The organism is Gordonia amicalis NBRC 100051 = JCM 11271 (assembly GCF_000332995.1).
Taxonomy (GTDB): domain Bacteria; phylum Actinomycetota; class Actinomycetes; order Mycobacteriales; family Mycobacteriaceae; genus Gordonia; species Gordonia amicalis.
The window spans coordinates 1-57,061 of record NZ_BANS01000024.1; the positions used below are offsets into that span (position 1 = coordinate 1).

At 67.5% G+C, this 57,061-nt stretch carries 51 protein-coding genes and 6 pseudogenes (1 of these 57 cut by a window edge); 31 read left to right on the forward strand and 26 right to left on the reverse strand.

Features of this window, described 5'->3' with window-relative positions; translation table 11 throughout:
* From GOAMI_RS12070 to GOAMI_RS12080, 3 genes and pseudogenes are all read right to left on the reverse strand, one after another.
* Positions 1-682, reverse strand: a pseudogene (locus GOAMI_RS12070) (heparin-binding hemagglutinin); the annotation flags it as partial.
* A gap of 85 nt (positions 683-767) precedes the next feature.
* Positions 768-1,274 carry a helix-turn-helix domain-containing protein gene (locus GOAMI_RS12075; protein WP_006436799.1) on the reverse strand — a complete coding sequence of 169 codons (507 nt, stop codon included), beginning with the start codon at positions 1,272-1,274 and terminating at the stop codon, positions 768-770.
* A 127-nt stretch (positions 1,275-1,401) separates the two neighbouring features.
* A complete protein-coding gene (locus GOAMI_RS12080) occupies positions 1,402-2,742 on the reverse strand; it encodes a DUF445 domain-containing protein (RefSeq protein ID WP_006436800.1) in 1,341 nt (446 codons plus the stop codon).
* Positions 2,743-2,783: 41 nt separating this feature from the next.
* Here GOAMI_RS12080 and GOAMI_RS12085 point away from each other — a divergent pair, with 41 nt between their 5' ends.
* The 3 genes and pseudogenes from GOAMI_RS12085 (at position 2,784) to GOAMI_RS12095 (ending at position 5,260) form a co-directional block, all read left to right on the forward strand.
* Positions 2,784-3,584 carry a TetR/AcrR family transcriptional regulator gene (locus GOAMI_RS12085; protein WP_174324733.1) on the forward strand — a complete coding sequence of 267 codons (801 nt, stop codon included), beginning with the start codon at positions 2,784-2,786 and terminating at the stop codon, positions 3,582-3,584.
* A pseudogene (locus GOAMI_RS12090) lies at positions 3,581-4,412 on the forward strand (SDR family NAD(P)-dependent oxidoreductase). Before GOAMI_RS12085 ends, GOAMI_RS12090 begins: the two are co-directional and overlap by 4 nt.
* Complete coding sequence (locus GOAMI_RS12095) at positions 4,409-5,260, forward strand: polyphosphate kinase 2 family protein (RefSeq protein WP_006436803.1); 852 nt, start codon at positions 4,409-4,411, stop codon at positions 5,258-5,260. Before GOAMI_RS12090 ends, GOAMI_RS12095 begins: the two are co-directional and overlap by 4 nt.
* 116 nt (positions 5,261-5,376) lie before the next feature.
* Here the strand turns inward: GOAMI_RS12095 and GOAMI_RS12100 are convergent.
* The 5 genes and pseudogenes from GOAMI_RS12100 to GOAMI_RS12120 form a co-directional block, all read right to left on the reverse strand.
* Positions 5,377-6,177: pseudogene (locus tag GOAMI_RS12100) on the reverse strand (type IV toxin-antitoxin system AbiEi family antitoxin).
* Between the two features lie 217 nt (positions 6,178-6,394).
* Positions 6,395-7,177 (reverse strand): hypothetical protein, encoded by a 783-nt coding sequence (locus GOAMI_RS12105; RefSeq protein ID WP_006436805.1) that lies wholly within the window; start codon positions 7,175-7,177, stop codon positions 6,395-6,397.
* Between the two features lie 253 nt (positions 7,178-7,430).
* Positions 7,431-8,318, reverse strand: a complete 888-nt coding sequence (locus GOAMI_RS12110) for a 3-hydroxybutyryl-CoA dehydrogenase (protein WP_006436806.1) — start codon at positions 8,316-8,318, stop codon at positions 7,431-7,433.
* A gap of 162 nt (positions 8,319-8,480) precedes the next feature.
* A complete protein-coding gene (gene aceA, locus GOAMI_RS12115) occupies positions 8,481-9,776 on the reverse strand; it encodes an isocitrate lyase (protein WP_006436807.1) in 1,296 nt (431 codons plus the stop codon).
* Positions 9,777-10,247: 471 nt separating this feature from the next.
* Positions 10,248-11,024, reverse strand: coding sequence for a hypothetical protein (locus GOAMI_RS12120; RefSeq protein WP_040004799.1), 777 nt, complete (start codon positions 11,022-11,024; stop codon positions 10,248-10,250).
* Between the two features lie 60 nt (positions 11,025-11,084).
* On the opposite strand from GOAMI_RS12120, the gene ramB reads away from it, so the two are divergent.
* On the forward strand, positions 11,085-12,515 hold the full coding sequence (ramB, locus tag GOAMI_RS12125) for an acetate metabolism transcriptional regulator RamB (RefSeq protein WP_006436809.1): 1,431 nt from the start codon (positions 11,085-11,087) through the stop codon (positions 12,513-12,515).
* Positions 12,516-12,518: 3 nt separating this feature from the next.
* On the opposite strand, the gene GOAMI_RS12130 is transcribed toward ramB, so the two are convergent.
* On the reverse strand, positions 12,519-13,931 hold the full coding sequence (locus GOAMI_RS12130; RefSeq protein WP_006436810.1) for a lipase family protein: 1,413 nt from the start codon (positions 13,929-13,931) through the stop codon (positions 12,519-12,521).
* A 396-nt stretch (positions 13,932-14,327) separates the two neighbouring features.
* Here GOAMI_RS12130 and GOAMI_RS12140 point away from each other — a divergent pair.
* Positions 14,328-15,618 (forward strand): annotated as a pseudogene (locus tag GOAMI_RS12140) (lipase family protein).
* Positions 15,619-15,657: 39 nt separating this feature from the next.
* Here GOAMI_RS12140 and GOAMI_RS12145 read toward each other — a convergent pair.
* The gene (locus GOAMI_RS12145; RefSeq protein ID WP_006436812.1) at positions 15,658-16,122 is read right to left on the reverse strand and encodes a MaoC family dehydratase; all 465 of its coding nucleotides are present in this window, start codon (positions 16,120-16,122) and stop codon (positions 15,658-15,660) included.
* Between the two features lie 25 nt (positions 16,123-16,147).
* On the opposite strand from GOAMI_RS12145, the gene GOAMI_RS12150 reads away from it, so the two are divergent.
* From GOAMI_RS12150 to GOAMI_RS12185, 8 genes are all read left to right on the forward strand, one after another.
* Entirely contained in the window at positions 16,148-16,684 is a 537-nt protein-coding gene (locus tag GOAMI_RS12150; protein ID WP_006436813.1) for a carboxymuconolactone decarboxylase family protein, read from the forward strand.
* 13 nt (positions 16,685-16,697) lie between these two features.
* Positions 16,698-17,366, forward strand: coding sequence for a class I SAM-dependent methyltransferase (locus GOAMI_RS12155; protein ID WP_006436814.1), 669 nt, complete (start codon positions 16,698-16,700; stop codon positions 17,364-17,366).
* A 28-nt stretch (positions 17,367-17,394) separates the two neighbouring features.
* Positions 17,395-18,213 (forward strand): class I SAM-dependent methyltransferase, encoded by an 819-nt coding sequence (locus GOAMI_RS12160; RefSeq protein ID WP_006436815.1) that lies wholly within the window; start codon positions 17,395-17,397, stop codon positions 18,211-18,213.
* Positions 18,210-18,539 carry a cupin domain-containing protein gene (locus GOAMI_RS12165; protein ID WP_006436816.1) on the forward strand — a complete coding sequence of 110 codons (330 nt, stop codon included), beginning with the start codon at positions 18,210-18,212 and terminating at the stop codon, positions 18,537-18,539. Before GOAMI_RS12160 ends, GOAMI_RS12165 begins: the two co-directional genes overlap by 4 nt.
* A gap of 46 nt (positions 18,540-18,585) precedes the next feature.
* Positions 18,586-19,236, forward strand: a complete 651-nt coding sequence (locus tag GOAMI_RS12170) for a helix-turn-helix transcriptional regulator (RefSeq protein WP_006436817.1) — start codon at positions 18,586-18,588, stop codon at positions 19,234-19,236.
* A 100-nt stretch (positions 19,237-19,336) separates the two neighbouring features.
* Positions 19,337-19,816 (forward strand): MTB12 C-terminal domain-containing protein, encoded by a 480-nt coding sequence (locus GOAMI_RS12175; protein WP_006436818.1) that lies wholly within the window; start codon positions 19,337-19,339, stop codon positions 19,814-19,816.
* A gap of 5 nt (positions 19,817-19,821) precedes the next feature.
* Positions 19,822-20,541 (forward strand): ATP-binding cassette domain-containing protein, encoded by a 720-nt coding sequence (locus tag GOAMI_RS12180; RefSeq protein ID WP_006436819.1) that lies wholly within the window; start codon positions 19,822-19,824, stop codon positions 20,539-20,541.
* Positions 20,538-21,416 carry a hypothetical protein gene (locus GOAMI_RS12185; RefSeq protein ID WP_006436820.1) on the forward strand — a complete coding sequence of 293 codons (879 nt, stop codon included), beginning with the start codon at positions 20,538-20,540 and terminating at the stop codon, positions 21,414-21,416. The genes GOAMI_RS12180 and GOAMI_RS12185 overlap by 4 nt, the downstream gene beginning before the upstream one ends.
* Here the strand turns inward: GOAMI_RS12185 and GOAMI_RS12190 are convergent.
* Positions 21,334-22,218 (reverse strand): DNA-3-methyladenine glycosylase family protein, encoded by an 885-nt coding sequence (locus GOAMI_RS12190; RefSeq protein ID WP_040004800.1) that lies wholly within the window; start codon positions 22,216-22,218, stop codon positions 21,334-21,336. The genes GOAMI_RS12185 and GOAMI_RS12190 overlap by 83 nt on opposite strands.
* A 219-nt stretch (positions 22,219-22,437) precedes the next feature.
* Positions 22,438-23,676, reverse strand: a complete 1,239-nt coding sequence (locus GOAMI_RS12195) for an amidohydrolase family protein (protein WP_006436822.1) — start codon at positions 23,674-23,676, stop codon at positions 22,438-22,440.
* A 486-nt stretch (positions 23,677-24,162) separates the two neighbouring features.
* Here GOAMI_RS12195 and GOAMI_RS12200 point away from each other — a divergent pair.
* Positions 24,163-25,223, forward strand: a pseudogene (locus GOAMI_RS12200) (linear amide C-N hydrolase).
* 150 nt (positions 25,224-25,373) lie between these two features.
* Here the strand turns inward: GOAMI_RS12200 and lpdA are convergent.
* On the reverse strand, positions 25,374-26,759 hold the full coding sequence (gene lpdA / locus GOAMI_RS12205) for a dihydrolipoyl dehydrogenase (RefSeq protein WP_006436825.1): 1,386 nt from the start codon (positions 26,757-26,759) through the stop codon (positions 25,374-25,376).
* A gap of 120 nt (positions 26,760-26,879) precedes the next feature.
* Between lpdA and GOAMI_RS12210 the strand changes: the two genes are divergently transcribed.
* Positions 26,880-27,473 (forward strand): TetR/AcrR family transcriptional regulator, encoded by a 594-nt coding sequence (locus tag GOAMI_RS12210; protein WP_006436826.1) that lies wholly within the window; start codon positions 26,880-26,882, stop codon positions 27,471-27,473.
* Between the two features lie 80 nt (positions 27,474-27,553).
* Positions 27,554-28,822, forward strand: a complete 1,269-nt coding sequence (locus tag GOAMI_RS12215) for an NADH:flavin oxidoreductase (protein WP_006436827.1) — start codon at positions 27,554-27,556, stop codon at positions 28,820-28,822.
* 75 nt (positions 28,823-28,897) lie between these two features.
* Here GOAMI_RS12215 and GOAMI_RS12220 read toward each other — a convergent pair whose 3' ends face one another.
* Positions 28,898-30,490, reverse strand: a complete 1,593-nt coding sequence (locus GOAMI_RS12220) for a serine hydrolase (RefSeq protein ID WP_006436828.1) — start codon at positions 30,488-30,490, stop codon at positions 28,898-28,900.
* Between the two features lie 262 nt (positions 30,491-30,752).
* On the opposite strand from GOAMI_RS12220, the gene GOAMI_RS12225 reads away from it, so the two are divergent.
* From GOAMI_RS12225 to GOAMI_RS12240, 4 genes and pseudogenes are all read left to right on the forward strand, one after another.
* Positions 30,753-32,804, forward strand: a complete 2,052-nt coding sequence (locus GOAMI_RS12225) for a prolyl oligopeptidase family serine peptidase (RefSeq protein WP_006436829.1) — start codon at positions 30,753-30,755, stop codon at positions 32,802-32,804.
* 264 nt (positions 32,805-33,068) lie between these two features.
* Positions 33,069-33,812 carry a TerD family protein gene (locus GOAMI_RS12230; RefSeq protein WP_006436830.1) on the forward strand — a complete coding sequence of 248 codons (744 nt, stop codon included), beginning with the start codon at positions 33,069-33,071 and terminating at the stop codon, positions 33,810-33,812.
* Positions 33,809-34,587 (forward strand): annotated as a pseudogene (locus GOAMI_RS12235) (cyclase family protein). The gene GOAMI_RS12230 and the pseudogene GOAMI_RS12235 overlap by 4 nt, the downstream one beginning before the upstream one ends.
* A gap of 5 nt (positions 34,588-34,592) precedes the next feature.
* Positions 34,593-36,269: a thiamine pyrophosphate-binding protein gene (locus GOAMI_RS12240; RefSeq protein ID WP_006436832.1), complete on the forward strand. Its 1,677-nt coding sequence runs from the start codon at positions 34,593-34,595 to the stop codon at positions 36,267-36,269.
* Between the two features lie 78 nt (positions 36,270-36,347).
* Here the strand turns inward: GOAMI_RS12240 and GOAMI_RS12245 are convergent, their stop codons facing one another.
* The 11 genes from GOAMI_RS12245 to groL form a co-directional block, all read right to left on the reverse strand.
* The gene (locus GOAMI_RS12245; RefSeq protein WP_051995411.1) at positions 36,348-37,142 is read right to left on the reverse strand and encodes a hypothetical protein; all 795 of its coding nucleotides are present in this window, start codon (positions 37,140-37,142) and stop codon (positions 36,348-36,350) included.
* 63 nt (positions 37,143-37,205) lie between these two features.
* Positions 37,206-38,156 (reverse strand): polyphosphate kinase 2, encoded by a 951-nt coding sequence (gene ppk2 / locus GOAMI_RS12250; protein ID WP_024500235.1) that lies wholly within the window; start codon positions 38,154-38,156, stop codon positions 37,206-37,208.
* A gap of 101 nt (positions 38,157-38,257) precedes the next feature.
* Positions 38,258-38,776 carry a DUF6764 family protein gene (locus GOAMI_RS12255; RefSeq protein ID WP_006436835.1) on the reverse strand — a complete coding sequence of 173 codons (519 nt, stop codon included), beginning with the start codon at positions 38,774-38,776 and terminating at the stop codon, positions 38,258-38,260.
* 134 nt (positions 38,777-38,910) lie between these two features.
* Positions 38,911-39,351, reverse strand: coding sequence for an SRPBCC family protein (locus GOAMI_RS12260; RefSeq protein WP_006436836.1), 441 nt, complete (start codon positions 39,349-39,351; stop codon positions 38,911-38,913).
* A gap of 106 nt (positions 39,352-39,457) precedes the next feature.
* Positions 39,458-40,135: a DUF4166 domain-containing protein gene (locus tag GOAMI_RS12265; RefSeq protein WP_006436837.1), complete on the reverse strand. Its 678-nt coding sequence runs from the start codon at positions 40,133-40,135 to the stop codon at positions 39,458-39,460.
* A 160-nt stretch (positions 40,136-40,295) separates the two neighbouring features.
* On the reverse strand, positions 40,296-40,904 hold the full coding sequence (locus tag GOAMI_RS12270) for a TetR/AcrR family transcriptional regulator (RefSeq protein ID WP_006436838.1): 609 nt from the start codon (positions 40,902-40,904) through the stop codon (positions 40,296-40,298).
* A gap of 70 nt (positions 40,905-40,974) precedes the next feature.
* Positions 40,975-41,793: a tyrosine-protein phosphatase gene (locus tag GOAMI_RS12275; protein ID WP_040004801.1), complete on the reverse strand. Its 819-nt coding sequence runs from the start codon at positions 41,791-41,793 to the stop codon at positions 40,975-40,977.
* 52 nt (positions 41,794-41,845) lie between these two features.
* Positions 41,846-42,871 carry an alpha/beta hydrolase gene (locus GOAMI_RS12280; protein ID WP_006436840.1) on the reverse strand — a complete coding sequence of 342 codons (1,026 nt, stop codon included), beginning with the start codon at positions 42,869-42,871 and terminating at the stop codon, positions 41,846-41,848.
* Positions 42,872-43,110: 239 nt separating this feature from the next.
* Positions 43,111-44,016, reverse strand: coding sequence for an MSMEG_6728 family protein (locus GOAMI_RS12285; protein ID WP_006436841.1), 906 nt, complete (start codon positions 44,014-44,016; stop codon positions 43,111-43,113).
* A gap of 40 nt (positions 44,017-44,056) precedes the next feature.
* Positions 44,057-44,701, reverse strand: a complete 645-nt coding sequence (locus GOAMI_RS12290) for a DsbA family oxidoreductase (protein ID WP_006436842.1) — start codon at positions 44,699-44,701, stop codon at positions 44,057-44,059.
* 157 nt (positions 44,702-44,858) lie between these two features.
* Positions 44,859-46,484, reverse strand: coding sequence for a chaperonin GroEL (gene groL, locus GOAMI_RS12295; RefSeq protein ID WP_006436843.1), 1,626 nt, complete (start codon positions 46,482-46,484; stop codon positions 44,859-44,861).
* Between the two features lie 235 nt (positions 46,485-46,719).
* Between groL and GOAMI_RS12300 the strand changes: the two genes are divergently transcribed.
* From GOAMI_RS12300 to GOAMI_RS12325, 6 genes are all read left to right on the forward strand, one after another.
* Positions 46,720-47,628, forward strand: coding sequence for a TIGR03621 family F420-dependent LLM class oxidoreductase (locus GOAMI_RS12300; protein ID WP_006436844.1), 909 nt, complete (start codon positions 46,720-46,722; stop codon positions 47,626-47,628).
* A gap of 63 nt (positions 47,629-47,691) precedes the next feature.
* Positions 47,692-48,327, forward strand: a complete 636-nt coding sequence (locus GOAMI_RS12305; protein WP_006436845.1) for a DUF4178 domain-containing protein — start codon at positions 47,692-47,694, stop codon at positions 48,325-48,327.
* A gap of 22 nt (positions 48,328-48,349) precedes the next feature.
* On the forward strand, positions 48,350-48,895 hold the full coding sequence (locus GOAMI_RS12310; protein WP_006436846.1) for a DUF2617 family protein: 546 nt from the start codon (positions 48,350-48,352) through the stop codon (positions 48,893-48,895).
* Entirely contained in the window at positions 48,892-49,449 is a 558-nt protein-coding gene (locus tag GOAMI_RS12315; RefSeq protein WP_006436847.1) for a DUF4247 domain-containing protein, read from the forward strand. Before GOAMI_RS12310 ends, GOAMI_RS12315 begins: the two co-directional genes overlap by 4 nt.
* 63 nt (positions 49,450-49,512) lie before the next feature.
* Positions 49,513-49,938, forward strand: a complete 426-nt coding sequence (locus GOAMI_RS12320) for a DUF350 domain-containing protein (protein ID WP_006436848.1) — start codon at positions 49,513-49,515, stop codon at positions 49,936-49,938.
* 13 nt (positions 49,939-49,951) lie between these two features.
* Positions 49,952-51,517: a polyamine aminopropyltransferase gene (locus GOAMI_RS12325; protein WP_006436849.1), complete on the forward strand. Its 1,566-nt coding sequence runs from the start codon at positions 49,952-49,954 to the stop codon at positions 51,515-51,517.
* Here GOAMI_RS12325 and GOAMI_RS12330 read toward each other — a convergent pair.
* A complete protein-coding gene (locus GOAMI_RS12330; protein WP_006436850.1) occupies positions 51,511-52,461 on the reverse strand; it encodes an SDR family NAD(P)-dependent oxidoreductase in 951 nt (316 codons plus the stop codon). The two genes, GOAMI_RS12325 and GOAMI_RS12330, sit on opposite strands and share 7 nt — an antisense overlap.
* A 76-nt stretch (positions 52,462-52,537) precedes the next feature.
* On the opposite strand from GOAMI_RS12330, the gene GOAMI_RS12335 reads away from it, so the two are divergent.
* The 5 genes from GOAMI_RS12335 to GOAMI_RS12355 all read left to right on the forward strand — a co-directional run.
* On the forward strand, positions 52,538-53,143 hold the full coding sequence (locus GOAMI_RS12335) for a TetR/AcrR family transcriptional regulator (RefSeq protein WP_006436851.1): 606 nt from the start codon (positions 52,538-52,540) through the stop codon (positions 53,141-53,143).
* A 6-nt stretch (positions 53,144-53,149) separates the two neighbouring features.
* Entirely contained in the window at positions 53,150-54,340 is a 1,191-nt protein-coding gene (locus GOAMI_RS12340; RefSeq protein ID WP_006436852.1) for a sensor histidine kinase, read from the forward strand.
* Between the two features lie 132 nt (positions 54,341-54,472).
* A complete protein-coding gene (locus GOAMI_RS12345) occupies positions 54,473-55,291 on the forward strand; it encodes a LytR/AlgR family response regulator transcription factor (RefSeq protein WP_006436853.1) in 819 nt (272 codons plus the stop codon).
* Entirely contained in the window at positions 55,284-55,673 is a 390-nt protein-coding gene (locus tag GOAMI_RS12350) for a DUF485 domain-containing protein (protein ID WP_006436854.1), read from the forward strand. The genes GOAMI_RS12345 and GOAMI_RS12350 overlap by 8 nt, the downstream gene beginning before the upstream one ends.
* Positions 55,670-57,061, forward strand: the 5' portion of a protein-coding gene (locus tag GOAMI_RS12355) for a sodium/solute symporter (RefSeq protein ID WP_006436855.1). It continues 396 nt past the right edge of the window; only the first 1,392 of its 1,788 coding nucleotides appear in the window; the start codon lies at positions 55,670-55,672; its stop codon lies off the right edge, out of view. Before GOAMI_RS12350 ends, GOAMI_RS12355 begins: the two co-directional genes overlap by 4 nt.

Here is a 57,061-nt window from a genome sequence, read left to right on the forward strand (position 1 = left end):
GCACCGGCGCGTCCGCGCTGGCGTCGCGAATCGTCCCGTCGGGTCCGCCGTCGTCGGCCAACCCGGCCAGCCGGAGCGCCCGTTCGCCGACGGCGCGCGTCTGCTCGGAGATCGTTCCCAGCGCGTCCTCGGTGAGACCGACCGCGTCGCTGTAGACCTTCTCGAGCTTCGGCAGATTCTCCCCGACGACCGGCTGCGCCTTGAGCTTCTCGACGGCCTCGTCACGCCTCTCCGACAGCGACGTCAGGAGACCGGCCGCGACGGCGAGATAGGCCTCGGCGACCTTGCGCAGTTCATCCGGCGAGAACCGGGCACGCAGTTCCTCGATCTCGGCGGGCAGTTCGACCGGCAGGGTCGACAGCTTCGTCTTGGCCTCCTCGAAAAGGGCCAGCGCGGTCGCGCGCGCCTCGTCGATCCTCGCCTGCGCCTCGTCCCGGGAACCAGCGATCTTCGCCTGAGTGGATTCGACAGTCTCCGCAAGCTTCGACTGAGTTGTCCCGACAGTCTCCGCAAGCTTCGACTGAGTTGTCCCGACAGTCTCCGCAAGCTTCGACTGAGTTGTCCCGACAGTCTCCGCAAGCTTCGACTGGGCCTGTTCGCTCGCCGCCTCGCCACGCTCACGAACCTCGGCCAGCAACGCGGCCACCTGTCCCACGGCTGTCGTCAACGGGTTCTCGCTCATTCAGCTACTCCTGCCTCAGTTTTCTCGGAACTCGGCTTCTCAGGACTCGGCGATGCTTCGGGCCCACCAGTAGCTGATGACTCAGCTACTCATGGTCTGTCGGGGAGATCGAATTCTCCTTCCGGAAGGATTCGTAGATTTCCAGCAACATCTGTTTCTGACGCTCGTTGATCGAGTCATCTGCGATCAGAGCATCACGGACCGGGCTCGCGGGGCGTTCTTCGAGAATTCCTGCGCGGACGTACAACACTTCCGCGGACACCCGCAGACCCTTGGCGATCTGGGCGAGGACGTCGGCGGACGGTTTCCGCAGTCCCCGTTCGATCTGACTGAGGTACGGATTGCTGACGCCGGCGCGTTCGGCGAGCTGCCGCAGCGAGACCTTGGCGGCCACACGCTGGGACCGGATGAAGGCGCCGATGTCCTGGGCCGCATTCGTCACCGCGTCCTGGGCGGCGGTCGCCACCGCCTCCACTGCTTCCACGGCCTCGACCGCCATCGCCGTCGGGCCGTCCTCGGACACGTGGTCGCCGGACTCGGCCCGGCCGTCCACGACGGCGTCGACGGAAGCCTCGTCCTTCTCGCGCTTCATCACGCTCCGTTCCAGGGGTCGATCATCGCGGCGCCCCGACCGGATACCCACTGCCGCACCCGGCCACGCACGCTTTCCCAGTATCGGCGTCGGTGCTAGCACGTGCAAGCACACAGCTAATCCCGTGTCAGTGGAAGATCAGCACCGACGTGGTGTGGATGGCCAGACCGGCGAGCGCACCGACAACGGTGCCGTTGATGCGGATGAACTGCAGATCGCGGCCCACCTGGAGTTCGATCTTGCGGCTCGTGTCGTCGGCGTCCCAGCCGCGCACGGTCTCGGTGATGACCGCGATGATCTCCTGCGAATAGTTGGCGGCGATGTGATGAGCGACCCGCGCCACCCAGCCGTTCATCTTCTCCTGCAGCGGACGGTCATCGCGAATTCTCGTGGCCAACTGGATGATCGAGTCCGACAAGGTATTTCGCAGCGTGCTGTTGGGGTCGTCGAGCATCTGCTCGATGACGGCCTTGCCGGTCTTCCATGCGGTCGACGCGGCACCGGTGACCTCGTCACGTCCCACCAACTCCATCTTGATGTTCTCGAACTTCGCGATCATCTCGGGATCGTGCTGCAGGTCGTCGGCGAACTTCTCGACGAACTCGTGCATGGCCCGACGCAGTTCGTGGTCGGGGTCGGAGCGCACCTTGTAGGTGAAGTCGACGAGCTCCCGATGGATCTTGTCGCCGACGAGCGTGTTGACGAACTTCGGCGTCCACTGCGGCCCGTCGCGGTCGACCACGCGGTCGATGAGGTCCTGGCTGCCGATCGCCCACTCGTGGGCGCGATCGCACAGCATCTGGAAGACCGGTTCGAGACGGTCCTCGGCGATGAGCTGTTCCAGGATCCGGCCGGTCGGGGGCGCCCACTGCGGTTCGGCCACCCACTTGAGAGCCGCCTGGATGAGCTGTTCGACGTCCTCGTCGCGCAGCATCTCCGACGCGAGCTGGACCGCACGAGCCGCTTCACCGGAGATCCGCGGGGCATTGCGCGAGTCGGCGACCCACGTCGAGAACCGCCGCGGCAGGTCGATCTGCTGAGCGCGGTACACCACCACCTCGGGCGTCATGAAGTTCTCTTCGATGAAGCCGCCGAGCTGGTCGCCGATGTCGTCCTTCTTCTTGCGGATCAGCGCGGTGTGCGGGATCGGGATGCCGAGCGGATGCCGGAAGAGGGCCGTCACCGCGAACCAGTCGGCCAGCGCGCCGACCATGCCGGCCTCGGACGCCGCCTGCACATAACCGACCCATGCGGCGACGTCGGTACCGTCCCGGTGCTCGAGGTAGCGGGTGAAGAGGTAGACCACCGCCGCGAAGATCAGGAAGCCGGTCGCGACCGCCTTCATCTTGCGGAGGTCCCTGCGCCTGCCGGCGTCGCCCGGGTTGTCCCCACCGAATCCAGGGGCGGACGGCGCCTTCGGCACACCCTCGGGTTGTCCCGCGGCTCCTTCGATGACTGTCGATGCCATGGCACCAGTGTCACCCATCAACCGACTACGCTGGCGTCGTGATGGCCAACCGCCCGAATCCCGCAGCTGCCGCGCGTGCAGCGATGGCGGCTGCGGCCAACGTGACGCGTGGCCTCGAACAGGTACTGACCACCGTCACCGACACCGGCGCCAAACCCGACGGCCGCAAGCAGCGCTGGGAGAAGCACAAGCTCGCACGCCGCACCGAGCTCACCGACGGCGTCATCGCCGCGATCCGCGAGCTGGGTGCCGACGTCGGGATGGACGAGATCGCCGCGCACATCGGGGTGTCCAAAACCGTCCTCTACCGGTACTTCACCGACAAGAGCGACGTCGGGGTGGCGACCACCGTGCGCTTCTTCGAGACGACGATCTGGCCGCGCCTGACCGAGGCGATCTCCGACGACGTCGACGAGTACACCCTCACCCACACGATCATCGGCGTGTACGTCCACGCGGTCGACGATGAACCCAATCTGTACCGCTTCGCGCTCGCCAGCTCGCCCACGTCGTCGCCCGCTCCGGCCGACTCGGTTCGCCTGGTGTCGCAGCTGGTCATGAGCAGCATCGTGATGCGCATGGCCGACCGGGGCGCGGACACCACGGGTGCGGAACTGTGGTCGCACGCCCTCGTCGGCGGTATCCAGCACGTCGTCGACTGGTGGATGACCAGCCGCACGCTCGACGCCGACCAGGTCGTCGACTACCTGACGATGATGGTGTGGAGCGCGATCGTGGGCGTTGCCTCCGTCGACGGGTCGCGGGATGCCTTCCTCGCCGCTCCCCCACCGCTGACCGAACCCGCGCGCGAGGCACCGTCCGACGCGGGAGGGGGGTTGTGAGCCGGGTGGCGCTGGTGACCGGGGGCAGCCGGGGCGTCGGTCACGGCATCGCCCGTGCACTCGTCGACGACGGCTGGACCACGTACGTCACCTCCCGCCACGGCACCGGACCCGACGGCGCCCTCGCCCTGCGCTGCGATCACACCGACGACGCCGCGGTGGCCGCGGCCTTCGACGAGATCGCCTTCGAGTGGGCAACTCGACCTCCTCGTCAACAACGCCTGGGCAGCGCCCAAGGGATTCGGCGGGTTCTCCGACCCGTTCTGGAAACGCCCGGTCGACGACTGGGACACCCTGATCGGCGTGGGCCTACGCGCGCACTACGTCTCGTCGGTTCATGCGGCACGCCTGATGACCGAGGCGGGACGGGGTCTGATCACGAACATCTCGTCCTTCGGGTCCCGCGGCCACCTCCATTCGGTGCTCTACGGGATGAGCAAGACCGCACTGGACAAGATGGCCGCCGACATGGCCGTCGAGCTGAAGGACACGGGCGTCGCCGCGATCTCGTTGTGGCTCGGCCTCATCCGCACCGAGTTGCTGTTGTCGCTCGGCATCGACGAGTTCGCCGGTTTCTCGCTGCAGCGAGCCGAGGACCCGGAGTTCGTGGGCCGGGTCATCTCCCGACTCGCCCGGGACCCGGATCTCGCCGCACACAACGGCCACACCCTCGTCACCGCCGAACTGGGCACCCGCTACGGCATCGTGAACAACGATGGGACACCGCCGGATTCGCATCGTGCTGCGTTCGGCGGCGGACCACTGTTCCCACCATCACACCAGGTGGACGTCGACGATCGAATCCCGTCACGAGAGGACCTGTCATGAGCAAGGGCTGGACGGCACCTGCCGTGGAGGCACTCCGCGCCCGGACGATCGGGCCGATCGCCTCCTTCGACGCCGACTCCACGCCCGGATTCGACGGTGACAAGGATTCCGGGGCAGAGCTTCTCGCCGAGCGCGGTCAGACGCTGGCCGCTCTGCAGGAGCTGTTGTACGCCAACGGCCGCACCGGTGATCACCGGTCGGTGTTGCTCGTGCTGCAGGGGATGGACACCGCGGGCAAGGGTGGCATCGTCCGGCACGTGGGCGGCCTCCTCGACCCGCAGGGGTTGTCCATCAAGGGATTCGGTAAGCCGACCCCGGAAGAGTTGCAGCACGATTTCCTGTGGCGGATCAACAAGGCGCTGCCACCCGCGGGTCGGATCGGGATCTTCGACCGGTCACACTACGAGGACGTGCTACCCGTCCGGGTGCACAACCTCGCCCCGAAGTCGGAGTGGGAGAAGCGTTACCACATCATCAACCAGTTCGAGTCCGAACTGGTCGACAACGGCACCACGATCATCAAATGTTGTCTGGTGGTGTCCAAGGACGAGCAGAAGGCCCGCCTCGCCGAGCGCCTCGACCGGCCGGACAAGTACTGGAAGTACCACCCCGGCGACGTCGACGAACGCGCCCATTGGGACGCCTACCTCGAGGCCTACCAGGATATCTTCGACCTCACCGACAAGGACTCGGCGCCCTGGTTCGTGATCCCGGCGAACCGCAAATGGTTTGCCCGACTGGCTGTCTGCGAGTTGCTCACCACCGCACTCGCCGGACTCGATCTCGACTGGCCGAAGGCGGACTTCGACGTCGAGGCCGAGAAGAAACGAGTCGCGGCGTCGGACTGATCCCCTCGCTGCCCGTTCCGCCTCCCGCGGGCCCGCTTCCTTCCCGCTCTGCCACCTCCCTTCCGCTGCTCAGATCCAATAAGCGGCGAGGAATCCAAGGCGCGCAAGCAAATTCGCTACGCAGGAATCCCTGTTCCCGGTATCAGATCCAAACGGCCGAGCCACGGGCGCAGCAGATCGGGAAGTGAGCCCTCCTCGAGAACCGACCAGGTCCAGCGCACGACCATCACACCGAGCGCCCTGAGTTCGTCCTCGCGACGCTTCTCCCGGCAGACCCGCCTCGATCATCTGCGCACGACTCCAGGACTCGCCGACGCTTTCGGACAATCCGCTCGCCAGCGACAGCGCACGCCGCGCGTTGCGGATACCCTGTCGCCGACGACCCGCAAGGATCTGTGCGATCCGGTCGCGATCCGCGCCGGCACGCAGCGCCTGGTCGAACGCTGTCAGCGCCTGGGCGAAACTCCCCGCCGCGGCGACATCGACCGCGGTGCGCTCGAGTGATGTCACCAGCATGCCGTCGACCTCGACGAGTTCGACGTCGTCCACAGTCGCCGCATGAACGTGCCGATGCCCGAGGACCGAACCGCCCGACTTCTTTCGATTGATGACATGGACGTACTCGATGTCCGGCTTGAGAAGCGGTAGGCCATGAACTGCCGCCGCCGACGCGTGGCCCAACGGCAGGCGCGGCGCCTCGGCGTACCGGTGGTCGCGACGGCAATGGATTTGAGTCGATGAAGACGCTGAGCGCCCTCGCGTCCGCCGAAGGCCGGAGATGACCGGACGAAGACGCCGGGGATGAGGCGCAGCAGATCGCCGCCTTTGACGGCGGCGGCGAGCTGGTTGTCGGAGAACGCCGCATCGAGTGCAGCGCCGCGTCGGACGAGACCGTAGTGGTCAACGGGAAAGAGCATCACTCTCCTTTGACGCACCGGCGGTCCGATCGGATCCCTGCTCACGCGGAACTCTTCCCGCGCGGACGTTTCCCTCCCGCCGTTGCAGCTTCCTTCCCGCTTATTGGATCTGCCGAGCGAGAGGGAATCCGCGCAGCGCGAAACAAACAACCGAGCGCGAACACGACGACGCCCCCGCTGAACCCAGCGGGGGCGTCGTATCGAGTTGTGCGACTGCTTACTTCGCGGTGGTCGCCTTCTTGGCCGGAGCCTTCTTGGCGGGCGACTTCTTGGCGGGCACCTTCTTGACCGGCGGCACCGACTCGTCCTTGGCAGCCTCGACCTTCTTGGCCGGCGATGCCTTGGCGGTGCGGGTCTTGGCCTCGACAGTGCCTGCGGCGCCGTCGATCTCCTTGGCCGCGTCGTCGGCCTGCTCCTTGATGTCGCTGCCGGCCTCTTCGATGGCGACGGCGACGTCCTCGACCTCTTCGCTCACGCGGCCGGCCAGCTTGGCGGCGCGCTCACCCACGAGGCGGGTCTGCGAGGACACGACGCCGAGGGCGTCTTCGGTGAGGTCGACCGCGTCGTTGTAGACCTTCTCGACGCGAGACAGGTTCTCCTGGACGACCGGCTTCTTGCGCAGGCGCTCGAGGGTGGCCTCGCCACGCTCGGCGAGCGTGTTGTAGAAGTCGGTGGCCTTCTCGACGTACGGGTCGGCGAGCTTCTTCAGCTCGTCGGCGGTCAGCTTGCCGCGGATCTCCTCGATCTCGGTCGGGACTTCCTCCGAGAGCGACTCGATGCGGGTCTTGGCCTCGTCGAAGCGGGTCTGTGCGGTTTCGGGCAGATCGGTGATCAGGGCCTTGGTCTCGCTGTAGCGGGCTTCGAGACGCGTCTGCGCGGTCTCGGCAGCGGCCTCGGTGCGCTCACGGAGCTCGGTGAGCTTCTCGGTGACCTGCGCGAACGCATAGTCGCCGGCGCCGACTGCGGCATAGAGGGGGGCGTAATTGCGGGTGGTGGTCACGAGGACACTCCTTCTGTCGGTCACCAATCGCGCTGCAGCACATGCGGTCTCGCTGGTCTCGGCGTCGTTGCCGGGCGCATGTCGGGTTGTCGTCGATTCGACGCGATGGTCGGTGTCGCAAGCCGCCACGATCTTCCGGCTCGTCACCGCGCGAGATGAGAAACCGCGGCACCATCGGTATTGGTGTTTCCGAACTCCAGTATCCACGCTGTGCTAGCAATTGCAAGCATTCTGCTAACACCTGTGGTCCACGTCACCTTTTCCCGACGAGGGGCCGCTCGTATTCGTAGAAACCGTGCCCGGCCTTCTTGCCGAGACGACCGGCCTCGACCATCCGCAGAAGCAGTGGCGGCGGCGAGTAGAGCGGCTCCTCGAACTCCTCGTACATCTTGTCGGCTATCGCCTTGACGGTGTCGAGACCCACCAGGTCGGCGAGCTTCAGCGGCCCCATCGGATGAGCGCAGCCGAGCACCATCGCCTTGTCGATGGCCTCGACCGTCGAGAAACCGCTCTCCACCATGCGGATCGCGGAGAGCAGATAGGGAACGAGCAGCGCGTTGACGACGAAGCCCGACCGATCGGCGGAACGGATCACCTGTTTGCCGAGTACGTCGTGTGCGAAGGATTCGGCCCGTGCGGTCACCTCGGGAGCTGTCATCAGCGTGGTGACGAGCTCGACCAGAGGGAGCACGGGTACGGGATTGAAGAAGTGGAGACCGATCACGCGGGCGGCGTTCTGAGTTGCCATGCCCAGTTTCATGATCGCGATCGAGGAGGTGTTCGACGCGAGCACCGCATGCGGGTCGACGACGATCTTGTCGAGCTGGGTGAAGATCGCGGTCTTGACCGCCTCGTCCTCGACGACGGCCTCACAGACGAGCTGCCGGTCGGCGAAATCGCCCAGGTCCGAGGTGAACGTGAGGCGGTCCACCGCCTGGTCGCGTTCGCGTTCGGTCAGTTTGCCGCTCGACACTCCCCGATCGAGCGAACTCAGGATGCGGGCACGGCCCGCCGCGACGAGGTCGCGAGTCGATTCGTACACCAGCACGTCGGCCTGGGCCCGGGCACACACCTCGGCGATACCCGCACCCATCTGTCCGGCGCCGACGACGCCGACTCGGCAGACCTTCTCGCTTGTCATGTCGAATCCTCACGGGAAAGTTCTGGTAACAACTGATCTCGCACGAACATGGGTAACTCCCGGGGTACGAACCAAGCCCTGGATAGACCAACAGGCGGTCCGCAGCGAAAGCCGCGGACCGCCTGACTGGTTCGCCGAGATTCCGGGGAGGCGGAATGGCTCCTAGTGGAACTGGCCCTCTTCGGTCGAGCCCTTGAGAGCTGCGGTCGAGGTGTTCGGGTCGACGGTGGTGGCGATGCTGTCGAAGTAGCCGGCGCCGACCTCACGCTGGTGCTTGACGGCGGTGAATCCACGCTCGTCGGCTGCCTTGAACTCACGGTTCTGCAGGTCGACGAAGGCGGTCATCTGCTCGCGGGCGTAACCGTAGGCCAGGTCGAACATGCCGTAGTTGAGCGAGTGGAAGCCGGCCAGCGTGATGAACTGGAAGGTGAAGCCCATGGCGCCCAGCTCGTTCTGGAACTTGGCGATGGTGCTGTCGTCGAGGTGCTTGCTCCAGTTGAACGACGGGCTGCAGTTGTAGGAGAGCAGCTGGTCGGGGAACTCCGACTTGACTGCCTCGGCGAACTTGCGGGCCAGCTCGAGATCGGGGGTACCGGTCTCCATCCAGATCATGTCGGCATAGGGAGCGTAGGACTTCGCACGCTCGATGCACGGCTCGATGCCGTTCTTCACGTGGTAGTAGCCCTCGGCGGTGCGCTCACCGGTGACGAACTGCTTGTCGCGGTCGTCCACATCGGAGGTGATGAGGGTCGCGGCCTCGGCGTCGGTACGCGCGATGACGACGGTGGGGACACCGGCGACGTCGGCGGCCAGGCGGGCCGAGTTCAGGGTGCGGATGTGCTGCTGGGTCGGGATGAGCACCTTGCCACCGAGGTGGCCGCACTTCTTCTCCGAGGCGAGCTGATCCTCCCAGTGGGTACCGGCGGCACCCGCGGCGATCATGGCCTTCTGCAGCTCGTAGACGTTGAGCGCGCCACCGAAGCCGGCCTCACCGTCGGCGACGATCGGGACGACCCAGTTGTCGACCGAGTCGTCACCCTCGACGCGGGCGATCTCGTCGGCGCGGAGAAGCGCGTTGTTGATGCGACGAACAACGTTCGGAACCGAGTTCGCCGGGTACAGCGACTGGTCGGGGTAGGTGTGGCCGGACAGGTTGGCGTCACCGGCGACCTGCCAGCCCGACAGGTACACGGCCTTCAGGCCGGCGCGGACCTGCTGCACGGCCTGGTTACCGGTGAGGGCACCCAGAGCGTTGATGTAGCTGCCATCACCCTTGGTCACGCCTTCCCACAGGATCTCGGCGCCACGGCGGGCGAGGGTGTGCTCCTCGACGACCGAACCCTGGAGCTGAGCGACCTGCTCGGCGGTGTAGTCGCGCTTGATGCCCTTCCAGCGGGGATTGGTGTCCCAGTCCTGCTGGATTTCCGCGGCGGTGCGGGGCTTTCCGACGTTGCTCATTGGCTACTTCGCTTTCGTTGTCCTGCTCGTCTCGACCGGGTCGGATCGGGACGACCGGCCCGGCGCGCCGCCGAGGCCTGGAGTGCTGACAGACATCCGACGTGGTTCCCGAGAGCGTTGTACTCGCGAGTCCGGCGGCGGTGTCGGCCGGACTTTGCGAACTCTTGGGCTTCCGTCTGAGGTGCCTGCAGCAAGGGTGCCACAGGACAAACACGCAGGTCCAACCCTCGCGGACTGTAAATCCGGGTTATTTTTTGACGCCGCGTTGCAAAGTTTGCAAATCTTGACATGTGAAAGCCTTCGTGGATCCCCGAAAAAAGTACGCGCGTACTGGGATTTCCTACTCCCGAGTACAGCAGACTCCGTGACTTCTCTGCGAGCCGTCGGGGGTCCGACATCCGGCGCCGGCGCGGCAATAGTGACCACTTTCACACCGCGCAGACGGCCCGACGCGCGCTTCGACCGCCTCGATCAGGGTGCGGTGACGCGACCGACGGCGGCGTCGAAGACTCTCACGAAGGTCGCGGCGTCGACGGGTTCGGTCGGTTCGGTCGGCGGATCGGAGGCCGGCGTGGTCGCGCCCGACACCGTCAGCTGGACGGTCACCGGCCCCGACGTCGGACGGTCCAGGGCGGCATATCCGGCGAAGCCGATCTGGCGGCGGACACCACCGTCGGGCAGCGTCGTGGTGACCTCGGACCGCGTCAGCAGCATCTGCTCGCCGGTGCCGAGGCCGCCGTCCACCTCGGGCGGCGCCATCTCCGTGTACTCGGTGACGACACGGCTCCCGGCGAGATTTCCGACGGTGATCTCGGTGGTCGTGCGCGAGCAGCGACCGGTCGTGGAGAGCCGGTCGGCGTCGATGTCGCGCCTCGCCTCGGTGACCAGCTCGACGAGTACCCCCGTGCCACCACGCGCGGCGAGGACCGCCGAGCTGTCCGCGGTCAGCTCCCCGTTCAATTCCGCGTCAGCGGTCGGGGTGCAGAACCCGGGGGTCACCCGGGCGGTGCGCGCGGCGTCGATGCCCGCCCGGTTTCCCGCGACGAGGTCACTGACGGACAGCGATTCGGCGGTGAATCCCGGCGGTAGGTCGGATGGCTGGAGCAGCAGGTCGGCAGGCGTGCGAGGAGCGGGTGCTTCGGCCGACCCGTTCGAACATCCGGCGATCGCGATCACCGCGGCCACCAGCGCGAACACGGCCGACGCCACCGGCCGCGGGCTGCGGTGTCGGCCGCGGGGTGAGCGCACGCGGTCACCGTACCCTGAAGGGGATCATCGATCTGGCATCCCCTGTCCTGGAGGTGGCGAGTGAGCAGGACCTACGTCGGCTCCCGGCTGCGTCAGTTGCGATCCGAGCGCGGACTCTCGCAGGTGGCCCTCGCGCAGACGCTGTCGATCTCCGCGTCGTATCTCAATCAGATCGAGCACGACGCCCGGCCGCTGACGACGTCGGTGTTGCGCAAGATCACCGAGGCGTTCGGCGTCGACGCCGGGTTCTTCGACTCCCAGGACGATCTCCGGCTGGTCGCCGAACTGCGCGAGGTGCTGCTCGACGACGACATCGAGGCCGGTCCGGGCGCGCACGACGCCCAGCAGATCAGCACGATGGTCGCCTCGCATCCGGAGATCGCGCAGGCGATGGTCAATCTGCACCGGCGCTACCGGATCGCGACCGACCAGCTCGCCGCGGCCACCGACGAACGCGGCGACCGCAGCATGCGGGGCACGATCAGCGCACCACACGAGGAAGTGCGCGACTACTTCTATCAGCGCCGCAACTACATCCATGAGCTCGACATCGCCGCCGAGGAGATGACGAACCGCATGCGCATGCACTCGGCGGACATCCGGCGCGAGATCATGAACCGCATCGAGAACGTGCACGGGATCAGCATCGTGCGCCGCGTCGACCTCGGCGACTACACCCTCCACCGGCTGAACTCCGAGGAGCGCCGCCTGGAGTTCTCGGCCGCCCTCTCCGCCGGACAGCGGACCTTCAAGCTCGCCAGCGAGCTCTGCTACCTCGAGTACCACGATCTCCTCGACGAACTCGTCGACCAGGGAAACTTCACCAGTGAGGACGCGCGCTCACTGGCGCTGCTCGGCCTGGCGAACTACTTCGCCGCGGCAGTCGTGCTCCCCTACAGCCAGTTCCACGGCGCGGCAGAAGATTTCCGCTACGACATCGAACGGCTCTCAGCGTTCTACGCGGTGTCCTACGAGACGATCTGCCACCGGCTCTCGACGCTGCAACGCCCCAACCTCCGCGGGATACCGTGGTCGTTCGTCCGTGTCGACCGCGCCGGGAACATGTCGAAACGACAGTCCGCCACCGGTTTCCACTTTTCCTCCAGCGGCGGCACCTGCCCGCTGTGGAATGTCTACGAGACCTTCGCCTCGCCGGGCAAGATCCTCACCCAGATCGCCGAGATGCCCGACGGCCGCAACTACTTCTGGGTGGCGCGCACGGTCGAACGCCGCGCCGCGCGGTACGGGCAACCCGGCAAGACCTTCGCGATCGGCATGGGATGCGAACTCCGCCATGCCGGTCGGGTGATCTACTCCGACGGCCTCGAGATCGGACCGCAGGCACACGTGACCCCGATCGGTGCGGGCTGCCGCGTCTGCGAACGAACCCAGTGCGCACAGCGGGCCTTCCCCGCCCTGGGCGCCACACTGCGCGTCAACGAACACTCCTCCACGGTGTCGCCGTACATGGCGATCACCGAGACACGGTGAGGATCAGCGACACTCGTTGGTGGCGGGGATTCCCTGCAATCGACGGTCGAGCCAGGTGGCCACATCGGGAAAGGCCTCGAACACCGTCGTGATGTGCTCACCCGGATACTCGCGGTAGATCGCGGTCGCACCGAGTTCGCACTGCTCGGCGAACAGGGCACGCGCCTGGGTCGCGGGAAGCCACCATTCGTAGGTCCCCTGATAGATGAACAGGGGCATGGTCGCCCGGTACCCCGACATCGACGTGACGTCGAAGATGTGGTCGGCGACCGGTGAATGGAACGGGTCGGGGTCGAGCGAGAGCAGCTGCGTCGGCAGATGGGAGAAACCCAGGATGCCCATCTCGCCGGTGCAGAGGTCGCGCAGCCCGGAGGTCGCGAGCCACCGTGCGACATGGTTCGACATCCCCAGGATCTCCGGACGCTCCCGCGCCACACCCAGCATCGCGGAGTGGAAAACCCCGGATGCGAGGTTGGCGTTCATCGCCCCGGCCAGGACCCGGTAATCCGCCGGAACACCGCCGATGGCCGCGCCGACGAAGCGTCCGGCCTGATCGGGGGCGTAGGTGGAGGCGAGTTTCGCGGCCCCGTTGGTGGCGATCGCACCACCGGAGTATCCGTGCATGGCGATCGGGCCACGACCGAACTCGATCGGATCGAGTCTCGCCGCGGCACGGACGGAATCGAGGACGACATGCGCGCCGACATACGGTTCGGCATAGGCCATCCGGGCGCCCGTGTGGTCGGGCACGATCACCGCATAACCACGATCGAGCGCCAGCTGGGTCAGCGGCGGGAACAGGTCGGTGTTGTTGGTGTCCTTGTTGTACCCGTGGGAGAACGTGTAACCCGGTGTACAGGTCGTCCCCAGCGCGACGATCGGTGTGTTGTTGACGAGGATCGGCCGCGGCCCCGGACCCCTCCACGCCTTCTGCGGGACGAACAGGGTCGCCGTGCCGAACAGCGGGCCGCCGGTGGCGTCGGTGGTGCGGAACTTGATCTGCCGGGCCGACCGCAGCGGCACGGTGACGAGGAAGCCGGCCACCTGCGTCACGTCTCTAGTCGCGATCAGGTCGCCGGGCTCGAGTGCGGCGAGGTCGGCGGGCCAGTGATCGAAGAAGCGATCGCCCACCGGCGACGGCATGACCGCCTCACGCAGTTCCTGCAGTTCCTTGGAACCGCCCTCGATCTTCGACCGCTGCGGGATGCGGTTGAGCTTCTTGACCGGCGGGGCGGGCACCACCGCGTCGATCTCGCCCGGGATGGCCGACGGTACGGCGGTCAGGTTCGGTGGCTCGGCCCGGGCCACCGGGCCGAGCCCCGGTCCCCACACGCCACCGAGCAGGCCAACGGTCGCGACGCCGACGGCCGCCGCCACACACAGCGTCCGTGATCGCCACCTGAACTTCGAGCGCATCGCCAACACTCCTGCCACACCGGCGATCCCGGGTCAGCTCACCCCCGATGGTCAGCCCAACTCGCCATTCCGGTCCGAATTCCGTCATGCTAAACGCCCGCGGGGACTTCGGCAGGGGACAAACAGATTCAGGCAGAAATCCCCTGGCCGCGATCACGGTTGAGTATCGAAGAAATGTCCATGCGGGTGGCGGGCATCGACATCTGGTCGCTTGTCCTAGTCTCGACCGCAGCGAGGCGACACACTCGCGAGCTGCGGAGGCACCCGATGGCGGCACCGGCGAATCGCCTACGACACCGGACCAGCCGGCGCGCGCTGATCGTGTGCATCACCCTGGGGCTCGTGGCTGCCTGGCGGACGGTGGCCCCGGGGTCAGCATCCGGCGAACCGCCGAACATGATGCCTGTCCCGCCACCGGTCGCCGAGGCCGTCGACTCGGCCGTGCCACCTCCCCCGATCCCCCGCCTCCGCGAGGTCCCACCACGAGCGCGCGCATCCGGATTCGACCACCGCACACTGGAATTACGTGAGGCGCTGTTGCCGTCACCGACCGGCGACCCGTTCTTCGACCGGTGGCCGCCCGATCTGTCGGCACTGGAACCAGGCCAGGTGATCGCGGTCCGCGACGTCACCGCCTCCGCGAGCCCGGTGGTCACCATCCCGTTGCGGTCGGCGACCCTCGTCAAGTTCGCCACCACCGACGCGGTCGGCGCCCCGATCTTCGGTACGGCAACGCTGCTGATTCCGGCACGAGCGGTCCGTGGGCCACGGCCCCTGCTGGTCAACAACCTGCCGATCGACTCACTCGGAGCCGCCTGTACACCGGGATACACGTTGGCACATGGCTTCTCGATCGCGACGAACCCCACCGACCTGATCCCGCCGACCACTCAGCTCGCCTTGTACGACGGTCACGCGGTCCTCATCCCCGACCATCAGGGGCCGCGGATGGCCTACGCCGAGCCCGTTCTGGCGGGGCACGTCGTCCTCGACGCGATCCGCGCGGGTCTGACGCTACGCCCGGACATCCTGCGGCACAGCCGGATCGCGATGGCCGGCTACTCGGGCGGGGCGATCGCGACGCACGGCGCGTCGAAGCTGGTCGGCGAGTACTCACCCGAACTGTCCGACCGGATCGTCGGCGCCGCACTCGGTGGGGTTCCCGCCGACTTCCGGATGCTGGTCGGCAGCATGAACGCCAACCTGGCCACCGGGCTGTTCCACGCCGCGACCTTCGGCATCGCACGCGAACGCACCGAGATCCTGGCGATGGCCAACCGGCCCGCGCGTTGGCTGGCCACGTCACCGCTGAAGAACGTCTGCGTCATCCCCGAGGCCCTGGCAGGGGGGACATTCCTGCCGATGCAGTTGCTGTCGCGCGACCCGGACCCGTTCCACTCGCCGGTGGCCGAACGCATCTACCGGATCACCGCGATGGCCGACCGTAAATCGTTGGCCCCCTTGCTGATCTACCACGGAACCCACGAGTGGTGGATTCCCGCAGCGGGCGCCCGAGCGCTCTACCGCCAGCAGTGCTGGATACGGGGCGACCGCCGCATACCGCGAGATCTTCGGCGAACACATCACCGGCGCGCTCTTGGGATTCCCGGTCGCGCTCGAGTGGCTGAACATGCGACTCGCCGGACGGCCGGCGGTCGACGAATGCCCGCGGCGCCCGGCCGGATGAGGCCGGGCGCCGCGAGAGTCCGAATCGAACAGACGAGGATCAGTAGACGAGCACGCGCAGGTTCTCGGCGACACAGGCCGGCTTGGACTCACCCTCGATCTCGACCGTGTTGGTCACGACCATGTTCACGCCTTTGGGGGTCTCCTCGATCGAGGTGATGACGGCGTTGGACCGGATGCGGGCGCCGACCTTCACCGGGTTCGGAAAGCGCAGCTTGTTCATGCCGTAGTTGAGGACGAGCTTGGGACCCTCGACGGAGAAGATCTGGCCGGCGATCATCGGCAGCAGGGAGACCGTCAGATACCCGTGCGCGATCGTGGTGCCGAACGGCCCCGACTTGGCGCGCTCGGGATCGGTGTGAATCCACTGGTGGTCACCGGTGGCGTCGGCGAACGCGTCGATACGCTCCTGGGTGATCTCCAGCCACTCGCCCGACCCGAGGTCTTCGCCGATCGCGGCCTTCAGTTCTTCGACACTTCTGAACGTCCGTGTGCTGTTCGTCATAGTGGACGTAGTCTACCGTGGCCCCATGAGCGCACCGCGAGTCACACCGGGTGGTCTCCGAGAACTCGGAGGTTTCAATTTCGTCTTCGCGCGCGGGGCCGCCCGCGTCATCGGAGTCGACGACGCGCACATCTTCTCGACGCTCGGCCGGGCGAAGGGCCTGTTCCGCGGCTGGCTGCATTTCAGCGGCCGGTTGATGCCGTTCGGGACGTTGCCACGCAAGGACTCCGAGATGATCATCATCCGCGTCGCACATCTGCGTGGTTGTGAGTACGAGCTCGACCATCACCGCAGACTCGGGCGCCGGGCGGGCATCGGTGACGTCGAGTTCGAGCGCATCCTCGAGGGCCCGGACGCCGGTTGGGGCGACCGCGAGCGGGCCATCCTGCGCGCCGTCGACGAGCTGGTCGCCGACAAGGACGTCTCCGACATCGCCTGGGCCGCACTGTCGCGGCACCTCGACGACCGCAAGCTGATCGAGTTCACGCTGCTCGTCGGCCAGTACGACAGCCTGGCCACGACGATCCACACGCTCCGCATCCAGCGCGATCGTCATACCTGACATCGGCGAAGCGATGGAGTCGATCAGCCAGCGCCTGATGCGCAACGCCGCATTCGCCGAGATCTACGAGAACCTGTGGCGACCGACCTTCACCCGGTTGTTCAGTCTCGGTGGGCGCGCCACCGAGGACTACGACCGCGCACTGCGCGCATACCTGTCCCGCCCCGGCGACCGACTCGTCCTCGACGTTGCCTGTGGCCCAGGCAATTACACACGCGTGATCGCCGACGGCCTGACCGGCGACGGCCGCTGCATCGGAATCGACTTCTCGGCAGCGATGCTCGCGCGGGCGGCCCGCACCAACGCCGTCGACCGTGCCGCGTTCCTCCGCGCCGATGCGCACGCGATCCCGTTCGGCGACAACACCTTCGACGTCGTCACCTGCCTGGCCGCCCTCTATCTCATCCCCGATCCCCTCCGCGTCGTCGACGAACTGGTACGGGTCACCAGGCCGGGCGGCGAGATCGTCGTGTTCACGTCCGTGGCGACCGAACTGACGTCACTTCCCGGGGTTCAACGGGTCGTCGCCCTGACCGGCTTTCACATCTTCGATGAGCACACCATCGTCGACCGCCTGCGTGCGGCCGGACTGGTGGACGTCGAGCAGACCATCACCGGCCACGGACAGTACGTGCTGGGCCTGAAGCCGGGGCCGGTTATGCCCGCAGGAGATTTACAGTAATGTCCTCCTCGAAATAGGGAGGTTAGGTATGACTAACGAAACTTCGTCCGCCGATCAGCTGCCGTTCGGGCGGCGTAAGACCGAGGACATGCCGGGACATTGGCTGCTCGCCCGGCTCGGCAAGCGAGTGCTGCGTCCCGGTGGACGGGAGCTCACCGAGAGCCTGCTCGACGACGCCCGCATCAACGGCGCCGACGTACTCGAGATCGCCCCCGGCCTGGGCAAGACCGCCACGTCGATCCTCGAGCGATCGCCACGCAGTTACGTCGGCGTCGACGACGATCCGGATGCCGTCGTCCTCACCAAGGATGTCATCGGCGATCGCGGTCGGGTCGTCGCCGGGGACGCATCGGCCACCGGACTCGACGACGCGAGCACCGACGTCGCCGTCGGCGAGGCGATGCTGACGATGCAGTCCGACCGCAACAAGGCCGAGATCGTCGGGGAGGCGTTCCGCGTGCTGCGCCCCGGCGGCCGCTACGCGATCCACGAGCTGGCGATCAATCCCGACACCCTTCCCGACGAGGACAAGACCGAGATCCGCAAGTCCCTGGCACGGTCGATCAAAGTCAACGCGCGACCACTCACCGAGGCAGAGTGGCGAAAGCTGCTGACCGACGCCGGCTTCGAGGTCACCACCGTCAAGTTCGCCGAGATGGCGCTGCTGGAACCGCGCCGCGTGATCGCCGACGAGGGCCTCGGCCGCGCACTTAAGTTCGTCGGCAACGTCATCCGCGACGCCGACGCCCGCAAACGCGTGCTCGCGATGCGTTCGACCTTCACCAAGTACAAGTCGCATCTGGCTGCCATCGAGATCATCGCGACGAAGCCGGAGGTCGCGGCATGAGCGACACCACCGTGATCACCGGCCTTGCCGAGAACACCGGCAAGGCCGGCGACCGTCCCGACCTCTCGGTGCTCTCTCGCAACGACGGTGCCAACGTCGTGCGTCTGTCCTTCCTCGCCGGGCAGACGATGCCCGACCATCGCGCGGGCCGGCCGATCCTGGTCATCGGTCAGAGCGGCGAGATCGACTTCACCGTGGGTGACGACACGACGCGCCTCGAGGCGGGCGTCGCGATCCACGTGAACGCCGACATCCCGCACGCCCTCGAAGCGCGGACCGATGCAGTGGTCACACTGGTGGTGTTGGAGAATCCGACTGCGAACTGAACTCCGCGTCGGCGCGCGCGGTGCGCGTCGAGATCGAGAGGAACCCATGGCGACCAAGCAGCGCGACAAGATCATCGCCCTGCTCACCGAATCGGCCGCGCCGATGGTCGCCGGAGAGATCTCGGCACGCCTCGACCTGCATGTCACCACGGCCCGCTTCCACCTCGCCAAACTTGTCGAGGAGGGGCGGGTCGAGACCACGACGGTCCCGACCGCAGGCGTCGGACGTCCCCGCGTCGGTTATCGGATGGTCCGGCAGGCGCCCACCGGCGCGCTGCTGGGCCATCTCCTCGGACAGCTCGGCAGCACGACGGCGGCTCGCGAGCACGCCGGCGCCGAGGCCGGTCGCCTCTGGGCCGAACAGCATGCGCACCCCGTGCCTGCCGCCGATCTGCCCGACCCCGTGACCGTCGCCGCCCAAACCCTCGGCGAACTGGGCTTCCAGGTGTCGAACATGGTGAGCGCCTTCGGTTCCCACGAACTACGACTGTGCTCGTGCCCGTTGCAGGACATCGCCCGCACGCACCCCGAGGTCGCCCGCGGAATCGCTCGCGGGGTCATCGAGCAGGCACTTGCCGCGAGTTCCCCCGCACTCAGTTCGCAGTATGCCGTCAGCGTCGCCCCGGATCCGTCCGGCGGCAACTGCGAGATCGTGCTGCGACTGGCCCCGGTGCGACGCGGCGCAGCCCTCCCCTGAGACACGTACATAGGTAAGGCTTGCCTCAATCATTTTTGAGGATTAAGTTACTCCAAAGGCGTTGGCGAACGACCACCGCCGGACACAGGAGAACCACGTCATGCAGCTCATCCGGAGGATGACCATCGCCGCGCTCGCGACGCTCGTGGCCGTCATCGGGCTCGTATCGGCCACCGGCGGCGCCTCGGCCGCCAAGACCTTCCCGCCGAACTTCAAGGTCACCGCCGACCGTCCCACGCTCGCCGATCTCAACGACATCGTCGAGTTCCTGGTCGAGACGCCGGCGTCGGATCAGGCCAAGGCAGCCAACGTCGAGGGCGGCATGAACGCCGTGATCGTCCCGAAGACCGTGTACTCACTCGGCCTCTTCCGTGCGCCTCGTGGCTGGAACGACGTGACCGGCCCCCTGGTCCAGAAGGGCAACAGTGTCACCGCCACGCTCAACAGCGGCTCGGCCGGCCGTCCCACGATCCGCATGACGATCGAGTTCAAGAAGCTCGACGGCAACTGGAAGCTCGCGGCGAGCTCGCTGTGCCAGGGCGTCAAGACCGTCGGCCTGAACATCTACTGCAACAGCTGATCGGCGTGCTCGACATCAACGGCCTGTCCGTCCGAGTGGGCGGGCAGGCCGTTCTCGATGGGATCACCACTCATGTCGACGACGGTGAGCTCGTCTATCTGCTCGGCCGCAACGGCACCGGAAAGACCACGCTACTGCGGACCATCTGCGGTGTGATCCCGCCCTCTGCGGGACGAATCCTCTTCGACGGCAAGCGATTCGCCGAACTCGCCACACCATCGACGGTGATCGGTATGCACCTGGGCACCGACGGCGCCCATCCCGGACACACCGCCCGGCGCCACCTGACCTGGCTCGCCCGGGCCGGCGGGATCCCGACCGGCCGGGTGGCCGAGGTCCTCGACCTCGTCGGACTCTCCGACGTCGCCGACCGCCGGGTCGTCGACTACTCCCTGGGCATGCGGCAGCGGCTCGGGATCGCGACCGCGCTCCTGGGCGACGCCCGGACGCTCATCCTCGACGAGCCGGTCAACGGTCTCGACATCGACGGCATCCGTTGGCTCCGAGGCCTTCTCCGGGACCTCGCCGACGACGGCCGCCGCCTGCTCATCGCCTCTCACCACCTCGACGAGGTGGCCCGCACCGCCGACCGCGTCGTCGTCCTGGATTCCGGTCATGTCACCGCCGATGCGCCGCTGACCGAATTCATCGGTGGGCATGCGGATCTCGAGGAGGCATACCTCGCCGCGGCGGCCGGCCGGACACCCGCAGGAGTCACCCCATGACCACCACACTCGCGGCCGTGGTGGGCCAGATCCGTCGCGGCACCCGCGCCGAGCTCACCCGTGTCGGCGGTGCACGCAGCATTCTGCTCTACGGGCTGATCCCGGGAGCGGTACTTCTGCCCCTCGTCATCACTTTCGGCGTCGCCACCGTCGCCGAACGGTTCGCGTCGATCTCGGGCAGCATCCAGGTCACCTCGGTCACCACGACCAATTCGGTCTACTGGGTCATCACCTTCACCGTGATGATCTGGGCCGTGGTCGCCGCCTACGCCCAGGCGACCGCGGAGCGCGGTGCGCTGGGAGAGCTCGCCCGCCACCTCTACCCGCGGCGCTGGACCGGTCTGGTCTCCCGGTGGATCGCCTACGGCACTGGCGCCGCCCTGTGTAGCGCGGCACTGGTCGCGCTGGTCATGGCGATGCTGCCCACCTTCTTCCCGAAGGTCTACAGCGGGGTCGACATCGGTTCGGCGGAGGGGGTACGCTTCCTGATCGCGGTGCCGGTCTTCGCGGTGTTCGCGGTCGGGATCGGCATCGGACTCGCCGCGATCATCGGCCACCCCGCGGGAACCGTTGTGACACTGCTAGGTTGGGCGTACGTCATCGAGAACGCGATCAGCCTGGTGCCCGACGGTTATACGCTGCAGCAGTACATGCCCTTTCTCAACGGAACCTTCGGCACCGGACAGGAACTCGCGTTCATGCCGCCGTGGGGTCCCACCGGAGGACTCCTCTACTGCGGCGCGATCGCGCTGACCCTCGTCACCCTCGGATGCATCACGCTGACGCTCCGGGTCAGAAGGACCGGTAGTCGCGCACCGTCATCCGCGGTCCTCGCCGCTCTCGGCGGACGCCGTGCAGCTCGACCATCCGGATGATCCGACGCCGTTGTCCGGCATAGGGTTCCAGCAGTTCGAGCATGCCCGCGTCGTCGACCGGTTCGCCGATGAGGGTCATGCCCACCAGTGTCGGGATGTGATAGTCACCGACCGACACCGCGTCGGTGTCGCCGACCGCACGCGCACGCGTCTCCGCCTCGGTCCAGCGCCCCACGCCCCGTAGGAGCCGGAGCCGGTCGTGGTGGCGCTCCACGTCCATCACGGTCGCGCCGCGGATCGTGCGCATGCGCACCGGTTCGATGCCGCTCCGGTGCCACTCCCACGACGGGATGTCGGCCCACGCGGCCCGCGGCGGCGGCACACGCATCGTGTCGGGTACCGGACCGGGCGCCGGTTCGCCGAAGCGGCGCACCAGATATCGCCACGCGCGGAAGGCCTCGGCGCCGACCACCTTCTGCTCGAGGATCGCCGGTACGAGCGCCTCCCACACCCGGTCGGTCCGGCCGATGCGCAGGCCCACCGACCGCCGGACGAGTCCGGCGACCACGTCGTCGTGCACGGTCATCGCCTGCGGGTCGTCGGAGGCACCGAGGAAGTCCGGCAACTGCTCGAGCAGCCAGTCGGCTCCCGGACCCCATGCACGTCCCAGCACTCGGGAACCGTCGATTCGCAGGGTCTCGGTGCCCGGGCCGTCGGGGGTCTGTACAGCGCGCCAGATCGACCCGTCGCTGCCGTAGACGAACGTGGGGTCACCGGCTCCCCGTCGAAGATGACCGACAGTGCCCCGAACGTCGAGCGGCCACGGCAACTCCCACTCGCGGACACGTTCGACGACACTCACCGCTCCGAGCGTAGTCCGCACTTCCTAGGTCCGTTTCTCGCCGAATTCCGGAAAAGGACGGGATATGTGTGCGAAGAATTCATCGGCCATTCCGAACCGCCGGCCGTGAAAAGAGTGCCGGGATACGACGAGAGCCGGTGACCGAACTGGTCACCGGCTCTCGTCGATGCGTCACAGGAAGCGATTCAGCGCTTCCACGAGTTCACTCCCCGCGATCGATCAGAGTGCGTATCCGCCGCGGTTGGAGGCGATCTTGCCCTCCTTGAGGACCAGGAGGATGTTGTCGTGGTCGGCCAGCGAATCGATGGCGGCGAGCGGATCGCCCTTGACGACGACCACGTCGGCGAGCTTGCCCGGCTCCAGGGTGCCGAGGGTGTCGGCGACGTCGCAGAGCTCGGCGGAGGTGCGGGTGCCGGCGACGATGGCCTGCATCGGGGTCATGCCACCGAACTTCACCAGGCAGCCGAGCTCGCCGAGGGTCGCCCCGTGGTCGGGGACCAGACCGGCGTCGGTGCCCACGGCGACCTTGATCCCGGCCTCGATCGACGCCGCGATGGACTCGTGTGCCAGGTTGTGCCACTTCTCGGATTTGGCGACCGCCTGCGGGGTCGCGGTGTCGGGCTTGAGGGTCTCGATGAGGGTGGGCACCAGGTACTGACCGCGCTCGACCATCTCGGCGCGCAGTTCGTCGGTGAGGGCGTAGCCGTGTTCGATCGAATGCGCGCCACCCTGGACGGCGGCCTGGATCCCGGCGAGGCCGATGGCGTGAGCCGCGACCTTGCGACCGCCGTAGTTGTGGGCCTCTTCGACGAGGGCGGCGACGATCTCGGTGCGGGCACCCAGCCAGTCCGGGTCGTCGCTGGGAGAGGAGACACCGCCGCTGGAGGCGACCTTGACGACGTCGACACCGCTGCGCAACAGCTTGCGGACCTCGCGGCGCGCCTCGTCGACGGTGTCCACGAGGAGACCGCCGATCAGGCCGGTGCCGTCGAGGCCGGACGCGATGTGGAAGTCGGCGTGGCCACCGGTCTGGCTGAGCATCTTGTCGGCGACCAGGAGTCGCGGACCGGCGACGAGACCGTGGGCGACCGCGTCCCGAACGCCGACGTCGACGCCCATGAGGTCACGCACGGTGGTGACACCGGCGCCGATCGTGGTCTTGAGGCGGTCGATGAGCTCGAAGTAGCGGTACGACGGCCGGACCATCGCTGCGGAGATCGGTGAGCCCTTGGTGCCCGGCAGCGAGAGATGCACATGGCAGTCGAAGAATCCGGGAGTGACGGTGTTGCCCCCGACATCCACCTTCACCGGCTTCGCCGACTCGTCGATCTGCGGGGCACCAGCAGCCGCACCGGCGTAGGTGATCTTGCCGTCGTCGATCACGACAACCGCGTCGGCGATCGGGTCGGCTCCGGTCCCGTCGATCAGACGAGCATTGTGCAGGATGGTTGTGCTCATAACGTTTGGTTATACCGTGAATTCCGATCTTCCCGGGCATTCGCAATTCGATCCCGGAGAGGCCTGCGCGGACCTTTTGGAACGTGCGAATTCGATGGTGGACGCCGGAATCGCGGCGAACTCCCACGTCATCCGCTTCTGTGTCCCGTACCGATCTGTCCAGGCGTTCCGCAATCGGTGTCAGAGCAATCCGCACCTGCTCAAATTTGCCGCCCGAACCGCTTGTTGTGTCACGAAATTGCCGCCCTCGAGTCGGCTGCAATCGGGTGATCGGGGAAGCCCGGTCGCCGCCGGTGCGCGATCCCTTCCCGGGCGGACCGGAACAGTCCGCGCCGGGGTGCCGGCGCCTGCCGACCCAGCGTCAAGAATGCGCCGACTTCACTGTGCGGCAGAACATTCGAGATCCTCATGAGTATGCTCACCGGCGACGGACTCCGTCTGTGCGGAGACCGATCCCCATCGCGATGAGTTAGGCAGTGACAACGCATGTGCACACGAGTGATCTGGCCCGACGCCAACGGTTCGGTGCTGGTCGGCCGGAACATGGATTTCCACAAGGATCTGATGACCAACCTGTGGAAGCAACCACGCGGCGTGAAGCGCGACGACGGCGTCGAGGGTGAGCTGACCTGGACGTCGAAGTACGGCAGTGTGATCGCGGCGGCCTTCGACATCATCTCGGTCGATGGGCTCAACGAAGCCGGTCTGGCGGGACATGTGCTCTGGCTGGCCGAATCCACCTATGGCACCTACGACGGGTCGCGCACCGCGCTCAGCCAGGCCATCTGGTTGCAGTACTTCCTCGACAACTTCGCCACGGTCGCCGACGCCGTCGCGTGGGTGGAGGAAACCGACGTCCAGGTGGTGCAGATGGACGACCCGACCGGCGGCACCCCGCCCACCATCCACCTGGCGCTCGACGACGCCACCGGCGACTCGGCGATCATCGAGTACATCGACGGCCATCCGAAGGTCTACCACGATCCCTCCTACCGCGTGATGACCAATTCACCGACCTCGACAAGCAGCTCGAGCTGGTCAAGGAGATCCGTGGACTCGGCGGCGACAAACCCCTGCCGGGTTCCACCCTCGCCGCCGATCGATTCGCCCGCGCGTCGTACTACGTCGAACGTCTCGCCCAGCCGGACACCCAGCTCGAGGCCATCGCCGCGATCTTCAGCGTCATCCGTAACGCCGCGCAACCCTTCCGCATCCCGGACCCGGGCAAACCGGATGCGTCGCAGACCATCTGGCAGACGGTCACGGATCTGACGAACAAGCGTTTCGTCTACGAATCGACCACCCGCCCGAACATCGTGTGGGTCGACCTCGCCGATCTGGACTTCAGCGAGGGTTCGCCGCAACTCAAGCTCGACCTGTGCGACCGCCTGGCAGTCGAGGGCGGACTCGCCGGCAACGTCAGTGACAAGTTCGAGGACGACGGGCCGATGACCTTCCTGTCGTTGCAGATCCTCGAGAAGCTCGAGAAGGCCGCGGAGACGCAGAACAGCGAGACCCAGAACAGCCGGGCTCGGGCCGGGGAATAGTCACCCGCCCGGTTCCCGCCCACAGCACAGACCACAACGGCTGCCGCCGGCCCGCCCCTTTTCGGGATGGGACCGGCAGCAGCCGTTGTCTGTGGCCAGAGGTAGATCATGTGCCCGATCGCGCCGTGGCCGACCAACCCGACGCGCGGCTCACAGATTGATCATGTGCCCGATCGCGCCGTGGAACGTTTCCTGCAGCGCCTCCGACATCGTCGGATGCGTGTGCACGTTGCGTGCGAGCTCCTTGGCGGTGAGATCCCACTTGTGGGCCAGCGTCAGCTCGGGGAGAAGTTCAGAAACGCCGTCGCCCACCAGGTGTCCGCCGAGAAGTTCGTCGGTGTCGGCGTTGGTGACCAGCTTCGCGAAGCCGGTGGTCTCGCCGAGCCCCTGTGCCTTTCCGTTGGCGGTGAACGGGAACGTGGTGGCCTTCACGTTGTACCCCTCGTCCTCGGCCTGCGCCTCGGTGAGTCCGAAGGAGGCGACCTGCGGCTGGCAGAAGGTGGCTCGCGGGAGGAAACGGTAGTCACCCAGGGTCATCGTCTCGGCACCGGCGATGGTCTCGGCGGCGACGACGCCCTGCGCCTCGGCGACGTGGGCGAGCTGCAGCTTGGCGGTGACGTCACCGATGGCATAGATGCCGTCGACGTTGGTGCGCATGTAGTCGTCGATCGCGATGGCGCCGCGGTCGGTGAGCTCGACGCCGGTCTTCTCCAGACCGAAACCCTCGACGCGCGGGGCGAAGCCGACGGACATGAGGACCTTGTCGACGGTCAGCTCGCCGTCCTTGTCCTTCGCGTCCTTGTAGGTGACGGTGACGCTGTCGCCGTTGTCGGTGACCGACTGCACCTTGGTGGAGGTCAGCAGCTTGACGCCGAGCTTCTTGTATTCCTTGGCGACGGCCTTCGACGAGTCGGCGTCCTCGTTGGGCAGGACGCGGTCGAGGAACTCGACGATGGTGACGTCGACACCGTAGTTGGCGAGCACGTAGCCGAACTCCATGCCGATCGCACCCGCGCCGACGATGACGATGGACTCGGGCAGCTCACGGGTGAGGATCTGGGTCTCGTAGGTGACCACGTTCTCCGACAGTTCGACGCCCGGAAGCAGCTTCACGGTCGAGCCGGTGTCGATGATGACGTTGTCGAAGGTGATCTCCCGATCGCCGACCTTGATGGTCTTGGCATCGGTGAACACGCCATAACCGTCGATCTCGGTGATCTTGTTCTTCTTCATCAGGTAGTGGACGCCTTTGACGATGCCGTCCGAGACCTTGCGGCTGCGGTCGAACGCCGCGCCGAAGTCGAAGGACACGTCGCCACTCATGCCGAAGGTCTTGGCCTGGTGATTGAAGATGTGCGCGAGTTCGGCATTACGGAGCAACGCCTTGGACGGGATACATCCGACGTTGAGACACACACCGCCCCAGTACTTCTCCTCGATGACGGCGGTTTTCATGCCCAGCTGAGCCGCCCGGATCGCGGCTACGTACCCACCTGGACCTGCACCCAATACAACTGTTTGAAAGTGTTCAGCCACGCCTGCCACCCTACGTCCCGTCGATGGTCCGTCGCAGTCCGTCCCCACTACTCGCCGGTAACACCGCGACGGGTTCAATCACTGTTTGAAACGCTGTTTGATCTGTGGTTTCATCCCACTGTGACCCAGACCACCGATGCGGCGGCACCCGGGGCCGGATCGGCCGGTACCCGCGAGACCCTGCTCGCCGTCGCCGAACGGCTCTTCCTGGCCGACGGCTACGACAAGGTGTCCGTCCGCGCGATCTGCGCCGCCGCCGACGCCAACCCGGCGGCCGTGCACTACCACTTCGGAACCAAGGACGACCTGACGATCGCCCTGCTCGAATCCCGGCTGGCGCCGTGCTGGGCCGACGCCCTGGCGTCGATCGATCCCGAGACCGACTCGGTGCGTCACGTCGTCGACGTGCTGCTCGCACCGTTCGTCGAGCTCCAAGGCGATCCGACCGGTCACCTGCACCTGCGGCTGCTGTCACGGTTCGTCCTCAACCACCCGACGGTCGGCTGGACCGCCCGGTGGTTCGGCCTCGATCCGTTCGCCGACATCCTGCTGGACGCCATCCCCGGACTGCCCGCCGGCGCGGCACGCCGACGCTGGGCACTCGCCTTGCAGCTGATCCTCCTGCGCTTCGGCAGCACCGAGCCGCTCGACGCCAAAGCCGTCGCCGCCCTCGCGGAGTTCGTCACCGCGGGGCTGTCGGCGCCCCCTTCGTGACAGCCCTCCGCAAGCTCCGGGCTTCCTCAGGGAGCAGAAAGCCAGCCCACCCAAACCGACACCGATTGAGAGGAACCGACGTGGACAGCCCCGACGCCGGACCGTTCAGCCCAGCGCAGCTCGGCCCGCTCACCCTGCGGAACCGACTGATCAAATGCGCCACCTTCGAGGGCATGACGCCCGACGCCCTCGTCACCGACGAACTGATCGAGTTCCACCGCGAGGTCGCGGCCGGCGGTGTCGCGATGAGCACCGTCGCCTACTGCGCCGTCTCGCCGGAAGGTCGCACCGACCGTCACCAGATCTGGATGCGTCCCGAGGCGATGCCCGGTCTGCGCAAGCTGACCGACGCCATCCACTCCGAGGGCGCACTCGCCGCCGCCCAGCTCGGCCATGCCGGCGCGGTGGCCAACTCGGTGTCCAACCGCGCGAAGGCGTGGGGTCCGGGCCGCATCCCCGCACCGATGGGGATGTCGTTGACCCACACGGCATCTGTCGAGGACATCGCCGAGTTGCGGATCAAGTTCCGGCGGGCCGCCCGCATCGCCGTCGACTCCGGCTTCGACGGGCTCGAGATCCACTGCGGGCACAACTATCTCATCTCCAGCTTCCTGTCTCCCCTGCTCAACCATCGTCGCGACGGCTACGGCGGGAGCCTGGTCAACCGCGCACGCATCGCCCGCGAGGTCGTCGAGAGCGTGCGTGAGGAGGTCGGGAACGAGGCCGCGATCTGGGTGAAGCTCAACACCTACGACGGCGTGGGCAAGCCCGGCATCGAGCGGTCTCCGGAGGCACGGGCGAAGGGGCGCGCCAAGCTGAGCAGCTTCAACGTCGACGAGGCATGTCAGGTGGCGCAGCTGCTGGAGTCCGACGGCCATCTCGACGCCATCGAACCCACCGCGGGCAGCTCGCTGCTCAACCCGATGTACCTGTTCCACGGGGACGCCCCGCGCAAGGAGTTCGCCGACGCCTTCTCCGGCGCAATGAAATACGGGCTCAAGACTTTCGCACCGGTCTTCCTCAAGCGCTACCAATACCACGACGGCTATCTGCTGCCGCTCGCCCGCGAGCTGCGCAAGGCGGTCGACCTGCCCATGATCCTGCTCGGCGGCATCACCGACCGGGCGTCGATGGACATGGCGATGGCCGAGGGCTTCGAGTTCATGGCGATGGCCCGCGCGGTCCTGCGAGAACCCGATCTGCCGCTGCGGATCGCCGCGGACCCGTCGACGAAGTCGCGGTGCATCCACTGCAACCTCTGCATGCCGACGATCTACTCGCACACGCGGTGCCCGATCCGCACGGGCGAGGTTCCCGACCCGCTCGCCACCGCATCGCCGACGAGCTGACGCTCACGGCAGCTGTCGCAGATCGTGTCGCCGGTCGAACCGATCCGCGACAGCTGTTGCACGGTCGAACCCGTCTCACCTCCGCAGGAAGACCCCGTCGCTCTCCTCGTCGTCGTAGTACTCGACCGTCATCTTCGGACCGTCGAAGGTCACCTGCGAGATCGTGCCGATCTCGGCGTTCTCGTCGTGCAGGGTGAAGGTGAAGGTGTTGCGGTCCCAATGGGCGAGTTCGTGCTTGCGGACGCCGCCCGGACCCATTTCGAGGAACAGCTTGCCGTCCCGTTCGACGACCTCGGCCGGTCCGTACACAGCGTTCGCGTAGGTGCCCACGAACGTCGGCATCGGCTGTGACGGCGTGGTATTCGCCGGACGCTGCTTTCCGACGAGCACGCCGTTCGGCACGCTGAGGGGCGCATAGACCTTGGCATAGAGCTCGCGCCAGTCGCTGCGGATCTCGCCGAACTGCACGAGGTCCATGAACTCGGCGGCCAGCGCGTCCACCGCGCCGATGGGTGCGGCGTTGGACAGCACGACGATCGCCGTGTCCGCAGATGGCAGCATCGCGAACACGGTGCCTGCACCGGACGCGAACGCGCCGGCGTGGCTGAACTGGGTGCGGGCGTCGGCCGTCACGCCCACGTTGAAGCCGTAGCCGTAGAAACCGGCACGCGTGTCCGGGTTCGCCGGCGGACTCGACACGACCTGCGGCGACACCGCGGGCAGCAGTGCGTCCGGGGCGACGATCTCCGCGCCGTCGTGCTTGCCCTGCGCCAGAACCATCTTCAGCCAGGTGGCCATGTCGTTGACCGTCGAGCTGACCCCACCGGCCGGTGTCTGGGCGTCCGGGTCACGAGGGATGGTGGTCTTGGCCCACTTGCCGTCGATCTTGATGTGCCCGACGGCACGGTCGGTCCGCTTCTCGAAATCCGCGTAGCGGGAACTGGTGCTGGTCATGCCCAGTGGTCCGTAGATGAGATCCTGCGACAGCGTCGGCCAGTCCTTGCCCGCCTTCGCGGCAACCGCCTCACCGCCGGTGGTCACACCGAAGTTGGTGTAGGCGTAGCTGATCCGGAACGGGTCGAGAGGCATGAAGCGGAGCCGCTGGAGAACCTCGGTCCGCGAATAACCCATGTCCTCGAGTTTGTCGCCGGCGTGGTCCGGCAGTCCGGATCGGTGCGAGTACATGTCCCCGACGGTCACCGTGCGGGTGACGTACGGATCGGAGAGCGCGAACCAGGGCAGCCCGTCGACGATGGGCATGTCCCAGGCCACGGTCTTGTCGGTGACCGCCGCGCCGACCACCGTCGACCCGACGGATTTGGACACCGACGCGAGCTGAAAGACGGTGTCGGGATCGACCTTCTGCCCCGTGGTCACGTCCTTGACCCCGAATCCCTTCGCATACTTGGTCTCACCGCCCGACACCACCGCCACCGCCAGACCCGGCAATCCGGTCGACGACATCAGCGACTCGACGAGCCCGTCGAGCTGCCCGACGGCCTTGTCCACCGCGTCGGCCGGCAACGGCCTCGCGACGACGGCGTTCGGGTTCACCAACGCCGACGACCCCGACGGTTCGGTCGGCGGGGAGCCGGTACCGGAGGACCCGCTGTCACACGCGGCGACGAGGGCCACCACCGAGAGCGCCGAACAGACCGCCAACGGCACCCGCCCCCATCGGGGAGCATGTCGTCGCGGGAAACTGCCTGAGAAGCGGCCGCGAACACGGCCATGGCGCCGGACGGGGGCCGAATCGAAAGTGGGCATGCGGATCTCCTCATCCTCGCGCAGAGAAGATACCGCGTGGTGCGTCGCCAGGTCGCGATTCCCCAGTTCATCGGCACGATTTCGGCCGAGCGAGGCACAGACGTACCGCGGGCGGGCCCCGCAACACCCGCGACCGGCACCCGGCCCGCGTAAGTTTGACGCCATGACCGAGCAGGCCGACGCCATCTCCACCAGCATCGACGATCCCTTCCTCTGGCTCGAGGACGTCACCGGCGACGAGGCGCTGACGTGGGTGCGCTCCCACAACGAACCCACCGTCGAGACGCTCTCGTCGTCGGACCGCTTCCGCGACATGGAGGCGTCGGCCCTGGCGATCCTCGACACGGACGACCGCATCCCGTTCGTCCGGCGTCGCGGCGAGTTCCTCTACAACTTCTGGCGCGATGCGGCGAATCCTCGCGGGCTCTGGCGACGGACGACGCTGGAGTCCTACGTGACCGACGCGCCCGAATGGGAGATCATTCTCGACATCGACGTACTCGCTCGCACCGAGGACGAGAACTGGGTGTGGTCGGGCGCGACGGTGCTCCGGCCCGAGTACGAGCGCGCGCTGGTGTCGCTGTCCCGGGGTGGTGCCGACGCCAGCGTGATCCGCGAGTTCGACATCCCGTCGCGGCAGTGGATCACCGATGGCTTCACGTTGCCGGAGAACAAGTCGAATGTGCGCTGGATCGACCGCGACACCGTCTACGTGGGAACAGATTTCGGGGAACGGCCGGACGGTGTGGGCTCGCTGACCGACTCCGGCTATCCCCGCGTGGCCAAGCGCTGGTCGCGGGGTGCGCCGCTCGAGGACGCCATCACGGTCTTCGCCGGCGAGAAGAGCGACGTGTCGGTGCACGCGTCCTACGACGACACTCCCGGGTTCGAGCGGCACTTCGTCTCGCGTTCGACGGACTTCTTCAACTCCCTGTTGTTCGAACTGCGCGACGGCGAACCGGAACTGGTCGACGTCCCGACCGACGCTCACGCCGGGGTGCGGATGAACTGGCTGCTGGTGATGACGAGGTCGGAATGGGAGGTCGCCGGTACGACCCACGCGCCGGGCACCCTGCTCGCGTTCGACTACGACGACTACCGTGCCGGCGGCCGCGAGGCCGCGGTGCTGTTCATCCCGGACGCGCACACGAGCCTCGTCGACTATGCCTACACGCGTTCACATCTCATCATCGTGACGTTGCACGATGTGCACACCCGGGTCGAGGTGCGCGAGCTCGGCAGCTGGGAGGTCGTCGACTTCCCGGGCCTCCCGGACCTCGCCACCGTGTCGGTTCTCGACACCGATCCCGACGAGAGCGACGAGGTGTTCTGGATGGCGGCCTCGTTCACCGATCCGCCGAGTCTGCTGCACAGCGACGGCACCAGTCCTCGGGTCATCAAGCGCAGCCCGACGTTCTTCGACTCCGAATCGGTGATCGCCGAACAGTATTTCGCGACATCGGAGGACGGGACCCAGATCCCTTACTTCGTGATCCGCCGCCGGGACGTGACCACCGGCCCCACCTTGCTGTACGGCTACGGCGGTTTCGAGAACTCGCTCACCCCGAACTACCTGTCGATCTCCGGCAAGAACTGGATCGAACGCGGTGGCACCTACGTGATCGCGAACATCCGCGGCGGCGGCGAGTACGGACCCTCGTGGCACACGCAGGCCCAGAAGGCCGGACGCCACCTGGTGTACGAGGATTTCGCCGCCGTCGCCGGGGCTCTCGTCGACAGCGGACTCACCACCCCGGAACAGCTCGGCGCACAGGGGGGTTCCAACGGTGGACTCCTCATGGGCGTCATGCTCACCCGCTACCCGGAGCTCTTCGGCGCGTTGGTGTGCCAGGTCCCGCTGATCGACATGAAGCGCTACCACCTGTTGCTCGCAGGCGCGTCATGGGTTGCCGAGTACGGCGACCCCGACGATCCCGAGCAGTGGGAGTTCATGCAGCCGTTCTCGCCTTATCAGAACATCGATGCGGATGCCTCGTACCCGCCGATCCTCGTGACGACGTCCACCCGGGACGACCGCGTCCATCCCGGCCACGCCCGCAAACTGGTTGCGCGGCTGGAGGAGACGGGCCACGAGGTGATGTACTACGAGAACATCGAGGGCGGTCACGGCGGTGCCGCGGACAACAAGCAGGCCGCATTCAAGACCGCACTCGCCTTCGAGTTCCTGTGGCGGAAGCTGGCTCCCGAGTCCTGATGCATGAGGTGCGACAAGCGCATGACCACCCGCCGGTTCGTTCCAGAACTCTCTCACCGACGCCGGGAGGCACACCACACCCGTCCGCACCGACGCCGGACGGCCGGACAGCGGAGGGCACGCTGGTCATCGCCTCGACATTCGGCCGGAGCGCCCGGGCCCAGGCTCCTGCACGCGGCTGCTGACGCCGTCGACTCTCCACTACCCTGGGCAGCAGATCGCCGGCACCGACGACGATGTCAGCACGACGAGATGAGGAACGAGATGGGGATCGACTACACCAAGCGCCCGAAAGCCCAACCGCCGCAACCGCCTGCGCAGCCCCCATCGACTCCGCCCGCACCGGGCTACGGCCAGCAGGCACCGGCTCCGACCCCCGCCTATGGTCAGCAGCCGCCCGCCCAGCCGGTGTCGCTCTCCAAGATCACCCTGACCAAGTCGGCGCCGAGTATCTCCCTGAGCAAGCAGGGCGCGACCACCGGTCAGGTCCGCGTCAACCTCAGCTGGACCGCGAACTCCTCCGGCGGCGGCCTGTTCCGCAAGGCCAAGGGCATCGACCTCGACCTCGCCTGCCTGTGGGAGTTCACCGACGGAAGCAAGGGAATCGTCCAGGCCCTCGGCAACTCATTCCAGGCACCCCGCGACGGACAACCGATCATCCGCCTGGACGGTGACGACCGGCGCGGCGCCGGCGGCGAGAACATGTACATCGACCTCTCCGCCACCAACCGGATCCGTCGAATCCTGATCTTCGCCTACATCTACGAGGGCACCCCCAACTGGGCGAGCGCCAACGGCGTCGTCACGTTGTCCCCGGCCAGTGGCCCGGAGATCGAGGTCCGTCTCGACGAGGCCGACCAGTCCGCGATCTCCTGCGCGATCGCGCTGCTCGAGAACCGCGGCGGCGAACTGGTGATCAACCGCGAGGTGCGTTACATCCGCGGTGCTCAGGACAAGATCGACGAGGCATACGGCTGGGGTATGAACTGGCGGGGCGCCCGCAAGTGAGCGCCACCGCACTCTCTGGTTTCCTCACCGGCCTCGCCGACGGATCCCTGCAGGTGATCGACCTGACCACCCCGCTGTCGAGTTCGACTCCGGCCCTGCGGTTGCCGGCCCCGTTCGTGAACCTGATCGACTTCAGTCTCGAAGAGGTCAGCGCCTACAACGAACCCGGACCGTACTGGCGGCACAACAACATCCACACCGGGGAGCACATCGGCACCCACCTCGACGCGCCGATCCACTGGATCAGTGGTCGCGACGGTGACGACGTCTCCCAGATCCCGGTGCAGCGGCTGATCGGGCCGGCCGCGGTCCTCGACTTGACCGCCCAGGTCGCCGACAACCCCGACTACCTGCTCGAGGTCGCCGACGTCGAGGCGTGGGAGGCCGATCACGGCGAGCTGCTGCCGGGAGCCTGGCTCCTGCTGCGCACCGGTTGGGAGTCGCGCGGCGGATCGGAGGCCGAGTTCCTCAACGTCGACGAGACCGGCTCGCACACCCCCGGCGTCTCGGTCGAGTGCGCGCAGTGGCTGGCCACGCAGCGGCAGATCGCCGGGCTCGGCGTCGAGACCGTCGGCGTCGACGCCGTCTCGCGGGTGGTTTCGATCCGGCCTTCCCCGTCCACTACCACTTCCTCGGCAACGACAAGTACGGCCTGACCTCGCTCCGCAACCTCGGTTCGCTGCCGGCGACCGGCGCCGTGATCGTCGTCAGCCCGCTCCCGATCGTCGGTGGTACCGGTAGCCCGTCGCGGGTCCTGGCGATCGTCGAGAGCTGATCGGTGTGACCGGCACTGCAGCAACGTACGGCCCCACGGTCGCCGACGTCGTGGGCCGGGTTCTCGCCGACCTGGGCGTCGGTCACGCCTTCGGGGTCGTCGGCAGCGGCAACTTCGTGATGACGAATGCGTTGCGCGCCGGTGGGGTCGGGTTCACCGCGGCTCGTCACGAAGGCGGTGCGGCATCCATGGCCGACGCCTACTCGCGTATGTCGGGCCGGGTGGGTGTGCTGACCGTGCACCAGGGCTGCGGACTGACGAACGCGGTCACCGGCATCGGCGAGGCGGCCAAGAGTCGCACCCCGATGATCGTCCTGACCGCCGACGCCCCGGCGGCTGCGCTGCGGTCGAACTTCCGGATCGACCAGGACGCACTGGCGACGAGCGTCGGCGCGGTCAGCGACCGCGTCCACGGACCGGACACGGTGGTCGCCGACGTGACCCGCGCCTACCGCACCGCGGTGACCCAGCGCCGGACCGTCGTCCTGAACGTCGCGATCGACGTGGCCGCGGCTCCTGCCGAGATCACCGGGCCGGTCGTCGCATCGGTTGCGACGCCGCGGGTCCGGCCCGACACCACGTCGGTCGAGACCCTCGCCGCGGCCATCCGCGCGTCCCGTCGACCGGTCTTCGTCGCGGGTCGGGGCGGCCGCGAGGCCGGACCGCAGATCACCGCGCTCGCCGAGGCCGGCGGCGCGCTGCTCGCGACCTCAGCCGTCGCCAACGGGCTCTTCGCCGGAAATCCGTTCGCGCTGGGCATCTCCGGCGGTTTCTCGTCGCCGACGGTCGCCGAACTCATCTCCGACGCCGACCTCATCGTCGGGTGGGGTTGCGCGCTCAACATGTGGACGATGCGTCACGGCCGCCTCATCGGCGATCAGACCGTCGTGGCCCAGGTCGACGTCGAGGTCGAGGCGATCGGTGCGCACCGTCCCGTCGACATCGGCGTGGTGGGAGATTGTGCCGCCACGGCTGCCGATGTGCTCGTCGCCCTTTCCGGTGATCCGCTGACGCACAGCGGATACCGCACCCCCGAGGTCGCCGGGCGGATCGCCGGGTCCGCGCGGTGGCAGGACGTACCGGTCACCGCCGAACCCGTCGAGGGACGGATCGACCCGCGCTCCCTGACCATCGCGGTGGACGAGATCCTGCCCATCGATCGGATTCTCTCGATCGATTCGGGCAACTTCATGGGCTACCCGTCGACGCACCTCTCGGTTCCCGACGAGTTCGGCTTCTGCTTCACCCAGGCATTCCAGTCGATCGGCCTCGGGTTGGGCACCGCGATCGGCGCGGCGATCGCCCAGCCCGGTCGGCTCCCGGTTCTCGGAACCGGCGACGGCGGCTTCCTGATGGCGATCTCCGAACTGGAAACCGCTGTGCGCCTGGCACTCCCACTCGTGGTGATCGTCTACAACGACTCCGCCTACGGCGCCGAAGTACACCACTTCGGCGACGCCGACATGACCACGGTGACGTTTCCCGAGGTCGACATCGCCGCCATCGCCCGCGGCCATGGCGCCACCGGCGTGACGGTCACCGGGTTCGACGACCTCGACGACGTACGACGCTGGGTCGCATCACTCGAATCACCCGAACCGTCCGGTCCGCTGGTCATCGACGCCAAGATCACGAATGACGGCGGATCCTGGTGGCTCGCCGAGGCGTTCGCCGGGCACTGAGCCCTTCGTGGCTCGCTTCGCTCGCACCTCAGGGAGCGCTGGACGATCGCTTCGCTCGCACCTCAGGGAGCGACTCGCTCAGCGCCGGCCGGCGAAGATCACCCGGCCCAGGAGTCCGACGACGAACATCGCAACCCCCACACCGCCGACGATGAGCGCGACGTGGGTGAGGTCGGAGTAGGCGCCGTCGATGATCAGTTCCGCGACCTGCCGACCCGACGATTCGGCACCGGAGACCTCATGCTTGGCGCGGTCGGCGAAGAACATTCCGATGGCCCAGCTGGCGACCCCGGCCGCGACGGCCCCGAGGCCGAGCCAGGCGAACACGGTGCTGCGCCGTCTGGCCAGCAACAGAGCGATGAGCCCGGCGATGACCGCCACCGCTGCCGCCACCCGGGCGAGGAAGGTGATCTGCTTCCCCACCTCGGCATATCTACCGGCCTCGAGACCCGATGCACCATTGGTCAATTCGACGACGACCGGTCCCGAGATCTCGTTCGGGGTACCGGTCAGGTTGAGCGCCCGGTTGATCATCGCGGTGATGTCGAGCTGCATGACGGAGGTGTCCTCGCCCGGGGCGGGTTCGGTGAACAGCCAGGCGTGCTGCTGACCGACGACGTCGGCGAAGTCGAGCCGGAACTGCTCGCTGTCGGTGTATCTGCCGGCCAGTGGACGCACCAGTGCACCCGCGATCGGGAGATCGGTCCGGGCCGTGGCCTGGGCGGCTATCTCGTCGGCGAGGTAGTCCTTCACCTTCTGGTTCTCGGCCATCGGCGCCACGGTGGAGACGAATCCGTCCTGGTCGACGATGCGCAGATCGAGCCAGAGAGCGGGGACCGCGAGCACGGTCGCAGCCATCGCGACGAGCGTCATCAGGGCACTGAGAAAGCTACGCACCCCACGAGGCTACCGATCCCCCACTCCTGCGCCCGACGGCTACTCCCCCACGACGTCGGCGGCACGTCCGACGATCAGTGGGTCGGGCCGGCCGACGAACTCGCGGTTCTTGCCGTCGTACTCGAACAGGCTGAGCACGTGCCGCATCGCGTTGATGCGTGCCCGCTTCTTGTCGTTGGACTTCACCACCGTCCACGGCGCGTGGTCGGTGTCGGTGGCGGCGAACATCGCCTCCTTGGCCTCGGTGTAGGCATCCCACTTGTCCAACGACGCGAGGTCCATCGGCGAGAGCTTCCACTGCCGAACCGGGTCGATCTGGCGGATGGCGAACCGCGTGCGCTGCTCGAGCGGGGTCACCGAGAACCAGAACTTCACCAGGTTGATGCCGTCGTCGACGAGCATCTTCTCGAAGGCCGGGACCTGCGACATGAACTGGGTGTACTGCGGCGGGCTGCAAAAACCCATCACCCGTTCGACACCGGCGCGGTTGTACCAGGAGCGATCGAAGAAGACCATCTCGCCGCCGGCGGGCAGATGCTGGACGTAACGCTGGAAGTACCACTCGGTCGCCTCGCGCTCGCTGGGCTTCTCCAGCGCGACCACGCGCGCACCGCGCGGGTTGAGGTGTTCGTTGAAGCGTTTGATGGTGCCACCCTTGCCGGCGGCGTCGCGGCCCTCGAAGACCAGCAGGTGCCGCTGCCCGGTCTGCTTGGACCACTTCTGCAGTTTGAGCAGTTCGATCTGCAGACGACGTTTGGTGACCTCGTACTCGCGCCGGCTCATGCGCTCGGAGTACGGATAGTCCTGGCGCCAGGTGTCGACGACGTTGCGGTGGGGCAGCGTCAGCAGGACCGGGTCGTCGTCATCGTCGTCGTTGACCGTGAACTGCGTGACGTCGTGCAGGTCGACGAGCTGCTGAAGTGCCTCCCGGCCGTTCAGGACACTGAAGTCCGGGCCGATGTGGGGGTCTGCGTCGTGGAGATCGGTCACGATCCCACGATAGGACGCCTGGGCGGACAACACCCGACGCGCCGGTGAACGACGCGCCGCGTCGGGTGTTTTCGTCTCAGATCAGTGGGCCGCTCACCCGGTCAGTTCCGCAGATCGATGGAACCCGAATGCAGGCAAGCCTTTCCGGTGATCGAGTCGAAGCCCGCCGCGAAACCGCCGCTGCACTGCGCCCCGTCGGGTCCGGCGTAGGCCTGCCCGCCCCACCCGCCGACCGCCACCGTGGTGCCGCCGCGTCGCGCCTGCGCGATGGACAACGCCTTGGGGCCGGTGGTCACCGAATACGCCACGCCGCGCGAGTTGGCACCCGCGAGCGCCGACGACCCGGGCTGCAGGTTGTAGGACGATGCGTTGCCGCCGTTGTCCGACACGGAGATGGCGGTGCCGTTGCCGCTGCGGTCCTCGGCGATCGCGCGGCTGCCCAACCCGGCCTTGGCGCCACATCCGCTGGCACCCACGACCCGTTCGATCTGAGTCCCGTTGGACGCCGAGCACGTAACAGCCGACGCGACACCTTCACCGGACAATCCGGCGAATGCGACACAACCGGCTCCGCCGGCGAGAAGGACCAGTGCCCGCACAGCAAATTTGTTGATATTCAAAGGATTTGGCCTCCATGACGCGACGGCTGGGCAGATGACGATCCCAGGGTACCCGGGGCCGGTGCGGACCACCCGAGGGGATCGTCGGAGCGACATCGTCCGGATGACGACCCCCGGGGCACGACCCTGATCGTTCAGCCGGCGGCGCGCTTCTCGACTTCGGCGGAGAGCCCCTTACGTGCGGTGTCGACGGCCATCTTCTGTGCTCGTTTGACGATCAGTCCCGGAAGTTTGATCTTGAGATCCACGCCCAGGTCGAAGTGCACGTGCGCGCCGGTGTCGGTTTCGGTGACGGTGTACTTGCCGTGCTGTTCACTGAGCTGATTCGACTTGACCAGGTGCCATTCGCAGGTCGTCTCGGTCCACTCGTAGGTGCACGTCTGCTCGTCGGAGATCCCGGCGGCGGTGACCACCATGCGCACGGTCCTCGGTTTGCCGTCGTCGTGCTCGTCGAGGACCTCGGCCTCCTTGTGCGGGCCCGACCAATCGGGGAGGGACTCGATGTCCATGAGCACTTCCATCACCACCGAGACCGGGGCTGCGACGTGGAATTCGATGTTCGCGGAGACAGCCATGGGGTGAACCTACCGCCCGACGGTCACGGCCACACAACGAACCGTCGGCCGACGGGCCCCGATCCTGGTCGGTTGACCAAAACACGGTCCGGCCGGCGGCGGAGACTCAGCTCTCGCGGTCGACCAGGTTCACCGGCCACGCCTCGTCGGGGATGTCGCGGAGCGTGCACGCCTGGTCCACGGCGGTGAACCAACCGCGGAAATGCATGATCTCGCCGATGACGGGGTTGCGGACCGTCATGTCGCAGCGAAAGCGTTCGCGCTTCTCGTCCCAGCCCTCGATGTACTTCATCTGCGCGGTGAACAGTCCGCGCATACCCACCTTCGGCCCGCGTCCCAGCCAGCGCATCGGTCCGCTCTCGAGAAGCAGTTCGCCGCCCGGGGTCACCGAGGGCTCGATCGGATACAGGAACTCGGGTCCGTCGCCGAAGTAGTCGACGAGCCCGGTGCGTCCCGCGACGAGCAGCGAGTTGAGCTTGCGCGGACCGGTCGTGTACTGGAAGGTCCGCAGTACAGCCAGGGATTCCCGCTCCAGCTCGTCGGTGTAGCAGTAGTAGGCCTGGGTGAACGGAACCATCCGGCTGGTCTTGGACGGCAGCGCATTCCGTTTGGCGTAGTGCCAGAGAGCCGGCGGGGGGAGCGCCGAGGACACGTACACCGACTCGTACATCCCGTGACAGATCTGCGCGACACCGGAGGTGGAATCGATGCCGTAACGCCATGCGACGTTGGGATGGAGGCGGTCGAAGTCCGAGCCCAGCTCGTGCCGGAAGACCGGCGTCATCGTATCTCCTCCCGAACTCGGCCCAGCGTCGTTCTCACGGCGTATACCACCGCGGTAGCGCCACCGTGAACCTACTACGGAGCCCTTCCCAAACCAACGGTGAACAGATGACCAGGACCAGGTCCTGCGGGTTCGAAGCCTCAGGCGGCGCCGGCCGGCGTCACTGCCGATAGACCGCGGCGTCGCAGAGAGCGGCCAGTTCGCTGATGACGCGGTCGAGCGGCTCGACGCTGCGCTGAGTCTGGCAGAGCGCGACGGCACCCTCGATGGCGGCGACGACGAGATTGGCCAGCGAGTCGGCGCGTTCGCTGTCCACGCCGTCGACGACGAGCCGGGCGGTGATGAGATCGGCCCAGCGGCGGAGGATCTCGGCCGCGGCATCGGCGACCTCGGGTTCACCGCGTCGCGCCAGACCGCCCGCGATGACCGGGCAGCCGAACTGATAATCGGTGTTGACCAGCATCCGCCGCCAGACGTCGCCGATCTCGCGGACCGTCTCGGCCGGTGTGAGCGTCGCCCGGCGCGCGAGTCGTTCGGCGATGAAATCGCCTGCGTAGCGGACGGCCTCGGTCATGAGTTGTGTCTTGCCACCGGGAAAGTGATGGTAGATGGACCCGCGGGGCGCCGCGCTCGCGGTGATCACGTCGCCGATCGAGGTCGCGGCGACACCATCACGTCCGATCAGGTCCGCGGCATGGACGATCATCCGTTCACGCGGACCGCGCGCATCCGATCCGGAGATGACGGATTCGGCGGAATGCGGCGCCATGACCTGCTCCTTCATCTGGGCCCGAGTGGTCTATGCAACTATACATAGCTCGGCACGCCAGAGTGCCCGGTCAGCTTTCGACGAGGAACCGCTCGCGGATCTTCTCCTGCTCGCCCGGACCGATCCCGAGCGCCTCGACGAAGTACCCTTCGATCCCGCCGAACCTGCTGTGCACCTCGTCGAACGCGGCATCCAGATATCCCGCATCGACGCCGAGTACGCCGACCAGGAGCTGCGGGTCGCCGCCTGCTGCCGCGAAGCCGTCGAAGATGTGCTTCAGCGCCGGGATGAGCCGCTCGTTGGTCAGCAGGTAGTCACGGTAGACGTCCGCTTCGCCCACCCCGACGAGCGTCAGGAACGCGGCTGCGGCCCAGCCGGTGCGATCCTTGCCGGTCGTGCAGTGGAAGAGGATCGGACTGGGCGCGTCGCCGAGCAGTCCGCGGTAGAACTCCGAATAGGCCTCGATGGCGCTGGGCAGGGTGATCATCTCGCGGTAGGTACCGGAGATCATCTCGCGCGCCTTGCCGCCGGCCAGCATCTGACCTGCCTGGGCGACCGCCACCGGATCGGCGAGCACGGCACCGATGTTGGCCGGAATCGACATCTGGGCATCGGCGAGCACATCGAGGCCGATCCCGGTGGCGCCGGGCAGTGCCGGGTCCGGGATGGCCTCCCGCTCATGCACCGACCGGAGGTCGTACACGGTCCGGAGCCCGAGGCCCGCGAGCGCGGCGAGGTCGGAGTCGGCGAGTGAGGAGAAGTCCGTCGACCGGAACAGCGTCCCGGAGCGCACCACTCGCCCGTCGCCGGTCCGCCAGCCGCCCAGGTCACGCAGATTCGGCAGGCTGCCGATCGGGCTCGGTGCACCGGGTGTCGTCACGCGACTCATCGTGGCAGATCGGCGCGGAAAGCGGGCGACCGGCGGCCGATTCACGCCGCGGTCAACGATTCAGCGCGCGGTCGAGCGTCGGCCACGACTTGGCCAGTTGGTCCTGCCAGTACGGCCAGGAGTGCGTCCCGGGTTCGTAGTCGATCGTCGCCGGGATGCCGAGTTGATCGAGCCGGCGCTCGAGGTTGCGCGTGCAGTGATGCGTCGCCGCCTCGATGACACCGCCCACCGCGATCTGATCGGCGTAGATGACGGTGTCGCCGCCGATCCCCGCACCGGTGAGCCGGTCGTGCGGGCCGGGCAGGCCGGTACCCGAGCTGATGTAGATCGACTTCCCGCGGAGCTTGCCGGCATTGACCACCGGATCGTGCTCTCGCCACGCCGGCGACCCGATCGGCCCCCAGATGTTGGCCACGTCACCGCCACCGCGGAGTTCGACCACCGCCTGGATCGCCAGCCGGCCGACGTCGGTGCTCGTTTCCGCGCAGCCGCTGTACGACGCGACCGCGGTGTAGAGATCGGGAGCGGCTTCGGCAAGGCTCAGCGCCGAGGTTCCCGCCATCGAGATACCCGCGATGGCGTTGACCCCGGTGGTGTTGAGTTCGCCGTCGATGACCGGCGGGAGTTCCTTGGTCAGGAAAGTCGTCCATTTGTTGCGGCCGAGGACCGGGTCCACATTCACCCAATCGGTGTAATAGCTGTACGCACCGCGCATGGGGACGACGACGTTGACATTCTTGTCATCGACGAAGTCGACGATATCGGTCTGCTCGAACCAATGCCCGTTTCCCTCGCCGCCACCGGCGCCATTCAGCAAATAGAGCGTGGGTCGCGGTTTCGACCTGTCCGCAGGGACCAGCACGCGGACCGGGACGTCACGTCTCATCGATGCCGAATGTACGGCGAGGTCGAGGACACGACCTTGCGCGACGGCGTCGGCCAGCCGCTCGACACGGGCCGCATGCACCCCGTCATCAGCCGAAGCCGTCGACGGGATGGCAAGGGCGGCAACGGTTGTCAAGACAGAGACCAGCGCAACGGTCAGGCGTCGGTGGCGGTCACCGCCAACAGCAGACATCAGTGTCCCTTCAACTGACTTCAACCGCGCCTCGGTCTCGACAACGGAATACGAACGAATAGGAATCGATCCGGATACGTCGGACGATACTCAACATCGTCGGATGCGTCCGCTTTATGTCGGGGACGGGACACGAATTGGAGGGTCGACCACCACGTAATAGCGTTCTGCAATCGCCGGTTCGCTATGACAAGCCGCCGAATTCACCCAAACGGACCACGCTTCCCGGTCCGGCCTGTCTATTCGGTCTCGACCGGCACCGGGAACATCGTCCGCGGGTTCTGCAGGAGTGCGGGTGGCAACACGGACGCACGTGCCAATGTGCCGGTCCACCGGACGCGCCGCCGATGCGGTGCGAGAGTCTTTCCCCGCCTCGTGAATTCGTAGTCACCCTCGATCTCCCCGAGCCGAAGGATCTCGGGGTCGTCGGGATCGACGACCGCCACCTCGTCACCGGGGGTCAGGTCGTCGACGAAAGACGCGAGGACGCGGAGGTCCTTGCCCGGCCGTCGTCCCGGGCTGCACTCCTTGAGCAGGGCGCGCAGACCATCTGAGGTCGCCATCGCGGCATCGGAGTCGATGCCGGACTCCGCGCCGAGACCGACGATGTCGCGGCGGCGGAATTCGTCGTACTGCTCCGTCGACGAAGCCCGGATGATCCATACCGTTCGGCCCCGGTCGTCCAGGTCGGGAACCGTCGCGGGAGGTCCCGGCCAGAAGTACGGGAGGTTATCGGGGACGTCGCCGAATTCGGCGACGTAGAAGTCCGGGTCCTTGCGCAGCAACGCCGAACGGTGGCTGCGATGAAGACGATCGTCGCCCAGCCACGGACGCATGAGACCGGCGTCGGCGAGATCCGACTGGGACACGCCCACCGCCTCCGGAGCGAACTCGGCGATCATCGCGGCCGTGGTGTCCGCGCGTCGCCCACGTAGCCAGACGTCGACGAAGGCGAGGCCGTAGGAGACGAGGGCGGGAGTGTGCCCACGCCACATGGTGACCGCGGGATGGTTGCCCCGGCCGTAGTCGTACAGCTCGAGTGCACGCAGGATCTGTAGTGTCTCCACGCGCTGCTTGCCGAGCCGCGCGGGGTCGAGGGCCTCGGCGGATCGCCGGAAGTCCGGGTACGGCAGGAACGTCTGCATCACGCAGCCTTACCCGCGGAGCCCGGCGGTCCACACACGATCAGTCCGCGTGGACCTTTTCCAGGACCTGGGTGAAGGTCTCGGCGGGCTGAGCGCCGGACACCCCGTACTTGCCGTTGAAGACGTAGAACGGAACGCCGCTGATCCCGTAGGCCCGCGCCTGCTCGATGTCCGCGGCGACCGCGTCGGCATGGTCACCGGACTCCAGAGCGGCCAGCACCGCGTCGCGGTCCAGCCCGACCTCGGCGGCCAGGTCCGCGATCTCGGCGGGACGGCCGACGTGCCGGCCCTGCTCGAAGTACGCCTGGAACAGTCGTTCCGCCAGCTCGAGCTGGCGCCCGTGGGCTCGCGCGAAGTGCAGCGCCTCATGGGCCTTCAGGGTCTTGGTGTGCTGGAGGCGGTCGAAGTCGTAGTCGAGCCCGGCGTCGGCCGCGATCCCGCGGACCTGCTCGAGCATCCCCTCGACCTGCGCGGCGGGCATCCCCTTGTGCCGCACGAGGAACTCGATCTCCGAGCCCTCGAAGTCGACGGGCGTGTCGGGGGCGAGTTCGAAGCTGCGATAGGTCACCTCGACGTCGTCGCGGCCGGCGAACCCGGCGAGACCCGCCTCGAAGCGCCGCTTCCCGATGAAGCACCAGGGACACGCGATGTCGGACCCGATGTCGACTGTGATGGGAGAGGCCATGCCGTCTTCAACTCCCTTCGACCGCGCCGCATTCCGGGCGCTCCCGGCAGGTTTGGAGAAAGCGGTTGAGAGACAACAGAACCGGCCCACTCCCGAAGGAGTGGGCCGGTCCCGTTGAGATGTCAGAGCGTGTCGCTCCGAGGTGGAGAGCTCAGGCTCAGAAGCCCATGCCGCCCATCTCGTCGCCACCCGGCATCGCCGGAGCAGCGTTCTTCTCGGGCTTGTCGGCGACGACGGCCTCGGTGGTGAGGAACAGAGCCGCGATCGAGGCTGCGTTCTGCAGCGCCGAGCGGGTGACCTTCACCGGGTCGTTGATGCCGGCGGCCAGCAGGTCCTCGTACTCACCGGTGGCGGCGTTGAGGCCGGTGCCGGTGGGCGAGTTCAGGACCTTGTCGGCGACGACGCCCGGCTCGAGGCCGGCGTTGACGGCGATCTGCTTGGCCGGAGCCGAGAGAGCGACGCGGACGATGTTGGCGCCGGTGGCCTCGTCACCCTCGAGCGAGAGTGCGTCGATGGCCGGCTCCGACTGCAGCAGGGCCACGCCACCACCGGCGACGATGCCCTCTTCGACGGCAGCCTTGGCGTTGCGCACGGCGTCCTCGATGCGGTGCTTGCGCTCCTTGAGCTCGACCTCGGTGGCCGCGCCGGCCTTGATGACCGCAACACCGCCGGCCAGCTTGGCCAGACGCTCCTGCAGCTTCTCACGGTCGTAGTCGGAGTCGCTGTTCTCGATCTCGCCACGGATCTGGGCCACGCGACCGGCGATGGCGTCGGGGTCGCCCGCGCCCTCGACGATGGTGGTCTCGTCCTTGGTGACGACGACCTTGCGAGCGGTACCGAGCAGCTCGACGCCGGCGCTCTCCAGCGAGAGACCGACCTCTTCGCTGATGACCTCGCCACCGGTGAGGATGGCGATGTCGGCCAGCATGGCCTTGCGGCGGTCACCGAAGCCCGGAGCCTTGACGGCGACGGACTTGAAGGTGCCCTTGAGCTTGTTGACGACCAGGGTCGAGAGGGCTTCGCCCTCGACGTCCTCGGCGATGATCAGCAGCGGCTTGCCGGCCTGGATGACCTTCTCCAGCAGCGGCAGCAGGTCCTTGATGGTCGAGACCTTGCCCGAGACCAGCAGGATGTACGGGTCGTCGAGGACGGCTTCCTGACGGTCGGCGTCGGTGACGAAGTAGCCCGAGATGTAGCCCTTGTCGAAGCGCATGCCCTCGGTGAGCTCGAGCTGCAGGCCGAAGGTGTTGGACTCCTCGACCGTGATGACGCCTTCCTTGCCGACCTTGTCCATCGCCTCGGCGATGAGCTCGCCGATCGAGGGGTCGCCGGCCGAGATACCGGCGGTGGCAGCGATCTGCTCCTTGGTCTCGACCTCCTTGGCGCTCTTCAGCAGCGACTCGGTGACGGCCTCGACGGCCTTCTCGATGCCGCGCTTCAGACCCAGCGGGTTGGCGCCGGCAGCGACGTTGCGCAGACCCTCACGGACGAGAGCCTGGGCCAGCACGGTGGCGGTGGTGGTGCCGTCGCCCGCGACGTCGTCGGTCTTCTTGGCGACTTCCTTGACCAGCTCGGCGCCGATCTTCTCGTAGGGATCCTCCAGCTCGATCTCCTTGGCGATGGAAACACCATCGTTGGTGATCGTGGGGGCGCCCCACTTCTTCTCCAGAACGACGTTGCGACCCTTGGGTCCCAACGTCACCTTGACGGCGTCGGCGAGGCTGTTGAGGCCCCGCTCGAGGCCGCGACGGGCCTCTTCGTCGAACGCGATTTGCTTGGCCATGGGTAAGTGATCCTCCGAAGGGGGTGACACTAGGTTCGTATGGCCGGACTCGGTGCCCGCGACGGACGACCGGTGTGTCATTCGGTACCGATCTCACCGTCCCGACCTGGCACTCACAGCTCGCGAGTGCCAACGTCCGTTTTAGCACTCGCCCCTGCCGAGTGCAAGGTTGCGGCGGGCCCGACGCCACCGCATTCACCCGGCCGGCCGTCGCGGCCCCGGTTAGGTTGTGGACATGTCTCTCGCGTCCAGGGCGTTCCGGTTCGGGGTCGACATGCTCGCGGTGGACAGCGGCGCGTCGTGGCAGCGACGAGCGCAGCACGTCGAGGAGCTCGGCTTCGATGTCCTGCTGGTCCCCGATCACCTGGGCATCCCGAGCCCCTGGCCTGCACTCGCGACGGCTGCCGCCGCGACCGAGCGCCTCCGAGTGGGCCCTTTCGTCCTCAACGCCGCGTTCACCAACCCCACGCTGCTCGCCCGCGACGTCGCGACCGTCGACCAGCTGTCCCACGGTCGCGTCGAGCTCGGATTGGGCACCGGCTACGTCAAGGAGGAGTTCGAGTCGGCGGGAATCGAATTCCTGCCGGCGGGTCGCCGGGTCGACCATCTGGGCGACACCGTGGCGCGGACGATGTCGCTGCTGACCGACCCCGACCACACCCCGCGTCCGGTGCAGGAGCGCGTACCGCTGCTCCTCGGGGGGAACGGCGACCGCGTGCTCCGGATGGCCGCCGAGCACGCCGACATCGTCGGGTTCACCGCGGCACGCACGGGTCGCGACGGCGACCTCGAGCCGCTGTCGGCGGACGACTTCGCCGAACGCGTCGCATTCGCCCGGGCCGCGGCCGGCGACCGCGCCGGGACCATCGAGTGGAACCTGCTGATGCAGATCGTCGAGGTCACCGACGACGCGACCGGCGTCGCCGCGAAGAACATCGAGAAGTGGGAGCTGTCGATGAGTCCGCAGGAGTTTCTCGATCTGCCGTCGATCCTCATCGGCACCGCCGCCGACATCGCCGACCGGCTCGTCGAACTCCGCGAGACCACCGGGATCAGTTACCTCACGGTCCTCGAACCGGTGCTCGAGCAGTTCGCCCCGGTCATCGAGCTCCTGCGCGGCGTCGACGCGCGGGCGGAGTGGTAGCGGCGTCATTCGGCTCGCCGAAGCGGGCTGACGGTCTCCCGGGATCCGGATAGGGTCGGCGGAGTGGAGTTCCTGCTGATCATCGTCGTGGCACTGCTCGCGATCATCGCGGTGGTCGTCATCTTCAACTTTCTGGGCAACCGCCGGGCCCGACAGGCCGAGGCCGATGCCCTGCGCAACCGCACCTACCGGCCCGGGGACCCGTTCTCCTCGGCCGACGACGACTCGGTCTACGGCGATCCGCGGCAGCTGAAGCCCGGCGACCTCGTCGAGCTGCGCGGAGAGACCTACGCGGTCCGCGGCACGCTGCGGCTGACCCAGGACGGCTACACCTGGACCGAGAACTTCCTCGACACCGGGCTCGGCACCAAGGCGTGGATCTCGGTCGAGGACGATCCCGACCTGGAGGTAGTGCTGTGGCACGAACTGTCCGGCGTCGTCTCCGAACCCGGGCCCGACACGGTCGAGGTCGACGGCCGTCGCTATCACTCCGAGGAGGCCGGCAACGCCCGGTTCACCTCGGCGGGCACGACCGGGGTCGCGACATCCGGCCGGATGGCCTACCACGACTATCAGGCCGGCGAGGACCGCTTGTCCTTCGAGGACTACGGCAGCGGGTGGGAATGCGCGCGCGGCGAACTCCTCACCCGGGCCGATTACCGGATCTTCCCCAGCAACCCCACCGATCAGACCACCTGAGCGACGAAGGACTGCGAGACACATGTCAGAACAGCCCGGCGAACTCAGTGCGTCCGTCACTCGACTCCCCGTCGCGTACGCCGACACGAGTGCCGCTCAGCTCGGCTTCTCGCTCGACGCCCCGCTCCAGGAGCCCCTGGCCCGGGAGGACGGGGAGATCGACGGCATCACGGTGTCGGTCCGCCTGCTCGGTGCCAGCCATCAGGTCGTCGTCGACGACGGCGCGCAACGCATCTGCGAGACCGTCGCATGTCTGCCCGAGGTGACCTCGGCCCTGCCGAAGAGCCTCCAGGACAGCGGCTACCTCTTCAGCTCCCGGATCGAACGGGCCGACGACGACCGATTGGCCGCGCTCGTCGAGCAACTCGGCGTCCGCGTCACCGAACAGATGGCGGCGGGGAATCCGAGCGTGATGGGTGTCTTTCCCGGCGATCCCCACGCGGTGACCGCCATCGTCTCCGACCTGTCGGCGGACTCGATCTCGTGGCACACCTGGCACACCTACCCGCAGGCCGGTGAGGTGGTCATCACGACCAGCGTGATCCACCGCGGGGCGGCAACCGCATGACCTACCCGCCGCCCGGCAACCACCCACCCCCGTCCCCGGACGAACCGGCGCCCGATCCGCGCCGCCGCCTCAACCGGATCCGCAACATCATCATCGGCGTCATCGTGGTGATCACGATTTTCGCGTTGCTCGGCGCGTGCGGCGCCCGAGCCCTGCGCGGCGACGGACTGGGCGGTTCGGCACGCGATCACATCGCGCAGAACTACGAGCGCAACACCGGCCTCGACGAAGGGGATGTGGACGCCTACGTGGCCGAGGGCACGCCCGCCGAGGTGGCCGCGGAGATCCGCGACGCCGAGCGCCCCACCGACCAGCGCGCCGGCGCCTCCGGAACGGGCAATGTCGCGGGCACCCAGTTCCTCCAGTACCCCGACTACCTGGTCGCACTCTTCCCGTACGCCGCCAACCAGACCCGTGTGATGCTGAGCCGCGACTACCGGTCGGGCTACAACCGGTACCACAACTACGTCGGCGCCTTCTGGGTTCCGATGCCGGGCTATTCCGGCAGCGGGAGCAGCAATCGCGGCGGCGGCAGTGGAGGTGGCGGTAAATGACGACCGGACCCGGCCCCCTGTCCCTGCGACCGATCCCGTTCGACCGAACCCACGGAGATGACCATGCTCGCTGACATGACCGAGAACGCCTACGCCGCAGGTGCCTACGCGGGTGTCGGAGTGATCCTGATGATCGTGTCCTTCGCGATCGTCGACCTGCTGACGCCGGGGAAGCTGCGTCAACAGGTCTGGTCCGAACGCAACCGCAATGCCGGAATCCTGGTCGGCGCCAACCTCTTCGCGGTCGCGATCATCGTCACGGCAGCCATCGTCGCCAGCGAGGGCCGCCTGCTCGAGGGACTCACCTACACGGTGGTCTACTCGGCGATCGGCCTGGTCGTGATGGGGGTGACCTTCCTGGTCATCGACGCGCTCACCCCCGGCAAACTCGGCGAGATCCTCGTGCAGCCGGAAAGCCATCCGGCGGTGTGGGTGCAGGGCATCGCGCACATCGGGGTGGCCATCATCATCGCCGCTTCCATCCTGTGACGACCGTCTTCCTGTGACACTCACGGACACCACGACCGAACCGCTCTCCGCGCGACCACGCTTCGCCCGGTCCGCGCTGCTGGCCGTGGTGTTCGTCTGCGCCGCCTGCGGTCTGGTGTACGAACTGGCGCTGGTCTCCCTGGGTTCCTTCCTGATCGGCAACACCGCGACACAAGCGTCGATCGTCCTCGCGGTGATGGTCTTCGCGATGGGTGCCGGCTCACTCGCCGCGAAGCCACTGCAACCCCATTCGGTCACCGCGTTCGCGGTCATCGAACTGTTGCTGGCGCTCCTGGGCGGCCTGTCGGTGATGGCGCTCTACGCCGCTTTCGCCTACCTGGAGCTCTACACCCCGGCCCTCATCGTCGTCGCCTTCCTCCTGGGTGTCCTCATCGGGGCGGAGATCCCGTTGCTGATGGTCCTGCTCCAACGGATTCGACGGCAGGAACCGGGCGCCGCGGTCGCGGACATGTTCGCCGTCGACTACATCGGCGCGCTGATCGGCGGCCTCTGCTTCCCGTTCCTGTTGTTGCCGTTGTTCGGCCAGTTGCGGGGCGCGCTCGTGGTGGGACTGGTCAATGCTGCGGCCGGCTGCTTCCTGGTCTTCGTCATCTTCCGGAAGTCGTTGAGCCGCAGCCACCTCGTCCTGCTGTCCGCCGGAGCGCTGGCGGTGGTCGCGGCGCTCGTGGCCGGCCTGCTGTTGTCTGCCCGGTTCGAGGTGACGGCGCGGCAGGCGCTCTACCGCGACCCGATCGTCGCGGCCGCCCGCAGCGCCTACCAGGACATCGTGATCACCGAGAAGTCCACCGGCACAGGCCCCGACACCCGCCTCTACCTCAACGGCGACCTGCAGTTCTCCTCGATCGACGAGCACCGCTATCACGAGACGCTCGTCCATCCGGCGATGTCGGGTGCGCACTCGTCGGTGCTCGTTCTCGGCGGCGGGGACGGCCTCGCGCTGCGCGAGGTACTCCGATACCCCGATGCGCGGGACGTGACGCTCGTCGAACTCGACCCGGAGATGATCCGCCTCGCCCGGACAGACCCGCGCCTGACATCCCTCAACCAGGGATCGATGACCGACCGACGGGCACAGGTGGTGACCGCCGACGCGTTCACCTGGTTGCGCCAGACCGACCGTCGCTTCGACGTGATCATCGTCGACATGCCCGATCCGGACGACTCCGCCACCGCGAAGCTGTACTCCACCGAGTTCTACGCCCTCGTCCGAGCGCACCTGGCCGACAACGGCCGCGTCGTGGTGCAGGCGGGCTCGCCGTACTTCGCACCGAAGTCGTTCTGGTGCATCGCCTCCACCATGCGCGAGGCCGGACTTCCGGCGACGCCGTACCACGTCGACGTCCCGGCCTTCGGCGACTGGGGTTTTCACCTCGCGAGCACCCGAGGACCCCTCAGCCCGACGATGAACGCGCCTGGACCACTACGTTTCCTGAGTGCGGAACAGTTGACGGCAGCCACTGTCTTCCCCCTCGATCGGCAACCACTCGACCTTCCGCCGTCCACTCTGATGGACCCGCGCATCCTGCGGTACGCACAGGGCGAGTGGGCCACCTACTGAACGTTGCCGAGCGTGACGCGCTTCGCCTCGAGGAACTCCCACAGTTCGAGTTCCCTTGCCCGGTCGTAACTCTCGGCCGATGATGCGGCGACTCGTCCACGGTCGAGGTAGGCCCCCGATTCCGCGGACGACGTGCCGAGGATTGCATCGCCGAGACGCCGTCCCGCGACCGGCACCCGATCGAGAAGTCCCATGAGCGCGAAGACCGGAAGCATCCGGCGGTTCGCGAAGCGCTCCACCACCCCGGCGTCCCGTGTCAGATCCGTCCCCGGCACGTAAGCCGGGTTGTAGGAGACGATCTCGACGCCGTCGGGCAATCGGCGCGACCACTCGTGGACGAGGTGGACGGCCGCGAGCTTGCTCGTCGAGTACGCGGTTCGCCCGGACGCGGGGGGCGCGCCGCCGAAGGCGCCCGGCCGCGCCAGTTGCGCCGGGGACATCCACCGCGGCGCGGGAACCATCCCGAGGTTGTGCCGCAGATCCCCGAAATGCGTGTCACTCACGGTGATCGTGATCCGTGAGCCGCGGGTGAAGCGGTCGGCCAGATCGCCGATCAGCACATGTTCGGCGAGCACGTTCACCGCGAACGTCGCCTCGAGACCGTCCGCAGTCGTGTGCTGGTCGTCGACGAACTGGATGCCGGCATTGCCGGCGAGGCCTCGGAGCGGCGGCAGCGTCGCATCGTCGAGCAGCCATCCGATGGCCGCAGCGGCCGAACGCGTGCTGCGCATGTCGGCGAGGTCGGCGTCGACGATGGTCAGTCGGCCGCCGACGTCACCGAAGTCGTCGGCGAATCCGGTCGGCCCGCCGCCGCGGGCGAGGAGGACGAGATGGCAGTCGGGCGCTTCCGCCAGGACGTGCCGTGCGGCGACGCGCCCGATACCGCGGGTCGCCCCGGTCATCACGAGCGTCCAGGGGTTCGAGTCGATCTGCGTCGAGTCCATCGCGGCTCCCATTTCAGTTGACATTGTCAACTCAAGACAAGCCCTTTCGGTTGACAATGTCAACTATGGTGTGGGCATGCCCACCCGAGCCGAGAGCGCGGCCCAGACGCGCCGGGCGCTCCTCGATGCCGCCGCAGCGCTCCTCGACACCGGAGGCCCAGAAGCGGTCACGCTGCGCGAGGTCGGCAACGGCGCGGGCGTTTCACGGTCGGCCCCCTACCGGCACTTCGCCGACAAGGACGCACTGCTCGCCGCGCTGGCGAGCCAGGCGTGGGAGGTCGTCGCCGGCGGGCTCGACGCCATCGTCGCCGACGCCGGACTCCACCCCGAGGACGCACTCCGCACCGCTCTGCGCGCCCTGTCCGACCTCGGCGTCGGACGCCCGCACCTGTATCGCCTCATGTTCGCGACCCCGGCGGGCGCACCCGCCATCCCGGCGACCGCCCGAGCCCAGGACGGCCTGATGAACCTGGTGGGCCGCGTCATCGGCCCCGACGCCGAGCGGGATGCGGCCCGGCACCACGCCGCACTGTTGCTGGCGACGGCACACGGCGTCACCGAACTCGACATCCACGGCCACCTGCCGCCGGAGAAGTGGCACGCCGACCGCTACCGCCTCATCGACCTCGCCGTGTCGACCACCGCGGCCTCGCGCGGCACCGCGACTGGCATCCGGAGCTGAGGCGCCATGTCGAGCGAAGTCGCGATCGTCGGGTCGATCCTGCTGCTGATCATGGTTCTCGGCCTCGTCGTGCTGGTCCGGACGCGCCGCCAGGTCACCACACCCACCGAACGCGCGGTGCACATGGCGCTGCACACGGCGTCGCTGGCGGCGCGATCGCTGCGCACCGGGCTCTCCGAGGACTCGGCGCGCGAAGCTCTCCCCCACCTGCGCACGCTGACCTCGGCAGAGGCCGTCGCCCTGTTCGACGACGAGCCGCGTCGTCTCGCCCACGACCCGGACGACGATGCGATCTGGGATGCCGACATGCTGCGCGAGGCCGCCCGTGCCGCCGCGTCGGCCACCGGCGATCAGCGTCGTGTCCTGGTGTCCGACCCGTGCGGCGCGGAGTCACCGGTGCGAGCCCTCATCGCGCAGCCACTCGTCGCCAGCGACGTCAACGTGGGTGTCCTCGTCGTCGCCACGACCCGTCGTCCGGGTCCGGGCATGCTCGGTGCCGTCGCCGAGGTTGCCCGCTACGTGTCGAGCCAGATCGAGTTGGCCGAGCTCGACGCGTCCCGCGCCCGCCTCGACCGGGCCGAGGTGCTCGCTCTTCGCGCGCAGATCAGCCCGCACTTCATCTACAACGCCCTCAACACGATCGCCTCGTTCGTCCGCACCGACCCCGACCGCGCCCGTGAACTCGTGCTCGACTTCGCCGACTTCACCCGCTACTCGTTCCGCGCGAGCGGCGAATACACCGTCCTGGCAGACGAACTGCGCAACATCGACCGCTACCTCACCCTCGAACGGGCCCGGTTCGGCAACTCACTCGACGTGAAACTTCATGTCGCGCCGGAGGTCCTGAACGTCGTCGTACCGTTCCTCGCACTCCAGCCGCTGGTGGAGAACGCGGTCCGTCACGGACTCGCGTCGAAGGGCGGCGGCACCATCAAGATCACCGCGGCCGACGAGGGCACCGACTGCGTCATCACCGTCGAGGACGACGGCGTCGGCATGGACCCCGAACTCCTGCGCAGCGGTGCGCTCGACGCGTTGGACCACAGCGAGGGCGCCCATGTCGGGCTCACCAACGTCGATCACCGTCTCCGCGCCGCCTTCGGCAACGACTACGGACTGGTGGTCGAGACGGCCGTCGGCGCGGGCACCAAGGTGGGCATGCGGGTACCGAAGTTCCGGGCCGGCATCCGCGCCTAGCAGACCGTTCGCCGGTTCTCGAGCGAGTCGCCGCCAGACGTTGCAGGCGGTTCCGATCTGTGATGCGGACCACGCGGTACGATCCTCGTGTCCGTCGTCGGACGTCAGGCGCAGTCGGTCGGGAGGTGATGGATGTCCGGGCTGGTGGTGCTCGCCGTCGACGACGAATCCCCGGCTCTCGACGAACTCCGTTACCTCCTGGACCGGCAGGATGATGTCGCCGAGGTCCACACCGCGACGGATGCGACCGGCGCGCTCCGCGAACTCAACTCCCGCCGGGTCGACGCGATCTTCCTCGACATCAACATGCCGGGACTGTCGGGACTCGAACTCGCCGGCGTCCTCGCCAAGTACGCCCAGCCCCCGGTGATCGTGTTCGTCACCGCTCACGAGGACAAGGCGGTCGACGCCTTCGAGGTCGGCGCCATCGACTATCTGCTGAAACCGCTCCGCGAGGAACGACTCGCCCAGGCGATCGCACGCGTCCGCGCCGGCCTCGACGCCCGTACGCAGCCCGCCGAGACGACTCCCACCCCCGCCACCCAGGGTGAGCCGCGCACCGGCTCCGACGACGTGATCCCGGTCGAGATGAGTGGGGTGACCTCGCTGGTCCGGCGTGATTCGATCTCCTGGGTCGAGGCGGTCGGCGATTACGCCCGGCTCCACGCCGAGTCCGGCGCCCACCTGGTCCGAATCCCGCTGTCGACCCTCGAATCACGCTGGCAGGACAAGGGATTCGCACGTGTCCACCGTTCCTACCTGGTGGCCTTGCCCATGGTCACCGGACTGCGGAGCAGCGGCAGCGGCACACTCGTCAGCATCCGCGCGAACGGGGCATCGGAGGCGGTGGAACTGCCGGTCAGTCGTCGTCAAGTCCGCGACCTGAAGGACCGGCTCATCCGAGACCCGTTGCGCCAGTACCGCTCCCCCACCGGTCGCGGCGATGTCTGAGAACCCTCCGCAGCGTGAACGGGTGGTCCTCGCGTCGCGGCGCGGCGCCCGGATGGTCCGCACCCGCGTGGAGGTCCAGGAGCAGACCGAGGTCGGCGACGCGCTGGTGCGCGGGCTGATGCGGGCTCAGCTCGGGCTGGCGTTGCGCCTCGGCGGGAGCCTCCTCGTCGTCGTGGTGGCGATCCCCCTCCTCGCCGTACTGTTCCCGAGCTTGGCCGAGACGACGATCTTCGGTATCCGGATCACCTGGATCGTGCTCGGACTCCTCGCCTATCCCGTGCTGTACCTGACCGGACTCCTGTACGTGCGACTGGCCGAACACGCCGAACGCGACTTCATGAACCTCGTCGACGACGACCCCGGCGATCCGGGCGGGCCGTGACCGGCGTCGACGTGCTGACCGCGGTGGGACTGTTCGCCGCGGCGATCGCGACTATCGCGGTCGGGGCGTGGGGCGGCCGGCTCTCCCGGACCACCTCGGATTTCCTGGTGGCCTCACGCACCGTCGGCCCACGCTGGAACGCCGCTGCCGTATCGGGTGAATACCTCTCGGCGGCATCGTTTCTCGGTGTGGCCGGTCTCGTCGCGAAGTACGGGGCCGACGCGCTGTGGTACCCCGTGGGTTTCACCGCCGGATACCTCGGACTTTTGCTGTTCGTCGCTGCACCGTTGCGTCGTTCCGGCGCCTACACCGTGCCCGACTTCGCCGAGTTCCGGCTCTCCTCCACCACCGTGCGCAAGACCGCGATGGTGGTCGTGGTCGTCGTCTGCGTGCTGTACCTCATCCCCCAGTTCCAGGGCGCGGGACTCACTCTCAACATCCTGCTCGGCGCGCCGGTGTGGACCGGCGCGGTCGGCGTCGGGCTCATCGTGATCGTGAACGTCGTCGGTGGCGGGATGCGATCGATCACCTTCGTGCAGGCATTCCAGTACTGGCTCAAGCTGACCGCGATCGCGATCCCCGCCCTGGTGCTCATCGGGGTATTCGCCAATGATCCGGCACGCGTGGGTGAGCCCGCGCCACCCCGGGTCACGACCGCCACCACCGTCGACGTCACGACCGACGTGTCGGTCACCGTCGCCGAGACCAAAGGCGTGCGCGTCACCGGCACACTCGACGGCGCTCCCGTGGTCGACGCGCCGATCCCGGCCCCGGGCGGTCACGTCATCTCCGCCGGCTCGGTGATCGAACTCGATGCCGGGGCGGCCACCCCGGTGGTCGCGGGCGCCCCGGTGCACGGCGACGATTGGGTCACCCCCGGCGGTGGTTTCGGCGACCGCCATCCACTGTTCCAGGTGCTGTCTCTGATCCTCGCGACCTTCCTCGGCGTGATGGGTCTGCCGCACGTGCTGGTGCGCTTCTACACCAACCCGGACGGCCGCACGGCCCGCCGAACGGCGCTCGCGGCGATCGCCCTGCTGTCGCTGTTCTATCTGTTCCCCGTCCTGCTCGGGGTGTTCGCGCGCCTCTATGTACCCGAACTGCTGATCACCGGCACCTCCGACGCCGCGGTCCTGCTCCTTCCGAGCGCGGCGGTCGGCGGTCTGGCCGGACAGATCCTCGCGGCCCTGGTGGCAGCCGGCGCCATCGCAGCCTTCCTCGCCACGTCGTCGGGCCTGTTGGTGTCCGTGGCCGGCGCGCTGGCGACTGACGTCCTCCGCGGACGCGTCCGCGACTTCCGCATCGCAGCGGTCATCGGCGGGGCGATCCCGATCGCCCTCTCGCTGGCGGCGGGATCCCTCGAACTGTCCCGGACCGTCGGGCTGGTG

What these genes read in the sequence shown, in the direction of transcription:
- GOAMI_RS12075 (WP_006436799.1), bottom strand. Translation starts at nt 1,274, where the DNA reads ATGAAGCGCGAGAAGGACGAGGCTTCCGTCGACGCCGTCGTGGACGGC.
- GOAMI_RS12080 (WP_006436800.1), bottom strand. Translation starts at nt 2,742, where the DNA reads ATGGCATCGACAGTCATCGAAGGAGCCGCGGGACAACCCGAGGGTGTG.
- GOAMI_RS12085 (WP_174324733.1), top strand. Translation starts at nt 2,784, where the DNA reads ATGGCCAACCGCCCGAATCCCGCAGCTGCCGCGCGTGCAGCGATGGCG.
- GOAMI_RS12095 (WP_006436803.1), top strand. Translation starts at nt 4,409, where the DNA reads ATGAGCAAGGGCTGGACGGCACCTGCCGTGGAGGCACTCCGCGCCCGG.
- GOAMI_RS12110 (WP_006436806.1), bottom strand. Translation starts at nt 8,318, where the DNA reads ATGACAAGCGAGAAGGTCTGCCGAGTCGGCGTCGTCGGCGCCGGACAG.
- aceA (WP_006436807.1), bottom strand. Translation starts at nt 9,776, where the DNA reads ATGAGCAACGTCGGAAAGCCCCGCACCGCCGCGGAAATCCAGCAGGAC.
- GOAMI_RS12130 (WP_006436810.1), bottom strand. Translation starts at nt 13,931, where the DNA reads ATGCGCTCGAAGTTCAGGTGGCGATCACGGACGCTGTGTGTGGCGGCG.
- GOAMI_RS12145 (WP_006436812.1), bottom strand. Translation starts at nt 16,122, where the DNA reads ATGACGAACAGCACACGGACGTTCAGAAGTGTCGAAGAACTGAAGGCC.
- GOAMI_RS12150 (WP_006436813.1), top strand. Translation starts at nt 16,148, where the DNA reads ATGAGCGCACCGCGAGTCACACCGGGTGGTCTCCGAGAACTCGGAGGT.
- GOAMI_RS12155 (WP_006436814.1), top strand. Translation starts at nt 16,698, where the DNA reads ATGGAGTCGATCAGCCAGCGCCTGATGCGCAACGCCGCATTCGCCGAG.
- GOAMI_RS12160 (WP_006436815.1), top strand. Translation starts at nt 17,395, where the DNA reads ATGACTAACGAAACTTCGTCCGCCGATCAGCTGCCGTTCGGGCGGCGT.
- GOAMI_RS12165 (WP_006436816.1), top strand. Translation starts at nt 18,210, where the DNA reads ATGAGCGACACCACCGTGATCACCGGCCTTGCCGAGAACACCGGCAAG.
- GOAMI_RS12170 (WP_006436817.1), top strand. Translation starts at nt 18,586, where the DNA reads ATGGCGACCAAGCAGCGCGACAAGATCATCGCCCTGCTCACCGAATCG.
- GOAMI_RS12175 (WP_006436818.1), top strand. Translation starts at nt 19,337, where the DNA reads ATGCAGCTCATCCGGAGGATGACCATCGCCGCGCTCGCGACGCTCGTG.
- GOAMI_RS12185 (WP_006436820.1), top strand. Translation starts at nt 20,538, where the DNA reads ATGACCACCACACTCGCGGCCGTGGTGGGCCAGATCCGTCGCGGCACC.
- GOAMI_RS12195 (WP_006436822.1), bottom strand. Translation starts at nt 23,676, where the DNA reads ATGAGCACAACCATCCTGCACAATGCTCGTCTGATCGACGGGACCGGA.
- GOAMI_RS12225 (WP_006436829.1), top strand. Translation starts at nt 30,753, where the DNA reads ATGACCGAGCAGGCCGACGCCATCTCCACCAGCATCGACGATCCCTTC.
- GOAMI_RS12230 (WP_006436830.1), top strand. Translation starts at nt 33,069, where the DNA reads ATGGGGATCGACTACACCAAGCGCCCGAAAGCCCAACCGCCGCAACCG.
- GOAMI_RS12245 (WP_051995411.1), bottom strand. Translation starts at nt 37,142, where the DNA reads ATGACGCTCGTCGCGATGGCTGCGACCGTGCTCGCGGTCCCCGCTCTC.
- GOAMI_RS12260 (WP_006436836.1), bottom strand. Translation starts at nt 39,351, where the DNA reads ATGGCTGTCTCCGCGAACATCGAATTCCACGTCGCAGCCCCGGTCTCG.
- GOAMI_RS12265 (WP_006436837.1), bottom strand. Translation starts at nt 40,135, where the DNA reads ATGACGCCGGTCTTCCGGCACGAGCTGGGCTCGGACTTCGACCGCCTC.
- GOAMI_RS12270 (WP_006436838.1), bottom strand. Translation starts at nt 40,904, where the DNA reads ATGGCGCCGCATTCCGCCGAATCCGTCATCTCCGGATCGGATGCGCGC.
- GOAMI_RS12275 (WP_040004801.1), bottom strand. Translation starts at nt 41,793, where the DNA reads ATGAGTCGCGTGACGACACCCGGTGCACCGAGCCCGATCGGCAGCCTG.
- GOAMI_RS12280 (WP_006436840.1), bottom strand. Translation starts at nt 42,871, where the DNA reads ATGTCTGCTGTTGGCGGTGACCGCCACCGACGCCTGACCGTTGCGCTG.
- GOAMI_RS12285 (WP_006436841.1), bottom strand. Translation starts at nt 44,016, where the DNA reads ATGCAGACGTTCCTGCCGTACCCGGACTTCCGGCGATCCGCCGAGGCC.
- GOAMI_RS12290 (WP_006436842.1), bottom strand. Translation starts at nt 44,701, where the DNA reads ATGGCCTCTCCCATCACAGTCGACATCGGGTCCGACATCGCGTGTCCC.
- groL (WP_006436843.1), bottom strand. Translation starts at nt 46,484, where the DNA reads ATGGCCAAGCAAATCGCGTTCGACGAAGAGGCCCGTCGCGGCCTCGAG.
- GOAMI_RS12300 (WP_006436844.1), top strand. Translation starts at nt 46,720, where the DNA reads ATGTCTCTCGCGTCCAGGGCGTTCCGGTTCGGGGTCGACATGCTCGCG.
- GOAMI_RS12310 (WP_006436846.1), top strand. Translation starts at nt 48,350, where the DNA reads ATGTCAGAACAGCCCGGCGAACTCAGTGCGTCCGTCACTCGACTCCCC.
- GOAMI_RS12315 (WP_006436847.1), top strand. Translation starts at nt 48,892, where the DNA reads ATGACCTACCCGCCGCCCGGCAACCACCCACCCCCGTCCCCGGACGAA.
- GOAMI_RS12320 (WP_006436848.1), top strand. Translation starts at nt 49,513, where the DNA reads ATGCTCGCTGACATGACCGAGAACGCCTACGCCGCAGGTGCCTACGCG.
- GOAMI_RS12330 (WP_006436850.1), bottom strand. Translation starts at nt 52,461, where the DNA reads ATGGACTCGACGCAGATCGACTCGAACCCCTGGACGCTCGTGATGACC.
- GOAMI_RS12335 (WP_006436851.1), top strand. Translation starts at nt 52,538, where the DNA reads ATGCCCACCCGAGCCGAGAGCGCGGCCCAGACGCGCCGGGCGCTCCTC.
- GOAMI_RS12340 (WP_006436852.1), top strand. Translation starts at nt 53,150, where the DNA reads ATGTCGAGCGAAGTCGCGATCGTCGGGTCGATCCTGCTGCTGATCATG.
- GOAMI_RS12345 (WP_006436853.1), top strand. Translation starts at nt 54,473, where the DNA reads ATGTCCGGGCTGGTGGTGCTCGCCGTCGACGACGAATCCCCGGCTCTC.
- GOAMI_RS12350 (WP_006436854.1), top strand. Translation starts at nt 55,284, where the DNA reads ATGTCTGAGAACCCTCCGCAGCGTGAACGGGTGGTCCTCGCGTCGCGG.